Annotated in this window: 47 protein-coding genes (1 of these 47 running past the window's edge); 20 read left to right on the top strand and 27 right to left on the bottom strand. The window is 66.1% G+C overall.

What is annotated here, in order from left to right:
* The 14 genes from S58_RS20950 to S58_RS21015 form a co-directional block, all read left to right on the top strand.
* Positions 1 to 148, top strand: partial view of a CIS tube protein gene (locus S58_RS20950; protein ID WP_015667372.1) — the final stretch only. Its footprint begins 560 nt before the window's first position; the window shows 148 of its 708 coding nt (coding positions 561–708); its start codon lies off the left edge, out of view; the stop codon is at positions 146 to 148.
* 9 nt (positions 149 to 157) lie between these two features.
* Complete coding sequence (locus tag S58_RS20955; RefSeq protein WP_015667373.1) at positions 158 to 1,795, top strand: phage baseplate assembly protein V; 1,638 nt, start codon at positions 158 to 160, stop codon at positions 1,793 to 1,795.
* Between the two features lie 75 nt (positions 1,796 to 1,870).
* Positions 1,871 to 2,287, top strand: coding sequence for a GPW/gp25 family protein (locus S58_RS20960; RefSeq protein ID WP_015667374.1), 417 nt, complete (start codon positions 1,871 to 1,873; stop codon positions 2,285 to 2,287).
* The gene (locus S58_RS20965) at positions 2,284 to 2,718 is read left to right on the top strand and encodes a hypothetical protein (protein ID WP_015667375.1); all 435 of its coding nucleotides are present in this window, start codon (positions 2,284 to 2,286) and stop codon (positions 2,716 to 2,718) included. The genes S58_RS20960 and S58_RS20965 overlap by 4 nt, the downstream gene beginning before the upstream one ends.
* A 3-nt stretch (positions 2,719 to 2,721) precedes the next feature.
* A complete protein-coding gene (locus S58_RS20970; RefSeq protein ID WP_015667376.1) occupies positions 2,722 to 7,107 on the top strand; it encodes a baseplate J/gp47 family protein in 4,386 nt (1,461 codons plus the stop codon).
* Between the two features lie 33 nt (positions 7,108 to 7,140).
* A complete protein-coding gene (locus tag S58_RS20975; protein WP_015667377.1) occupies positions 7,141 to 8,571 on the top strand; it encodes a hypothetical protein in 1,431 nt (476 codons plus the stop codon).
* A gap of 65 nt (positions 8,572 to 8,636) precedes the next feature.
* Positions 8,637 to 8,810, top strand: a complete 174-nt coding sequence (locus tag S58_RS20980; protein ID WP_244440617.1) for a hypothetical protein — start codon at positions 8,637 to 8,639, stop codon at positions 8,808 to 8,810.
* Between the two features lie 5 nt (positions 8,811 to 8,815).
* A complete protein-coding gene (locus S58_RS20985; RefSeq protein ID WP_015667379.1) occupies positions 8,816 to 10,882 on the top strand; it encodes a hypothetical protein in 2,067 nt (688 codons plus the stop codon).
* Entirely contained in the window at positions 10,879 to 12,942 is a 2,064-nt protein-coding gene (locus tag S58_RS20990; RefSeq protein ID WP_015667380.1) for a hypothetical protein, read from the top strand. The genes S58_RS20985 and S58_RS20990 overlap by 4 nt, the downstream gene beginning before the upstream one ends.
* An 18-nt stretch (positions 12,943 to 12,960) precedes the next feature.
* Positions 12,961 to 14,631 carry a contractile injection system tape measure protein gene (locus S58_RS20995; protein WP_015667381.1) on the top strand — a complete coding sequence of 557 codons (1,671 nt, stop codon included), beginning with the start codon at positions 12,961 to 12,963 and terminating at the stop codon, positions 14,629 to 14,631.
* Positions 14,583 to 15,971, top strand: coding sequence for an ATP-binding protein (locus S58_RS21000; RefSeq protein WP_244440618.1), 1,389 nt, complete (start codon positions 14,583 to 14,585; stop codon positions 15,969 to 15,971). The genes S58_RS20995 and S58_RS21000 overlap by 49 nt, the downstream gene beginning before the upstream one ends.
* Positions 15,968 to 18,046, top strand: coding sequence for an eCIS core domain-containing protein (locus S58_RS38830; protein WP_015667383.1), 2,079 nt, complete (start codon positions 15,968 to 15,970; stop codon positions 18,044 to 18,046). Before S58_RS21000 ends, S58_RS38830 begins: the two co-directional genes overlap by 4 nt.
* 58 nt (positions 18,047 to 18,104) lie before the next feature.
* The gene (locus tag S58_RS38835) at positions 18,105 to 20,831 is read left to right on the top strand and encodes an eCIS core domain-containing protein (protein WP_015667384.1); all 2,727 of its coding nucleotides are present in this window, start codon (positions 18,105 to 18,107) and stop codon (positions 20,829 to 20,831) included.
* Positions 20,832 to 20,915: 84 nt separating this feature from the next.
* The gene (locus S58_RS21015; protein WP_015667385.1) at positions 20,916 to 22,625 is read left to right on the top strand and encodes a hypothetical protein; all 1,710 of its coding nucleotides are present in this window, start codon (positions 20,916 to 20,918) and stop codon (positions 22,623 to 22,625) included.
* Between the two features lie 216 nt (positions 22,626 to 22,841).
* On the opposite strand, the gene S58_RS21020 is transcribed toward S58_RS21015, so the two are convergent.
* The 6 genes from S58_RS21020 to S58_RS21045 form a co-directional block, all read right to left on the bottom strand.
* The gene (locus S58_RS21020) at positions 22,842 to 25,070 is read right to left on the bottom strand and encodes an O-linked N-acetylglucosamine transferase, SPINDLY family protein (RefSeq protein ID WP_015667386.1); all 2,229 of its coding nucleotides are present in this window, start codon (positions 25,068 to 25,070) and stop codon (positions 22,842 to 22,844) included.
* A gap of 397 nt (positions 25,071 to 25,467) precedes the next feature.
* A complete protein-coding gene (locus tag S58_RS21025; protein WP_015667387.1) occupies positions 25,468 to 25,677 on the bottom strand; it encodes a hypothetical protein in 210 nt (69 codons plus the stop codon).
* Between the two features lie 174 nt (positions 25,678 to 25,851).
* Complete coding sequence (ccoG, locus tag S58_RS21030) at positions 25,852 to 27,297, bottom strand: cytochrome c oxidase accessory protein CcoG (RefSeq protein WP_015667388.1); 1,446 nt, start codon at positions 27,295 to 27,297, stop codon at positions 25,852 to 25,854.
* Between the two features lie 45 nt (positions 27,298 to 27,342).
* Positions 27,343 to 27,561 carry a YgaP family membrane protein gene (locus S58_RS21035; RefSeq protein WP_277996591.1) on the bottom strand — a complete coding sequence of 73 codons (219 nt, stop codon included), beginning with the start codon at positions 27,559 to 27,561 and terminating at the stop codon, positions 27,343 to 27,345.
* 35 nt (positions 27,562 to 27,596) lie between these two features.
* Positions 27,597 to 28,037: a thioredoxin TrxC gene (gene trxC, locus S58_RS21040; protein ID WP_015667390.1), complete on the bottom strand. Its 441-nt coding sequence runs from the start codon at positions 28,035 to 28,037 to the stop codon at positions 27,597 to 27,599.
* Complete coding sequence (locus S58_RS21045) at positions 28,034 to 29,320, bottom strand: NAD(P)/FAD-dependent oxidoreductase (protein ID WP_015667391.1); 1,287 nt, start codon at positions 29,318 to 29,320, stop codon at positions 28,034 to 28,036. The genes trxC and S58_RS21045 overlap by 4 nt, the downstream gene beginning before the upstream one ends.
* A gap of 120 nt (positions 29,321 to 29,440) precedes the next feature.
* Here S58_RS21045 and S58_RS21050 point away from each other — a divergent pair, with 120 nt between their 5' ends.
* The 4 genes from S58_RS21050 to S58_RS21065 all read left to right on the top strand — a co-directional run bounded on the left by S58_RS21050 (position 29,441) and on the right by S58_RS21065 (position 34,453).
* A complete protein-coding gene (locus S58_RS21050; protein WP_042340039.1) occupies positions 29,441 to 29,749 on the top strand; it encodes an ArsR/SmtB family transcription factor in 309 nt (102 codons plus the stop codon).
* 127 nt (positions 29,750 to 29,876) lie between these two features.
* Entirely contained in the window at positions 29,877 to 30,866 is a 990-nt protein-coding gene (locus S58_RS21055) for an efflux RND transporter periplasmic adaptor subunit (protein ID WP_015667393.1), read from the top strand.
* Positions 30,863 to 34,084, top strand: a complete 3,222-nt coding sequence (locus S58_RS21060) for an efflux RND transporter permease subunit (protein WP_015667394.1) — start codon at positions 30,863 to 30,865, stop codon at positions 34,082 to 34,084. The genes S58_RS21055 and S58_RS21060 overlap by 4 nt, the downstream gene beginning before the upstream one ends.
* Positions 34,085 to 34,093: 9 nt before the next feature.
* Positions 34,094 to 34,453, top strand: coding sequence for a carboxymuconolactone decarboxylase family protein (locus S58_RS21065; RefSeq protein ID WP_015667395.1), 360 nt, complete (start codon positions 34,094 to 34,096; stop codon positions 34,451 to 34,453).
* 7 nt (positions 34,454 to 34,460) lie between these two features.
* On the opposite strand, the gene S58_RS21070 is transcribed toward S58_RS21065, so the two are convergent.
* From S58_RS21070 to S58_RS21095, 6 genes are read right to left on the bottom strand one after another with little or no spacing between them, the layout of a single operon-like run.
* A complete protein-coding gene (locus tag S58_RS21070) occupies positions 34,461 to 35,675 on the bottom strand; it encodes a M20 family metallopeptidase (RefSeq protein ID WP_015667396.1) in 1,215 nt (404 codons plus the stop codon).
* 19 nt (positions 35,676 to 35,694) lie between these two features.
* Positions 35,695 to 37,269, bottom strand: a complete 1,575-nt coding sequence (gene nikE / locus S58_RS21075; protein ID WP_015667397.1) for a nickel ABC transporter ATP-binding protein NikE — start codon at positions 37,267 to 37,269, stop codon at positions 35,695 to 35,697.
* Positions 37,266 to 38,096, bottom strand: coding sequence for an ABC transporter permease (locus S58_RS21080; RefSeq protein WP_042340040.1), 831 nt, complete (start codon positions 38,094 to 38,096; stop codon positions 37,266 to 37,268). The genes nikE and S58_RS21080 overlap by 4 nt, the downstream gene beginning before the upstream one ends.
* Positions 38,089 to 39,036 carry an ABC transporter permease gene (locus S58_RS21085; RefSeq protein WP_015667399.1) on the bottom strand — a complete coding sequence of 316 codons (948 nt, stop codon included), beginning with the start codon at positions 39,034 to 39,036 and terminating at the stop codon, positions 38,089 to 38,091. The genes S58_RS21080 and S58_RS21085 overlap by 8 nt, the downstream gene beginning before the upstream one ends.
* Positions 39,037 to 39,051: 15 nt before the next feature.
* Positions 39,052 to 40,605 carry an ABC transporter substrate-binding protein gene (locus S58_RS21090; RefSeq protein WP_015667400.1) on the bottom strand — a complete coding sequence of 518 codons (1,554 nt, stop codon included), beginning with the start codon at positions 40,603 to 40,605 and terminating at the stop codon, positions 39,052 to 39,054.
* Positions 40,605 to 41,924 (bottom strand): M20 family metallopeptidase, encoded by a 1,320-nt coding sequence (locus tag S58_RS21095; RefSeq protein WP_015667401.1) that lies wholly within the window; start codon positions 41,922 to 41,924, stop codon positions 40,605 to 40,607. The genes S58_RS21090 and S58_RS21095 overlap by 1 nt, the downstream gene beginning before the upstream one ends.
* 66 nt (positions 41,925 to 41,990) lie before the next feature.
* On the opposite strand from S58_RS21095, the gene S58_RS21100 reads away from it, so the two are divergent.
* Positions 41,991 to 42,767 (top strand): GntR family transcriptional regulator, encoded by a 777-nt coding sequence (locus S58_RS21100; RefSeq protein WP_052351216.1) that lies wholly within the window; start codon positions 41,991 to 41,993, stop codon positions 42,765 to 42,767.
* Positions 42,768 to 42,773: 6 nt separating this feature from the next.
* On the opposite strand, the gene dhaK is transcribed toward S58_RS21100, so the two are convergent.
* From dhaK to S58_RS21175, 15 genes are all read right to left on the bottom strand, one after another.
* Positions 42,774 to 43,763: a dihydroxyacetone kinase subunit DhaK gene (dhaK, locus tag S58_RS21105; RefSeq protein ID WP_015667403.1), complete on the bottom strand. Its 990-nt coding sequence runs from the start codon at positions 43,761 to 43,763 to the stop codon at positions 42,774 to 42,776.
* On the bottom strand, positions 43,760 to 44,212 hold the full coding sequence (locus S58_RS21110) for a hypothetical protein (protein ID WP_015667404.1): 453 nt from the start codon (positions 44,210 to 44,212) through the stop codon (positions 43,760 to 43,762). Before S58_RS21110 ends, dhaK begins: the two co-directional genes overlap by 4 nt.
* Positions 44,209 to 45,813: a phosphoenolpyruvate--protein phosphotransferase gene (gene ptsP / locus S58_RS21115; protein ID WP_015667405.1), complete on the bottom strand. Its 1,605-nt coding sequence runs from the start codon at positions 45,811 to 45,813 to the stop codon at positions 44,209 to 44,211. The genes S58_RS21110 and ptsP overlap by 4 nt, the downstream gene beginning before the upstream one ends.
* Positions 45,814 to 45,815: 2 nt before the next feature.
* Positions 45,816 to 46,118 (bottom strand): HPr family phosphocarrier protein, encoded by a 303-nt coding sequence (locus tag S58_RS21120; RefSeq protein ID WP_015667406.1) that lies wholly within the window; start codon positions 46,116 to 46,118, stop codon positions 45,816 to 45,818.
* Between the two features lie 12 nt (positions 46,119 to 46,130).
* Positions 46,131 to 46,529 carry a dihydroxyacetone kinase phosphoryl donor subunit DhaM gene (gene dhaM / locus S58_RS21125; RefSeq protein WP_015667407.1) on the bottom strand — a complete coding sequence of 133 codons (399 nt, stop codon included), beginning with the start codon at positions 46,527 to 46,529 and terminating at the stop codon, positions 46,131 to 46,133.
* Positions 46,530 to 46,531: 2 nt separating this feature from the next.
* The gene (dhaL, locus tag S58_RS21130; RefSeq protein ID WP_015667408.1) at positions 46,532 to 47,137 is read right to left on the bottom strand and encodes a dihydroxyacetone kinase subunit DhaL; all 606 of its coding nucleotides are present in this window, start codon (positions 47,135 to 47,137) and stop codon (positions 46,532 to 46,534) included.
* Between the two features lie 3 nt (positions 47,138 to 47,140).
* On the bottom strand, positions 47,141 to 48,151 hold the full coding sequence (locus tag S58_RS21135) for an ABC transporter ATP-binding protein (RefSeq protein ID WP_015667409.1): 1,011 nt from the start codon (positions 48,149 to 48,151) through the stop codon (positions 47,141 to 47,143).
* A complete protein-coding gene (locus S58_RS21140; protein WP_015667410.1) occupies positions 48,144 to 49,253 on the bottom strand; it encodes an ABC transporter ATP-binding protein in 1,110 nt (369 codons plus the stop codon). The genes S58_RS21135 and S58_RS21140 overlap by 8 nt, the downstream gene beginning before the upstream one ends.
* Positions 49,254 to 49,257: 4 nt before the next feature.
* Positions 49,258 to 49,476: a hypothetical protein gene (locus tag S58_RS21145; protein ID WP_015667411.1), complete on the bottom strand. Its 219-nt coding sequence runs from the start codon at positions 49,474 to 49,476 to the stop codon at positions 49,258 to 49,260.
* Positions 49,473 to 50,426: a carbohydrate ABC transporter permease gene (locus S58_RS21150; RefSeq protein ID WP_015667412.1), complete on the bottom strand. Its 954-nt coding sequence runs from the start codon at positions 50,424 to 50,426 to the stop codon at positions 49,473 to 49,475. The genes S58_RS21145 and S58_RS21150 overlap by 4 nt, the downstream gene beginning before the upstream one ends.
* Positions 50,423 to 51,385: a carbohydrate ABC transporter permease gene (locus S58_RS21155; protein ID WP_015667413.1), complete on the bottom strand. Its 963-nt coding sequence runs from the start codon at positions 51,383 to 51,385 to the stop codon at positions 50,423 to 50,425. The genes S58_RS21150 and S58_RS21155 overlap by 4 nt, the downstream gene beginning before the upstream one ends.
* Positions 51,386 to 51,501: 116 nt before the next feature.
* Entirely contained in the window at positions 51,502 to 52,833 is a 1,332-nt protein-coding gene (locus S58_RS21160) for an ABC transporter substrate-binding protein (RefSeq protein WP_015667414.1), read from the bottom strand.
* A 333-nt stretch (positions 52,834 to 53,166) separates the two neighbouring features.
* Positions 53,167 to 53,820: a 4'-phosphopantetheinyl transferase family protein gene (locus tag S58_RS21165; protein WP_015667415.1), complete on the bottom strand. Its 654-nt coding sequence runs from the start codon at positions 53,818 to 53,820 to the stop codon at positions 53,167 to 53,169.
* Between the two features lie 157 nt (positions 53,821 to 53,977).
* Positions 53,978 to 54,898 carry a sigma-70 family RNA polymerase sigma factor gene (locus tag S58_RS21170; RefSeq protein ID WP_015667417.1) on the bottom strand — a complete coding sequence of 307 codons (921 nt, stop codon included), beginning with the start codon at positions 54,896 to 54,898 and terminating at the stop codon, positions 53,978 to 53,980.
* Positions 54,895 to 55,653 (bottom strand): SDR family NAD(P)-dependent oxidoreductase, encoded by a 759-nt coding sequence (locus S58_RS21175; protein WP_015667418.1) that lies wholly within the window; start codon positions 55,651 to 55,653, stop codon positions 54,895 to 54,897. Before S58_RS21175 ends, S58_RS21170 begins: the two co-directional genes overlap by 4 nt.
* 200 nt (positions 55,654 to 55,853) lie before the next feature.
* On the opposite strand from S58_RS21175, the gene S58_RS21180 reads away from it, so the two are divergent.
* Complete coding sequence (locus S58_RS21180) at positions 55,854 to 57,059, top strand: M20/M25/M40 family metallo-hydrolase (RefSeq protein ID WP_015667419.1); 1,206 nt, start codon at positions 55,854 to 55,856, stop codon at positions 57,057 to 57,059.
* Positions 57,060 to 57,671: the final 612 nt, after the last annotated feature.

Consider the following 57,671-nt stretch of genomic DNA (forward strand, 5'->3'; position numbering starts at 1 on the left):
GCGCGGCGGTGATACCCTGCCGCTCATGGTCCATGCCGTCTATGGCAGCACGGTCCATACGCCGCGCGTCGCCCGCGTCAACGGGTTGAACCACCTGCGCGGACTGGAGCCGGGTCAGACCCTGATCTTTCCGCCGCTGTCGCGCTAGGAGCCGGATGTGGCGGACGGCTTCACCATTCCCACGATCCTCGTCGCCGGAAGCGCGATGCCGCCTGGCTTTGCGCTGCTCTCGATCGACGTGTCGCATTCCGTGAACCGCATTCCCACCGCGATGATTTCGATCCAAGCCAACGGAGCGGTGGCGGACGAGGTGCCGCTGATGGCCGGCGGCCCATTCAAGCCGGCGGGGGAGGTGGAGATCAAGCTGCGCCGCGCCGGCGAAGACGACATCAGCGTGTTCAAGGGTATCGTCACCGCCTTCTTCGTCCACACGCGCGATGGCCAGCCGACGCTGGACGTGGTCGTCAAGGACAAGGCCGTCAAGCTGACCGGCGCGCGCCATAGCCGGATCTGGACCGACACCACGGACAGCGACGCGATCCGTTCCATCGTGAGCGACGCGTCGCTGACGGTAGACGACGTGCCCGACACGACCCCGTCGCACAAAACCCTGGTGCAGCATGATTGCACCGACTGGGATTTCATCCTGACCCGTGCCGATGCCCAAGGCCTGGGCGCCACGGCCTTCGACGGCAAGGTGTCACTGAAGAAGCTCGCGGTCGATGGCGACACCGCCTACGGCTTCTCGCTCGGGCTCGATCCGATCACCGACCTCCATTTCGAGCTGGACGCCGCGAGCCAGGCTCCGAGCGTCGACGGCATCGCTTGGGACCCGAAGCAGCTGGCGCCTGCGGAGCCTGCCACGGCCGAAATGCTCAGCCTGCCGCAGGGCGAGATCGGGACCGCATCGATCGGCGATGAACTCGGCATGCCGCCGGTTCGTCTTACCCATATGGTCCCGCTGCAGCCGGACGAAGTCAAAGCCTGGACGAACGCGCGCGCGGCCCGCGCACGGCTGGCGCTGATCCGCGGCCGCATGTCCGTGGCAGGCCTTCCCAGCGCCAAGCCGATGGATATTGCCGAGCTGGCCGGCCTCGGCGATCTGCTCAACGGCAAGGTGCTCGTGACGGGCGTGCGCCACCGGCTCGACTCGCACGGCTTCTCGACCGACCTTCAGTTCGGCCTGTCGTCGGAGCCCGCGGGCCGGCTGCCCGAGCTCGCCAACATGGAAGCCGGCGGCCTGCTGCCGCCGATCTCGGGGCTTCATCTCGGCACCATCGCCGACTCGTCGGGGGACGACCCGGAGAACGAAAGCCGTATCCAGGTCAGCGTCTCCTCCGTTCTCACCGAGCCGCCGAAGCCGCTATGGGCGCGGATCGCCAGCCCCGACGCCGGCGACAAGCGCGGCTTCTGCTTCAGGCCGGAGCCAGGCGATGAAGTTCTCGTCGGTTTCCTCGGCGGCGATCCACGGCATCCGATCGTGCTCGGCCGTCTCTGGGGCGGCAAGAACAAGCTTCCTTCGGGGTTCACCGATGCCAAGCAGAAAGGCATCGTCGGCAGGAAGGACACGCGCGTCGTACTGTCGGAAGCCGACAAGCCGTCGATCACGATCAGCACGCCGGGCGGACGGACCGTCATCCTCGACGACGACGGCGAGAGCATCACGCTGTCGGACAAGAACAACAACAAGTTCACCTTGGATGCGAACGGCATCACCATCGACTCAGCCAAGGACCTCGTCATCCAGGCCAAGGGAGCCATCAAGATCAAGGGCAGCACGATCGACCTGAACTGATTTGAACAACGTCATCAAGTGGCGTGCGAGGAGGCAGAGCATGCGTGGCTTTACTTTGCAGCGGGCGGATCGGCCATGACCGCGTCAGCCGGTTATCTCGGGCGCGGCTGGGCGTTTCCGCCGCAGTTCGGCCCCGACGGATCCGACGTCGCCATGGTCGCCGGCGAGGATGACATTGCCCAGAGCCTGACGATCCTGTTCGGCACGGCGCTCGGCGAGCGCGTGATGCGGCAGGATTTCGGCTGCGACGTGTTCCGCTACATGTTCGAGGAGATCGACCAGACTCTGCTGACGTCGATCCGAGAGGCCGTGTCGGACGCGATCCTCTATCACGAGACGCGTATTCGCCTCGACGGCGTCGATGTCACGAATGACGGCCAGACTCCTGGCCTCGTGCTGATCGCGATCCGCTACACGGTCCGCGCCAACAATTCCCGTTTCAACATGGTCTATCCCTATTATCTCAACGAAGCGGTGAGAGCTGCGCCGTGAGCGATGTGATCGTGATCGATGGCGACATGACCACGTTCAAGCCGAGCTTCGGCGCGGCAACGGTGGTCGTGCGCCCTGGTCGCATCACCGCGAGCGGCAAGGCCCGAGTCCTGGGCAAACTCGCCTGCGTCGTCGGCGACGAGACCAGCGTATCGGTCGCAGGCTGCATGTATTCGGCCGGTCCCTACTCGATTCCCGGCACCGGAACGCTCTCGATTGCCTCTCTCGCCGCCAACCAGCAGGCCGGGACCTGCCAGACCGGCAGTAAGAAGCTGCTGCTGAAGGGCGGCTCCTTTACCGCACGCTTCACCGTGTCGGTTCCGGCGATGCAGCCGCCGCCGGGTCCCGGCTCGCCGATCCCCGATCCGACGCCGACCTATAGCGGCAGCGGCAGCTTCGTCGCGACCGACGCGACAGTGAAGGCGGGGTGAGCAATGGCGCCGCAGCCCCCCACCGAGATCCCCTCGCCTCGCCGTGACGGCACCAGCCAGTTCGCGCGGCTGCAGGCGACCATGATCATCTCCGATCGATATCCGGACGGGGTCGGTGTCGACGAGCGGACGACGCGCGATCTTTTGGGGTTCCTGCGCACCTACGTCGAACACCTGGTCTACTACGATGCCGACAACCAGCCGGCCGGTGATTGGTCGGGGCTGCTTGGCGATCTGACCGACGATCAGATCATCTCCTTCATCGACAATCCCGCGGCGGCATCCGACGACAGGCTGCGCCGGCCGCATCTCGTGCTGCTGCTGGCCTTGTTCAGGCTGCTTGGCACGGCGCGAGACGCGCTGAACGGCCTCGTGCCGCGCCATCTCGACTACTACTATCGCGACGTGCTGCGGCTCTCGCCGAAGCCACCGGTGCCCGACCAGGTATTCGTGCTGTTCGACCTCGCCAATGGCGCGCAGGCGGTGCAGATCCCCGCGGGCACCCGGCTGCCGGCGGGGCGCGATGCCGCCAAGCGCGAGCGCTTCTTTCGCACCGATGCCGACGTCGTGGTCAACCGCGCCAAGATCAGCAGGCTGACGACTGTCTTCACGGACAAGCTCCTGATCGGGCTCGCCGAGGCGCGCGACCCCAGGAAGGGCGCACTCGGCACCAAGGAGGACCGCTTCATCGCGATGCTGCGGCTGGCCCTCGGCGAGCCTTCGCCCGGCGGCCCGTTGCCGTCCTATGCTGGCAAGCCCGTCACCTACGCCCTGCTGCAGTCGCTCGCGGCACTGGTCGCCTTCGCGCCGACGACGCTTCACCTGCAACATTTCGAATTGCGCGAGCTGATCGACCGCAAGCGCACTCGCGACAATGCCGGCGCCGACTGGACCAAGATCAACGCCATCCTTCAAACGGCAGGACGCGACGCCCGCCACGATCCGAACTTTGTGCTCAATCCGGCCAATCCGCGCGACTTCAACGCCAACCTCGCCACCGCGCTGAACGGCGCCCCCAACTTTGCTGGTCTGCCGGAGATCACGACCGTCGACGATCTCTACGTGCAGCGCTACCGCCGGGACGTGCAGGATGCGATTGTGCAGAAGCTGCACATGCCTCTCGTGACCTTCGTCACGATGATGGATCTCAAGCGCGCCTCCGATGCCGATTGGCGCGTCATCAACGGCCTGCTCGAACATGCCGGCCAGGACAAGCGCAACAAAAAAGACTACAGCCTGCCGGTGACCGATCCCGCCGACTTCACGGGCAACATGAAGGAGGCCGTCGGACCGATCGACTACACGCCGACCGGCACGACCTCGATCGACACCTATGCCGCCGCCGTCTGCAACCTCGAAGCCTACTTCTTCATGTCGGCCGAGGTATTCGGCAGCATGATGGCGACCGCCGAGCAGCCTGAAGCCAGCGTGTCCGAACATGCATGGCAGCAGGTCTACGACAATCTCGAAGAGGCCCTGCGGAAGAAGGTGTTTGCGGCAAGGCGCGAGGTGCTGCGCAAGATGCGTGAGCAAGCCGGCGATCCCGCCGCCGGCCTTCAATTGATCCTCGCCGGTGCCGCCGGCGCATCGCCCAGCGCCACGACGGGCCAGCTTCTGGAGGAGTTGAAGGACTGGGCGCCGGCGGCGGACATACAGGCCCTCAAGGCGATCGCGGATGCGCCGAAGACGGCAAGCGCCGACCAATGGCTTCAGGCCTACGACATTCTCGAACGCGCCTCGCGCAAGCGCACCCAGCTGCCGGATCCGCAGCCACTCCGTCAGGACTGGCTCAATCTCTATGCCTATGCGGACGCGCCGGCCGTGCATCCGAGCCCGGAGCTCGAGTCACGCTGGAAAACATTTGGTGCAGCACCGCCGGCGCAATCACCGGATCAGGCGCCGCCTGAGACCCTTGGGCTTGCGATTGGCTCGCCGCTGTTCGCGCTCAGCGCCGGGACACGGCAGATCACCTTCAATTTCGGCTTCTACGACGATGGCGGCGAGCTGATCGTCGCCGCGCCCGAACAGCCGTTCTCGGTTCAAGTCAGCACGGCCGACGGCTGGGTCACGCTGTCAGCCGACAAGGTGGAGGTCGCGGGCGATGCCAATGTCGACTACAGCAAGCTCGACGACATCGCACCGATCCCCGGCACGACAAAGCTGATCGGCCTGCGCGTTCGGCTCACTCTGCCTTCGAGCATGCCGGCACTTGCGCCGCTGCCGGCGGATCAGGTGCTCGCAGGGTGCCCGTGGCCGATGGTGCGGCTGACGCTGCGCCAGATCTGGGACGGCACGCTCGGCCGCTGGGTGATCCGCTACGCGCGGCTGCGCTCGCTGCGGCTCGCGCGCATCCACATGCGCGCGGCCGTCGGATCCTACATCCAGCCGGCGCAGAACGGCGAGCCGCTCGGCCCGCTGCTGCTGGAAAACGACCTCGGCCCACTCGACGGCAAGCGGCCGTTCGAACCCTTTGGACCGCAGCCGGACGCCGGCGCCATGCTCTGGATCGGGCATGCCGATCTTCAGAACAAGCGGCTGCGGGCCGTCAAACTGCGGCTCGACTGGATGGGCGGTCCAGCCAATCTCAAAGACGTCTATAAGGCCTACCCGCTGCAGGATCCGTTCACGGCCAAGGTCAGCCTGGTTTCTGGTCCCGTGATCACGCCGCAAGGCGGCGCAAGCTCGCTGTTCGTCAGCGACCCAGCCGACCGAAGCGGCCGAACGCAGGACGCCAGCAAACCACAGCCCCTCGAGATCGCGTCCGTCAGCGACGCCTTACAGCCCTACGCCGTTCCCTCGCCGTCCACCACATCCGCGTCGGCGCGCAATCTGCCGCATGCGCTACGGCTCGAATTGTCCGTCGGCTTCGGCCATCGCGACTATGCCGGGCTTGCCGCGACCAAGGCGATTGCGCTTGCGGTCGATACGGCCGTCTTCGCCAAGTCCGGCGGCACGATCACCGCGGCCAACTATACGGTCGGCCAGCCCTACACACCCAAGCTGAAATCGCTCACGCTCGATCTGCTGGCCGGGCACGAGTTGCGGATGGAAGCCTATCAGCCGGGTCCGTCGTCGGACATGGTATTTCATCTGCACCCGTTCGGGATCGCGGAGGCTCGCGCGGCCGCGACCGGCTTCCCCCTGCTCGCCGATTACGGCAATGAGGGCGAGCTGTTGATCGGCCTCGACGGGTTGCGTCCGCCCGAAACGCTGTCGCTGCTGTTCCAGATGGCCGAGGGCAGCGCCAATGCCGATGTCGACCATCCGCCGATCCGCTGGAGCGTGCTCGACCAGAACGGCTGGGTGGACCTCCCGGGCGAGGCGGTCCTGCACGACGGCACCCGCGAGTTGATCAACTCCGGCATCATCACCTTCGCACTGCCGGAGGCTTCGCCGGACGCGCGATTGCCCGCGGGGCCCTATTGGCTGCGCGCCAGCGTATCCGTGGGCGCGAGCGCCGTCTGTGACGCCATCGCGATCCATCCGCAGGCGGCGCTCGCAACGCGTGAGCTGCAAAGCACCGCCTCGGCCGATCTGACGCCGCTGCCGGTGAAGACGATCAAGGCGTTGTTTGCACCGTTGCCCGGCATTGCCGCAGTTCGCCAGCCCTATGCCTCGTTCGGCGGCCGGCCGGCTGAGGACGCGCGCAGCTTCTATGCCTCGTCGAGCGAACGGCTGCGGCACAAGCAGCGTGCTGTCACGGCTTGGGATTATGAGCGCCTGGTGCTGCGTCGCTTTCCGGGCATCTACAAAGCCAAGTGCCTGCCGGCGACCTCGAACGAGGCCGCAATGGACCGACGCGACGCTCTCGGCTTGGTGCGGCTGATCGTCATTCCGGACATTCGCGGCAAGAGCCTGTTCGATCCGTTCGAGCCGAAGGCTTCGTCGGCGACGCTCGCCGACATTGCAGATTATCTGGCGCCGCTGCTGCCGGGGTCGGCGCGGCTCAGCGTCGAGAACGCCAGATATGTCCAGGTACGCATCCGGGTCGGCGTCCGCTTCGTCGACCAGAACAATCCGGCGCTGTGGAAACAGCGGCTCAACGACGATCTCAACCGCTTCCTGTCGCCCTGGGCATTCGATGACGGCGCCGACATCATGATCGGGCGCCGCATCTATGCCAGCAGCATCGTCAACTTCATCGACCGGCGGACCTATGTCGACTACGTCGCAGGCATCAAGCTGTTCTCGAGCGAGGACGGCGACGTCTTCACGCTGGCGCCGCCGGGCGGCCCGGATGGAGACAGCGTCGGCTCGGAGCGTCCGGACGCCGTGCTGGTCGCGGCGCGCCGCCATGAGATCGATCTGATCGCCGACGAGATCTTCCCGGCCGATCAGTTCAAGGGACTGAACTACATGAAAGTCGAGCTCGATTTCATCGTCGGATAGCAATTCACATGTGATGGCTGGTGCGAGGTTTCCATGAACATCGATGACAACAAGAAATCGCGGGCGACGCTCAAATCCTATTTCGTCAAGAACGCGATTCCGACCGAGCAGCAGTTCGCCCAGCTCATCGACAGCGTTCTCAACCAGCGCGATGATGGCGTCATCAAGCCTGCCGGCGGCGAACCGCTCTCGATCGAGGCGGTCGGCGATTTCGAGAAGGCCGTGAACTTCTACATGCAGATTTCCGACGCCAGCCCCGCCTGGACGCTGTCGCTGCGCCCGAGATCGAACCCAGCCGATCCGCAGACCGGCCGGCCGGGCCTGTCGATCAACGACCCGGCCGGCGTCAGCCGCCTTGCGGTCGACGCCGCTACGGGCCGTGTCGGCATCGGCGTCGTTGCGCCGACCGAAGCGCTCGACGTGAATGGACGCGTCAAGGCCGCGATGCTCACCATTGGCCCGTGGCCGGCCAACCCTGCGCAGTACGGCTTCGTCGGCGCCACAGCGCTGGATCATACGCAGGGACAGAACTATGCCCTGCTGCAGAGCGCATCGGGCAACGATGCAGGTACCACGTATCTCAACTCACCCCTTTCGATCCGGCTTCGGATCAAGAACGTCGATCGCCTGACGGTGACAACGAACGGCAATGTCGGGATTGGAACCGCGTCGCCCGCGAACCTGCTCGAAGTCGCGGGGGTCGCGAAATTCGGGTCGCTCGGCATCGGTCCCTGGCCCGCCGGCGGCAACTACATGCACTTCGGTGTAACGACCCTGAACCAGGCCGCGGCCGGCAACTACGCGCTGCTGCAGAGCGCGGCCGGCGGCGATACCGGCACCACGTTTCTGAACTCGCCGACCTCGGTGCGGCTGCGCATCGGCAATGGTGACCGGCTCGTGGTCGATCCCGGCGAGACGACCGTGCTGGGTCCGTTCAAGACGCAAGGCGCCCATCTCGTCAAGCTCGGATATCCGTCGCCAAGCGGCCGCTATGGCAATGACGGCATTCGCGGCGAGCCCAATCTGTGGCTCGACTCCTCCGGTACCGTCTTCCTCAAGCAGGGCTTTACATCGATCGGCATGGATGTCGCGGAACGCTTCCCGGCAGGCGAGGCGCTGGTGCCCGGCGACGTCGCCGTGTTCGACGAGCATGATCGGACGATCCACCGCTGCGACCGTGCCGTCGACCGCCGCGCGGTCGGTATCGTGTCCGGCGAGGCCGCCTTCATCCTCGGCATCGAGACCGAGGAGGTGCCGATCGCGCTGTGCGGCCGCGTTCCATGCAAGGTCGACGCCGACGTCGCGCCGATCGCCGCCGGCGACCTGCTGACGACGAGCGCGACGCTAGGGCACGCGCAAAAGGTCGATGATCCCACCGCCTGTGCCGGTGCGATCATCGGCAAGGCCCTCACGTCGCTGGCCAGCGGCAAGGGCGAGATTCTCGTCTTGGTCCATGGGAGGTGAACATGTTCGTCGTCGGTACGACAAACGAAACAGCCAGCGGTCAGCCGGAAGCGGAGCGATCGACAATGGAAGATCGCCTCAAGGAACGCCTGATGCAATTGCGCGAGGAATTTGCGAGCGGCCAAGCCCAGCTGCTGCAGACCGAGGCGCGCGCGCGTGACTTGCGCGAGACGCTGCTGCGCATCAGCGGCGCCATCCAGGTGCTGTCCGAAGAGCTCGGCGAGACCAAGGAGGACTGACGGTCGTGGACGCGCTATCGATTTCCACCGGTCCTCCGGAGCATCCGCTGCTCGATTTCACGGCCCTGCTGCGGCAGGGCCTGTCGGAGCTCGAACGCCTCGCCGGGGAGCAGTGGACCGACTTCAACGCCCACGATCCCGGCATCACGCTGCTCGAGGCGATGTGCTACGCGCTCAGCGATCTCGGCTATCGAACCTTCCATCCGATCCCCGACCTGCTTGCGGAAGCCGGAGGAGGCGGTGCAACCTGCCTGTTCACGCCCGCGCAGGCTCTGACCTGCAGGGCCATCACCCAGGATGATCTCAGGCGCATCGTCCTCGACGTGCCCGGCGTCAAGAATGCCTGGATCGTGCGAGCGGACGGCGCGTCACCGCCGCTGCGCTATGATCCCGCGGCCAAGACGATCTCGATCGACCGCGATGCGACGCCGGCGACGAACACCGAGCCGGTGATCCCCGGCGGGCTCTGGCGCGTGCTGGTGGAGAAATCCGATCTCCAGGACATCGACGCATCCGTGCTCAAGCGCACGGTCGCGGAGCGACTGTATGCCAATCGGCCGCTCTGCGAGGATTTCGACGACATCGTCATGCTCGATCCGATGCCGATTGCCGTGCGTGCGTCCGTCGAAATCGGCGAAACCGAGAATGGGGCCGATGTGCTGCTCGGCATCTTCGAGCGCGTCAGTGCGTTGATCTCGCCATCCGTCGGATTTCTCACGCTCGATCAGGCGCTGGCGCGCGGCTTCAGCACCGAGGAGATCTTCGAAGGCCCGCCGTTGGCCCGCGGTTTCGTCGATCCGGCGACCTTGCCGCAGGCCGAGCGTCGCGTCGCCCTGCATACGTCGGACGTCATCCACGAGATCATGAATGTGCCCGGCGTCCGCGCCATCCGCTCGATCCGCCTCGCACGCGCTGGCGACGCCGTCGAAGAGCCTTGGTCACTGACACTGGACGAGACGGGAGCCGCCCGGCTCGACGCCACGGCCAGCAACATCGAGTTCGTCAAGGACCGGCAGCCGGTCGTGGTCGATACGGCGGCCGTGATCCGCAGCTATGCATCACGCGCCCGCGCGGCGCGGCTGTATCCGGAGCTCGCCCCGATCGACCGCGACCTGATCCCGCGCCCCGGGCAGGCCCGGGACGTCGCGAACTATCTGCCGATCGAATCGGATCTGCCGCGGCTGTATGGCGTCGGCGCCGGTGCCCTGCCCGACTCTGCCGACGACACATGCAAGGCGCAGGCCAATCAGCTGCGCGGCTATCTGGCGGTGCTGGACCAGTTGCTGGCCAACGAATTCGCTCAGCTCGCTCACGTCGCCTCGCTGTTCTCGATCGACGACGGCTCGCCGCGCACCTATGCAGGGCAGCTTGTCGATACCGACGCCGACCAGGACCCGATCCTCGATGTCGATTTCGGGCCGGACCAACTGGCCGAGCTGGTCGAGCCCGAAGGCTCGCCACAGGCGTTGCAGCGGCGAAACCGGTTGCTGAACCATCTGCTCGGGCGCTTCGCCGAAACCGTGACCGACGACCCGCAACTATCGGAGGCGTCGTCCCCCCTCAATGCGACTGCCGCGACGGCGCGCCTGTTGCAGGCCAAGCGCGAATTCCTCCGGCGCATGCCGGAACTCGGATCGGCGCGCGGCACCGGCGGCGATTACCTCGCGCTCGGCTCGTCGCCTGCGCTGATCGACCGGATCCGCCTCAAGCTCGGCTGGCCCGCCGAAAGCGACACCCGCTTTCTGCTCGTCGAGCATATCCTGCTGCGCGCCCTGCCCGAAGACGAGATCAACGCCCTGCCGCTGCTGGCTGCAGCCCCGCGCGCCGATCCCTGGACGGCGCAGCTCACCTTCATATTCCCGTCGCGCTTCAAGCAGCAGCTCGAGAGTATCATTCAGCGCATCATGCGCGAGGAGACGCCTGCGCATCTGACCGCCTATCTGCTCTGGCTGGACCCCGATCCCCTCGCGGCCTTCGCCGCAACCTATGACGATCTGCTGCTCGCGCTGCAGCAGCATCGTCTCGCGGACCGGCTCGGCGTGAAGGCCGGCACGCCGGAGCCATCGCCATGAGCGGCGCGATCACGAGCACGCCGACCGTGCTGCGCCTCCGCGAGGCCCGCAATCGCATGCTCGACGTGCTCCGGCTCGGCGAGACCTATCCGGTGCGCGACCTGCCGGTGCCGAACGAGCGGCTGACGGTTGCCTTCAACGACACCGCGGCGATCAAGGTCGAGAGCAGCGAGAAAGGCGCCGACTACGGCTTGCGCACCAAGGCCGGCGATGCCGTCGGCGCCATCGTCAAGGGCGCGGGAGACACGGTGACGCTGACGACGCCGCCGATCCGTGACGACGTCACCTTCACGATCCACGCGCGCGCGCCGAGCGGGCGCGAGGCGGACCTCTTGGCCACGGCCGGCGTCAAGGTCGGTCTCGACCTGTCGCTCCTGGCGATCGTGTTGCCGGAGGATGGTCCCTCACCGCGAATGCTGGACTACAACGCGGCCGTAACGGTGCGTCTGCCATCCAGCCAGGACGGCGTCGACTACAGGCTCGTGCGCTTTCCCGCCGGCGATCCGGCGCATCCCGACGACATGACGGCAGCCGCGCAGGACGACATCATTTCCGTCGGCAATCAAACCGTTCGCGGCACCGGCGGACCGATTGACCTTTCGAGCAAGCCGCTGCAGGCCGACACCGAGATCAGGATCCGCGCGACCAAAGTGTTCGATGCGGCGTTGGCGCGGCCGCCGCAGACCAACATCCTCGCGATCCGCCTGCGCGTCTACGTCAAGGCCAATCCCGATCTCGTGCTCACCCCCGAGCCCGGCGCAATCGTCGACTTCCAGTCGGCGCCGAAGATCAAGCTCGCCGCGGCCCAGAGCGGCGTCGACTATCGTGCCGTCCTGCTGCGCCTTCCTGATGCAGCGTTTGCGCAAGGGGCTGCGGCCGGTCCCGGACTGCTCGCAGTGCCGGTGCCGGGACAGCCGGACGCGATCATCCGCTTGCCGTCGCTGACGGCGGATCCGAGCGCCGTGCCGCAAGGCTTCACGGTCGGCGCCGATTGGCAGCCCGGCGCCAATGCCGATCTGCGGCTGGCGCTGCCGCAGGCGACCGCCGACAACGTCATCGCCATTGCCGCGCGAAAGACTCATTCGACCGGGACGACGTCCTTCTCATCCTGGATCTGGCTGCGCCAGATGATTGCCGTGCTGCTGCGCCCCAATCCCAAGCCGGGCCTCAGTGCCACCGTCACGCTCGTGGGCGCCGCAACCGACGGGGCGCTGACGATCGCGGGAGGCCAGCCCGGCGTCTACTACACGCCGCGGACGAACCCGGCCGTGCCGAACATCCTGCCGGCCTATGTCCATCAGCGCAGCGCAGATGATGCCGCAGCGAACAAGGGCATCGGCCAGATCGAGCTGGAGGTCGACTTCGCGGTGACACGCAACGGCCAGCCACCGCTGCCGCCGAGCTTGGACACCGGCGCCGTGGCCGTCGGGACCTCCTGGACCATCGGCGCAATGATGGCGCAGAGCCGCGTCGGCATCGATTTGCCAAATCCGGTCGTCATCACGGCCGTCCCGGCAGCACAGTTGACCGCCGGCCTGGTCGACCGCGGCGGGGTCGCGCACGTCACCGTGCCGGCCAGCGCGGCCGGCGACAGCTACGCGCTGGCCCAGGAGGGCGTGCCCGATGACGTGCCGATCGGCGCGGCGCGGGACGGCAATGGTCAGACGCTCGATTTCGCCTCGGCGGCGATCGCGAACGACACGACATTGGTGCTGTCGGCGACAAACAAGGCGCCGATTCCGGTGCGGCGACGGATCCGGTTTCCCGTCGCCGTCCGCCCGGATCCGTCGTGCCCCGTCCGCGCCGCCGATGCCGCCGTCGCCTCGGGCAACCGCACCAGGATCCTCGTCGACAAGTCCCAGCTGGAGATGAACTATCAACTCGTCGTCGCCGGCGCCCCGGTTGGCGCGGCCCAGCCGGGCAATGGCGACACCATCGCCTTCGTCACCGATCCGATCACCGCGACCGCTACGTTTTCGGTCACCGCGACCCGATTGAACCCACCGGCCGCATCGGCAACGCTCGCTGCGACCGCCACCGTCGCGCTCAAACAGCCTTAGGACCTTCATCGAGCAGCCATGGCACAGCGTCACGCCATCCATCGTCAGATCGTCGAGGTGACCGTCGCCAATGCGGCGATGGCGGAGCGCATCGGCAACGTCGTCTCCGACGTCATCCGCGATGCGGTGACGCCGCTGCTGGAGCGCATGTTCGATGCTCTGACGCCGCATGCCGAAATCCTGCGCCTGGATCGGCTGGAGCTCGATCTCGGACGGCTCGACCTCGCCTCTCTCCAGCGTGAGCTGCCGGCGCGCATCTCGGCGAAACTTCCCGATGCGTTGCGGCAATCGGCGGCGCGGGACCAGCGCTCCGGCGGCTCCTCGGCGTCGGCGCAAGGCGGCCGGACGAAACCCGATGCGGACGCAGCAGCGATGCTCGTGATTACCCATTTCGTGGCGACCGGCACCTTGCCATGGTGGTGCGATGGCCGCGGGCGCGACCTCGTGGACCGCGCGGCGAGCGAGGCATTGCAGCGATCGCCCGCCAGTCTCGCCCACGCACTTCGCGGCTTCGTCACCGATCCGAGCGCCATGAACCGGCTGGTCGGGCACATCAGCGACGCGACGCTCGAACGGATTGTCGTCGCGCTCACGCCCGACGGCGCCGACGATCTGCGCGAGCTCGCATTGCTGCTGGAGAACATATCGATCGGTGATCTCACGCCCAACCAGACGCGCCGCGCCCGCTGGCAAGGTATCCTGCAGGCGGCCTGTGCCGGATCACAGCCCGACATCGTCGAGGCCGCACTGACGGCCATGGCCGTCGCAGCCGACGTACCGCTTACATCCGTGCTGGCGGCCCGCAAGGACATGACCGCAACACCATCGTCGCCGACGGCGATCGCAGCCCGTGTCGACGAGCTGCAGCGACTCCATTCCGCGCCGTCGCGCGCCGCGCGCAGCTGGTCGCAAAACCCCGTGCTCACCGCCCTCCACGCGGAGCTCTTGCCGCTGGCAGCCCGATTGCCTGAGCAGGATCAGCAGGCATGGACCGACGCCTTCGCGCGACTCGCGCAGACGCCGGCGGGCTCATCCTACGAGTCTGCACTGTCAGCTTTGCTTCAGCCCTTGCGTCAGGCCGGCCTGATCACCTCGGTCGCTGCCGAGCGCCTGCAAGCGCGGCTTTCGCGTCGGGCCGCGCCAGCAGCAGCTCGCCGGGATCCGCGTGAGCGCGGCGAGCTCGACGAGTCCCACGTCGCCATGACGGCCGGCATCTGCCTGCTCTGGCCGTTCCTGGCCCGCTTCTTCGCGCGTCTCCACCTGCTCGACGGCAACGAGACGGGCTTTGCGAGCCTGGTCGCGCAACAGCGCGCCGTGCTGCTGCTGCATCATCTCGCGACCGGCGAGCGCGACGCGCCGGAATTTGCGCTGCTGCTGCCGAAAGTGCTGTGCGGCCTGCCGCCGTTCGATCCCTGCGAGATCACCGAGCCGGTCACCGACACGGAGGCGACCGAGGCTGCGCAGCTCCTGGATGCTGCAATCGCCCATGCGAGCTGCCTCGGCACCATCTCGCATGCCGGACTGCGCGAGACCTTCCTGCTGCGGCAGGGCATGCTCGGCACGCGCGACGGCGCATGGCTGTTGCGGCTCGAGCGGCGCAGCGCCGACGTGCTGCTGGAACGGATTCCCTGGACCCTGCAGTGGCTGCGATTGCCATGGATGCAGGCGGCGATGCGGGTGGAATGGTGAGCGCGCTGGAGCAGAACGCAACGGATCTCGAGGGCGAGCTGACCTGGCTCGCGCAACTGATCGACGCCCGGTTCAAGCTCTACTTCAATCTGGAGGGCGCCGAGCCGACAGCGGCGCCCGAGCCGCCCGACCTGTCGCAATCGCCCTCCCCCTATGCGACCTTGCTGCGTGAACTCGAATGCGACTTCGCCGACCGGGTCGCGCTGGTGCTGGCGCTGACGCCGCATCTGCGACCACAAATCCTCGACGTGTTCTTCACGCGCAACCAGACCTTCGACCGCCGTTTCAGCGAATTCGGCGGCGTGCGCAAGGACTCCGACGGCGAGTTCTGGCCGACGGGCGAGACGTTGGCCTTCATCATCGGCGGCATCGATCTCGCCGCGCGGTTCAGGCTGCAGGCGCTGTTCGAGCCCGATCACCCGTTCGCCCGGCGCGGCCTGTTGCGCGCGGCGACGTCCGGCGGCGACGAGCCGCCGATGAAGGCGCGGCTGGCTTTGTCGGAGGATGCGCTGGCGCTGTTCACCCGCGGCGAGCAGCGCCGGCCGAGTTTTGGCGCGCACTTCCCCGCACAACTCGTCGAGACCGGGCTCGACTGGAGCGATCTCGTGCTGCATCCCGCGACGCGCCAGGGTCTCGGCCAGATCGAATCCTGGATCGCGCACGGCCACACGCTGATGCACGACTGGCGCATGGCCGCCAAGCTGCGTCCGGGCTATCGCAGCCTGTTCTACGGTCCGCCCGGCACCGGCAAGACGATGACGGCCTGCCTGCTCGGTAAATCGACCGGACGCCACGTCTATCGCGTCGACCTCTCGATGGTGGTGTCGAAATTCATCGGCGAGACCGAGAAGAATCTTGCCGCCGTCTTCAACCAGGCGGAGGGGCGCAACTGGATCCTGCTGTTCGACGAGGCCGACGCGCTGTTCGGCAAGCGCAGCGAGACGCGCGACGCGCACGACCGCTACGCCAACCAGGAAATCGCATTCCTGCTGCAGCGGATCGAGAGCTTTGACGGCATCGCCATCCTTGCCTCCAACCTGCGCGACAACATTGACGACGCCTTCGCGAGACGGTTCGAATCCGTGATCTACTTCCCGCTGCCGCGTCCCGAAGAGCGCGAGCAGCTGTGGCGCCAGGGCTTTTCGGCCAAGGCGCAGTTCGCCGGCGATCTCGACCTGTCGAAGATCGCGCGCGACTACACGCTGTCTGGCGGCTCCATCATGAACGTAATCCGGCTCGCCTCGTTGCAGTCGCTGAAAGAGAACGAGCGTCCGATCGGGCGCGACGACCTCGTCGCGGCGATCCGGACCGAGATGATCAAGGAAGGGAGGGCGGCATGAAGCAGACGACAACGCGCGCCTCCCCCCACGCATCGCAGAAGCAGAGCATGCGGCCTGGCCGCGGCGTTGCGCTGAGCCCGCCACTCGCCGTTCCGCCGGCGGCGCTGCTGCAGGCGCGGCTCGAGATCGGCCCGGTCGATGATCCTCTCGAGCACGAAGCCGAGACGATGTCGCGGCGGGCCGTCGACGGTCCGCCGCCGGCAAGCGACACGGTCCCGGCATCACTCGGCGCGATCTCCTCGCCGGCGCTCGGCCTCCAGCGCCAGGCCGGACCCGGCGGCGCGGGGGCGATGAGCGCGGCGGTCGCACCGCCGATCGTGCACGACGTGCTGGGGTCGCCCGGGGCACCGCTCGATGCCGCGACCAGAGCTGAAATGGAGCCGCGCTTCGGCCACAGCTTCGAAGCGGTTCGCATTCACACCGATTCACGCGCGGCGGCATCGGCCCGGGCCGTGGGCGCCCAGGCCTATACCGTTGGCCGCAACGTCGTGTTCGGCAGCGGCCACTATGCACCGCGTTCATCGTCGGGCCGCCGGCTGCTCGCGCACGAGCTGACGCATGTCACGCAGCAGAGCCGCCAGGGACCGGTGCTGCAACGCCAGCCGGATCCGCCGCTGGAGGCCCGGCTGCAGGTCATCGAAGAAGGAGGTCCCGCTGCCCAGGCGCGGCTCGACCAGATCCTGCGCACCGGCGGACCGGTGCCCACGACGACGAAGGTGATCGGAGCTGCGATCATCGATGTCGAAGGCTACACCGGTCCCAAGGAGATGCGCGCGATCAGCGGCGCCGATTCCGACGCGCTCGGACAGGGCGCCGCAGTGTACCACGCCACCAGCCCGACCAGCCGCACCTTGTCCGGCACGCGCAGCATCGCCGGCTCCGGTCCCAGGCGCGACTTCCCGTTCCAGCACGTCAACGATGCGGAGATGAAGATCTTCGAGGACATCATCGCCCGGCTGCCGAAAGGCGCCAGGGGTACCATCCGTTTCTCGACGATCCGTGTCCGCCAGCTCAATGGCCAGACCGTCTTTGAACCTTACCCCGCCTGCTCCGGCTGCATCCGCGCCAGCTTCGAAACCTCCGGAACATTGTCGAAGGTCGATCTCGTGAGCCACGCGCCGGTGCATCCGACCGGCAACGCCGATCTTGCCGAGACCCCCGGCAGCGGCGGCAGCGGTGGCGGCGGCACGCGCGCGCGGTTCAAGAGCATCGGCATCGGTGTCGGCACCACCGCGCTATCGATCGGCATCGGACTGCTCAGCTCCTACCTCAAGGCGCGCGTCGATCGGAAGATCGCCGCAGCCCAGATCGATCGCAATCAGGCCAAAGCGCAGAAAGTGATCGACGAGCAGGCCGATACCATCCTGAAGATGATGCTGACCAGTCCGGAGCAGACGCTCTATGCGCGCGTCATGATGAGCAGCGCGGTGATCTCGACGATCGAAGCCACCCCCGGTGCCATCGAGCCGACCGTCAGTGATTCCTCACCCATCATCGACCTGACCGGTGTCGGCTTCACGTTCCAGAAGCTGGACCCCGAGCTGAGCGACACATTTCAGCAGTTCGGCGGCGGCGGACGTCACTTCACGATGGTTCGCCTGCTCGTCAGCGAAATTCCCCTGGAGACGCCAGCGATCGAGGATCTCATCGCCACGGCGAAGGCACGCAAGCTGCCGCTCGACGAGCTTCGCTACTACGTCCTGGGCCGGATGGCCGGGCTGGACCAGAGTGACCCGAAAAGCTTCGTGGCCTCGGTCAACCGCTGGCAGCACATCCTGGAGCTCATCGATCAGAAAGCCGCCCCGGTTCAGACCACGTCGCCGCCGCCCGCTCCTGCGCGCCCACCCGCGCAAGCCCATTCTAATCCGCCCAACTACAAGCCGCCCGCGTCCAACGCGAACACGTTCCCGACGGTCCAGCAGCAGACGGGGCCCCCCTGCCCGAACTGCCACACCCCGAACAAGAGCAAGGATACGTGGAAAGACCTGAGCTTCGGCAACAGCCCGTCGCCTTTCGGCAAGCTTCCGAATGACGAGGCCACGCGCAAGCTGATGCAGGAGTGGCTTTCGAAATGACGGATCATGTTCGATTTGATCGAGGACCACGCGTACCACGGCAGGACGAGGTACGCCGATGAAGGCTGCCGCATCGCATAGCGCCGCCAGCCCGCGCGCTGCCAAGGCCGAGCGGCCGGGCACGGGCGTTGCGCTGCAGCCGCCATTACCGCTGCTGCAGCCCCTGCAGCCGCGGCTCGAGATCGGCGCGGTGGACGATCCTGCCGAGCGCGAAGCCGAGGCGGTCGCGCGCGCAGTCGTCGGCAGCCCGGCAGGCGCCGTCACGCCGCGGCTGGGCGCCGGCGCGTCGACGCGGCCGACCGCGCTGCAGCGGCAATGTGAATGCGGCGGTACCTGCGCCTCTTGCAGGGAAGACAAGCTGAGGCGGCAGCCAAGCCAGGGCAGCGATCCATCCACGCAGGCCCGCCTCGCACCGCCGATCGTGCACGACGTCCTGCGCTCGCCCGGCCAGCCGCTCGAACGTCCTGCGCGCGCCACCATGGAAAGACGCTTCGGCTCCAGCTTCGCGGGCGTCCGCATCCACAGCGATAGCCGCGCTGCTGCTTCGGCCCGTGCCGTCGGCGCCCAGGCCTATACGGTCGGCAACAACGTGGTGTTCGGTCATGGACGCTACGCGCCGGCGTCCCGTGCGGGCCAGCACCTGCTCGCGCATGAACTGGCGCATGTCGTGCAGCAGCGCGGCGAGAGCGCGGTGCTGCGGCGTGCGCCGGACTACAGCAAGATGACGATCGAGGAACTGCGCAAGCTGGTCAGCAGTCATGACAAGGCAGCCGTCGAAGCGCTGCAGGATCGCTATGCCGCAATGGGCGATGGCCAGCTCGCGCAATACGCCAAGGGCACTGATGAGCTCGCGATCCACGAATATGCCCGGCGCGTGATCACGCCTGCGGACGCCGCCGGCCAAGGCCGCTTCTCCCAGAACGGCATGCAGGACCTGCTGGCCAAAGACATCAAGGCCAATCGCACCGGCAGCGGCATCACCCGTGTCGAGCCCAATGCAGTGGCGCCGAACATCGAGGTCGAGGGCGGCACCGTCGGTGCTGCCCGCACCGACATTCCCGGCCTGGACAACCGCAGCTTCGTCGGCCAGTCGAAGCTGGCGGGCGGGCCGGGCTACAATGCGCAATCCAACTTCCCGCCGCACACCAGTCCGGAGACCTTGCCGCACACGCACGGCCATGCCGAGCAGCACATCGCCGACCAGCTCGAGGAGGCGCTCGCGAAGATTCCGCGCGACCAGCTCAAGGGCCGCCGCGTCTGGATGCTGATCGAACAGGAAGTATGCGCAACCTGCGGCCAGGGCGCAACCAACGCCGAGACGGCGGCCGGCGTTCTGAAGAAGCTCAGCCTGAAATATCCGGAGCTCACCTTCGAGGTTAAAAACCTGCAGAGCAGCAGCCTGACGATCCTGAAAGGATCGGAGACGGCCATCGCCGCCGCCGAAGGCGCGCAGAGTGTGCCCGGCGCACCGGCCGGCCAGCAGGCTACGTCGGTGCAGGTCGAGACCAAGGTCGAGGTGATCAGCTCCACGCGCAATGCGAATGGCACGACAGTGTCGGAGGTCAGATACAGCTTCGGCAAGAACCTCGAACAGGTCAACAGCACGGCTCCGGCCGGCGCCAAGGTGCCACAACAGATCACGATCAGGATCACGCAGAACGCCGACGGCAGCATCGCTGCTGTCGAGTCGCTGACGGGCGAGCCGCAGGCGCTGGTCGAAGCCCTGGCACAGAAGACGCTCGCCGGCGCCGGTGGCGAGGCCGCCGGCCTCGAAGGTGCCGCCGAGGGCGCGGCCGCAGCCGCCAACGCCGGGCGCCGCATGGCGCTGCTGTTCAAGGGCCTCAAGATCGGCGGCCTTGCCGCCTTTACCATCATCACCGGCTATCAGCTCTACACCGCAACGCCGAAGCAGCGCCCGCGCGTGCTGGCCGGCGCGGCCGGCGGTCTGGCCGGCGGCGCGCTGGGAAGCTACGTGGTCTGCAATCTCATGCTCGACATCGAGACCGCCGGATGGGGCATCCTGATCTGCGGCCTCATCGTCGGCGGCGCAGCCGGCTATGCGAGCAGCAAGGGCAGCGAGGCCGCCTATGATGCCGCCACCGAGACCGATCTCGACCGCGCCTACAAGCGGCTTGAAGGCAAGCGGCCGAACGAGATCGGCATCTACAATATCCTCATCAATCGGATGGGCTCCGACGGCTGCGTCGACGCAGACTTCGTCAACGCGTTCATGCGAGCTTTCCCTGAAGGCGTCTCGGACGCCGAGACAGTCCTGATCGCGGCACAGCTTGCCGATGCATCGATCCAGGGCGTGCCACCGGTCGCGCGCCTGCCGGCGCGAACACCGTCCGCCGGCAAGGATGACGTCTGTCCCTCCTGCCATGGACGGATGCCGAAGGATCTGCCCGGACCGAAGATGACGCTTGGCGAGGTGGAGGCGCTGAATAGGATTCCAACCTGTTCCAGCGTCACCGGACAGGCGCTGACGGTGCTGCGATCGGCAGTCAAGAACCTGCCGCAGCGGCCGCACAGCCTGCCGGCTCCCGCTCAGCCTCAGCCCGTTCAGCCGCGCGATCCAAACGCGCACGCCAGCCCGCCGGGCTACAGGCCGCCTGATCCCAACCGCAATGCATTCCCGAGCGTGCAGGAGCAGCTCGGCACGGTTTGCCCGAACTGCCATGCGCCGAACCGCGGCAAGGAAATGTGGAAGGATTTCGGTTTCGGCCACGACCCGAAGAATGACGAAGCCACCCGGAAATTCCTGCAGGACTGGCTGTCGAAATGACGCGCCTTGCCAGCCGATCAGCACCACCGAGCTCGTGCGACGACGGATCGATACTGAAAGAACGATTGCCCCGGGAGAAGACACATGACGCTCTCATCAGGTGAGTTGGCCCAGATCGTGTGGGCGGAAACCAAGCCTCTGGGCACTGCGCCCGCCGACGGCGGTGGCAGCGTCAACGGCGTCAGACGGCTGGTCGCGCAGCTCGCGGCGTCAGTCGACGGCGCCGGTTTCGAAAAGCGCGATCAGCTGCCGTCGGTGCAAGACCGCGAACTCGGCGACACCGTGCGCGCGATCCTGTCGATTGCCGAGGACGCGCGCAGCGCCACCACTCCGCAAAGCCGCATCATCATCTGGGAGGCCGACGGCGAGACGCTGCGGCTCAACAAGACGACGAGTCCTCCGCCGGCGGCACCGTGGCCCGACCTGCCGGCCGATAAGATCACGCATCAGCTGCATCAGCGGCTCGCAAATGGACAGACGGTCGACGTGTTCTCGCGCGATGCCGCCACTGACGCCGGCTCCGGCAGCAATCCGGTGTTCGTCAACGCCATGACCGGCACCGGCGTGCCGGGCGGCGGCGCGCCGATGGCCGAGCCCCGCGCGGCCTCGAAGGCGATGCCGAAAACCGGCGTGGCGCTGTTCGTCGTTGCGCTCGTGCTGTTCGTGCTGGCGGCGCTCGGCGCTTATGGCATGGGCGTCGGCGCCCGGCTGTCGCTCGGCCAGTTCGTGCAGAACACGCGCATCGCGCCGGCCGGCACCGGCGACAGCCCCGATTGCGCGGTGACGACCACCGAGAAGCCCACCATGCTCGACAGCGCCAAATGGCGTCCCAATTCAGACAAAGCAAAGGACTGCCGCACGCAGTTTGCCGCAGCCCAGTCCATCGTCGCGTCCGCGCAGTATCCCGACGCCGATGCCAAGCCCGCCGCGAAGGCGGGCCGCAAGGCTACCTGGCCGGAATGGTTCGCCAGCCAGGCGCTCGGCTGGTCGAGCGCGGTCAATGGCACGATGTCGCTGGTCATCCCGTTCTGTCTCGCTCTGCTCTCGCTCACCATGCTTTTCATCGCCTGCGGCTTCGGCATCACCGGCCGCGCTCTCGGACCGATCATCGACGAGCGCAACCGCATGAGCCTCACGCTCGCCCAGCTCGCGATGTGGTCGATCATCCTGCTGTCCGGCCTCCTGATCGGCGGCCTGTTCAACTACGGATTCGGCGGGCTCCTCATTACCGAGTTGCAGCAGCAGGCCGCAGCGGCAGCGGCGGCCAACGAGACGCCCAATCCGGCGAAGAGCGCACTCGATGCCTACAATCTCTTCCCGAGTATTCCCTTTTATCTCGGCCTCGTCGGCGGGTTCGCCGTCGCCACGCCGTTCCTGTCGCGCCTGATCTCGAACTCGACCATCGTCGGCACACCCGATCAGACCGCGCCGGATCCAGCCTCGCCCACGGCGGCCCCGAAATATCTCGCCGACAAGGCCGGTCCCGACAAGGCGGCGCTGTCCGACATGGTGCTGCAGGAGGTCAAGGGCCGCAGCGACATGGTGGACATCAACAGGATCCAGCACGTGGCCATCACCGGCATCCTCGGCATCAGCTATCTCCTGGTGCTGTTCGACGTCATCTCGAACATCGACGCGGTGCGGATCGTCTTCGCCGCGGCCCAGAATGCATCGGTGCTGACCTCCATGCCGCAGATCGACGGCACTTTCACATCGCTGCTGTTCGTCAGTCACGCCGCCCTGCTCGGCAGCAAGGTCTACGACAAGATGGTGCCGGCGAAACGGGACGGCTGAGCCGCCCCTGCGCAGCGCACAAGTTCAATGAGAGCCGACGGGCAATAATTCGATCGTCACGACACGCGAGGTGAAAAGGCGTTGGCCGCAAGATCCCGCGGCATGTTCACGCGCGCACACGAACGGCAGCTTGCGGACATGACGTTGCGTAGTCCTGGCGCCCCCGACGCCGGCGTTAAGCTGTCGGGCAACGATGATGCCGAAGGCCGGTAGCTCCTAGCTCGCCGTCGCTTGTGCGCAGTAATCGTGCCAGAACGTCCGATATGCCTTTTCCACATGCTGCGTGTAGAGTGCACCGTTCCCGGCGGCTGAATTCAGAACCATGGCCGGCAGCGCAGCGCGGAGCGCGGCAAGCTCAGCAGGCCGGGAACAGAATTTGAGGGCGATGGCGAGATAGCCTTCGTCGTTTTCGGCGACCCACTCGTCGAGACCGACCGCCTTGACGATCGCTCCACCTGCGCGGGCGGCGGGGCCGCTGCCGAGCTTGGTGACCACGGGCACGCCCATCTGCAACGCCTCCCAGGTCGAGATGCCGCCATTTTGCGGGAACGGATCGAGCGCGATGTCGATATCGGCGAACATCGAAAGATGCTCCGCTCGCCCCGTCTTTCCGACACAACGGACCCTGTCGGCGGCAATACCCTGCGCGACGAAGCGAGCGATCAATCCGTCGCGCAGCAGCGCATCGCTCATCGAATGATTCTTGACCACGATGATCGAGCCCGGCGTTGCAGCCATCAGCTTCGACCAGAGTCGGAGACACGGCTCGGAAATCTTGTCGATACGGTTGAACACGCCGAAAGTGACGTGATCGTTGCGAAGCATCGGCAGCGGCGATGCTGGAATGACAGGCGGCGGTTCGATCGTGATGAGCGACGGCAGGTCGTAGATCTTCTCGGCAAACAGATCCCGGACCGCAGCCGGGATCACCACCGGATCGGCCAGCAGGTAATCCATGACGGGCAGGCCCGTCCCGGTGACGCTGCCGACGGCCGAGACCTGGATCGGGGCGGGCTTGCGCGCAAACAGGGTGAGACGGTGGCCGGCGGAATGCCCGGAGAGGTCGACGAGGATGTCGATCTTGTCCGCCCTGATCTGATCGGCGAGTTGGTCGTCGCCCAACCGTGAGGCGTCGACCCAGCGATCGACCAGCGAACGGCACAGGTCTGTCTTGGCGTCCCTCACCGGCGAACAGGAATAGGCAATGATTTCGAATTTCGCGTGATCGTGATGGCGCAGGATTGGTATGAAGGCAAAAGCCGCCGAATGGTCGCGGAAATCGGACGATACGTAGCCGACGACAAGTCGCCGGTCGGGGTCGAGATCTCGCTCGCCAAGCGCCAAGCGTGGCAATCGCGAGCCGATCGCCTCCCACCAATATCTCCTTTCTGACTGCAGACGTTCCACATCGACGTCGGGCAGGAAATCCAGCGCAAAGATCTTCTTGGTGATCGCGTCCTCATGGTCCGGCTTGATCGCAAGCGCGCGGTCGTAATGCGCGATCGCCGTCGCGATGTCGCCTTGCATCGCAGAGCAGACGCCGAGCAAGGTCCAGGCACTCTCCGAATTCGGGTTCTGTGCCAGCATCTTGTTGATGAACGAGTTCGCCAGGGCGATGTTGCCGCTGACGAGTGCCACCGTGGCCTTGCCGCGCAGTGCATCTTCCAGCAGCGGTTCGAGGGCGAGTGCCGCGTCAAACTCGGCTTCCGCCTCGGCGAACCTGGCCTGCTCCTGATAGACCCGTCCGCGCTGGGCGATCATGGCGGCTGCATTCGGATTGATGGCCAACGCGGCATTCAGCGCTGCCAGCGCAGCATCGAAATTCCGCAGGTTCATGCTGACAATGGCCTTGCCAAAAAGGGCCGTCAGCAACCGCGGCTGCAGCGAGAGCGCGCGATCGAAGCTCTGGCCGGCTTCTTCGTTCCGGCTCGTGAGCAGCAGCGCCATGCCGCGATTGGCATAGGCGTCGCCATAGTCGGGCTTGAGCGCGATGGCGCGGTCATGCGCTGATATCGCCTCTTCGAAACGGAAGAGGCTCGTCAGTGTATTGCCGAGATTGGTGAGCGCGGTCGGGAAGTTGGGCTGCAGGGCGATGGCGCGTTCGTAACGGGCGCGGGCCTCCTCATGACGGCCGAGCCGGAGGAGCGACAAGCCAAGATTGGATTGGGCTTCGGCCGAGCGCGGGTCAACCTCGGCTGCGCGCGTCAAGACGAGCGCCGCCTGGTCGTAATGGCCGCAGTCCCTTTCGGACACGCCGAGCAGATGCAGGGCGCCAAAATGATCAGGTAAGTCCTGAAGGATCTGCCGGCACAGCGCTTGAGCCTCCGGATGCCGGCCCTCGCGGTAGGCCTTGACCGCGGTCGGCAACAGGATTTCCGCCTGCTTCCTGGCCCGCTTCTGCAGCCTTGCGTTCTGAAAGGCCCGCGAGCCGACGCTGCTTTGCAATTGCAATCCTCCGCAGAAGCGCCCGATCGCTTGCCATGGCGGCAGCTATTTTCGGCGATTCGCGGTCGGTTGGGAATGCGTTCCCGGCAATGGGGCGTCTGTTCCGGCACCGCCAACTACAAACCGCTGCCGGATCATCGACTACGCCTGAGTGACTACGGTCTACTTTTCTCTGTGCAGGCGGGCCGTGGGCAAGGCCAGTATTCCCTGCCCCCTCGACTTCAAGGAGGCGACAACAATCGGCAGACCTCCGGACGCGGCAGGCGTTGCGAGAACGTCTGCCGCATCGCGGGTGTGTGCCGGGCCGGGAACCCGACGTCTGTCTGCCCATAGGCGCCTATGCCACGGCGTCCGGCAACTGGACGAAGACAATCAAGCCCTCGTCGATTGCCGACCTTCAAGCCGTGCGGCCCCGGCCGTTACGGCTGATCTTCGCCGCGACGAGGTAGGACAGCGGCATGGCGACGATGACACCGGCCAGAGCCGCCAGCGGCAGGTCCTTCATCGGGCTCGCGACCAGCCCCTGCACCGTCAGCAACGCCGTGACCGCGCTGCCCGCGAGCACGGTGCCCAGCATGACCCAGATCAGAATTGCGACCTTGAACATCTCTCTTTCTCCGTCGTTAGGACATCTCGATCCCTTGACGCGACGATGCTCTGTCCGCTGCCTTGATCCATCATTGATTTGGAACAACCGGACTCGACAAAACGGGGAGGAGCGGCTCCTCCTCCCCGTTTCCAATCATCCGTCATGAACGACCGGCTTGGTGCTGCAGCCGCTCTATCGCGTCGGCGGCACGAAGTGATCATGCTTACTGACCGAGGTACCGGTCGCCGGATCCGTGATCCTGATCTCGATGTCGACCGGTGCCGGCGGAATATTGTCGTCCTTGGCCTCGATCGACATGCGGATCTCGCGGGTCTGGTCCTGGCCGACATCGATCATCATGCGGCCGTCCTGCTCGCGCGTCTCGCCGGCCACCGTCACCTTGGCGTTCGGCAGGCCGACGACGTCGAGCACGAAATCGCGCGCACCACGCTTGTTGAGCAGGCGCACCGTGTAGTCGTTGCGCACGCCGCCATCCGACAGCTGCACGAATAGCGGATTGCGTTCATGGAGAACGTTGATGCCCATCGTGCCTCGCGTCGCCAGCGAATAAAGCATGATGCCGCCGACGATCGCAATGAAGCTCGCATAGATGATCGTGCGCGGGCGGATGATCCGGTAGATCTCCGGCTTGCCTTCCCGCCGGCGCTGGACATTGATGTCGGTGTCATAGCCGATCAGGCCGGTGGGGCGGCCGATCTGCGTCATCACGCTATCGCAGGCGTCGATGCACAGGCTGCACTGAATGCAGCCGAGCTGGATGCCATGGCGGATATCGACGCCGGTCGGGCAGACATTGATGCACTGATGGCAGTCGACGCAATCGCCGGCCGGCTCGCCCTGCAGCCGCGCCGCATCGGCTTTCTTGACCGACATGCGCGGCTCGCCGCGGTCGCCCTTATAGGTGACGTTGAGCGCCCATTCGTCGGTCAGCGCCGCCTGGATGCGCGGCCACGGGCACATGTAGATGCAGACCTGCTCGCGGGCATGACCGGCGAACACGTAAGTGGTTGCCGTGAGAATCCCGATCCAAAGATAGGCCGTGAACGGCGCCTGGAAGGTGGCGAGATCCTTCACCAAGGTGGGGGCGTCGTCGAAATAAAGCACCCACGCGCCGCCGGTCCACCAGCCGATCATGATCCAGAGGAAATGCTTGAGCGCGACCTGGCGAATGTGGGTGAAGGTCCAGCCACGCTTGTCGCTGAGGATGCGCTCGCGCCGGTCGCCCTCGACCCAGCGCTCGACCGCATAGAACAGGTCGGTCCACACCGTCTGCGGGCAGAGATAGCCGCACCACAGCCGGCCGGCCACCGCATTCATCAGGAACAGGGCCACCGCCGCAATGATGAGCAGGCCCGTGAAGTAGTAGACCTCCTGGGGCCACAGCTCGATGAAGAAGAAATAGAACCGGCGATGCGGGAAATCGACCAGCACCGCCTGGTTCGGCATGCCGGGACCACGGTCCCAACGCACGAAGGGCAGCAGATAGTAGATGCCAAGCGTGATGCAGAGGATCGTCCATTTGATGCGGCGGAAGCGGCCGTGCACGGCCGCCGGATAGACCTTGTCGCGCGCCTTGTAGAGCGGACCGACGATATAGGTTTCGTCCTGGTCAGCCATGATACCCTCGCTTCATCGTCATCTCGCCCCGTTCTTCCCATCTGCTCAGGAGAACGCGTTGCCGCTTCTGAGCCCCAGCTTCTTAAAGACGATCGCTGCCGGGCAGAAGCCGGTGAACGAGGCCTGGATCATGTTCACGCCCGCAAAGGCCGCGAGCAGGAAACAATACGGACTGACATACCAACCCAGGGCCAGACTGAGCAGGACGACGATCCCCGCGAAGGTGAGAACTGCTTTGTCGACGTTCATGGCATTTTCCTTCATGGTTGCATTTGAGCGTAATCAAGAAGGCCGCGGCATCACGGCCGCAGGCCGGACAGCGTCCAGGCGACGATTCGTTGCGAGTCCATCGCACCCGAGATGCGCGCCAGCTCCCGGCCCTGCTGCAGCAGCAGCATGGTCGGAATTCCGGAGATGCCGAACCGGGACGAAACCTCCGGCGCCTCGTCGGAGTTTAGCTTCAGCAGTTGCACGCGCGGCTCCAGTTCCTCGGCGGCGCGGGCGAACATCGGCGCCATCGCCCGGCAGGGGCCGCACCAGGGCGCCCAGACGTCGACGAGCAGCGGCAGGTCGCTATGCGCGACATGGCGCTCGAATGCGGCCTGGTCGACCTCGACCGGATGGCCGGAGAACAGCGGCGCGCGGCATTTGCCGCATTTTCCCTGGGTCGGCGCGCGGCCCGTGGGCAGACGGTTGATCTGCCCGCAATGACCGCACACCAGCTGAAAGGTCGGGCTCATGTGCCGGTCCTGACTTCCTTGATCTTTGCGATGTTGAGCCGGTCGAGCAGGAACTTCTCGTAGAACGGCTCGGACGTGCCGCGCTTCATCTTGCGCAGGAAGTACTTCTCGAAGGCGACCTTGGCATAGTGCACCCACTCCCCCTTCGACGACCAGTTGACGTTGCGCGGCGGGATCTGCGGCTGGGCCAGGAAGGCGACGCCGGAATCGCCGAAATCGGCGAGGCAGATCGCATTCCAGGTCGGTTGCGCCTTAGGCTCCTGGCCGCGCAGCAATGCCCCGATGTTCATGGCAGTCGCCGTGACCATGGATTCGATCATGAAGCCGGTCTTGGGCACGCCGACCGGCACCGGCGTCGGCCCGATTGGCGGGATTGCGACGCAGACGCCGATGGCGAAGACGTTGGGAAAGGCCGGATTGCGCTGATGCTTGTCCACGATGACGAAGCCCCGCGGATTGGTCAGCTTGTCGATACCCCTGATGGCACCGACGCCGCGGAAGGCCGGCAGCATCATCGAATAGGCAAACGGCAGCTCATGCGTCTTGCGCACCGTGCCGTCGTCGGCGACCTCCTCGACCGACATGCGCCCGTCCTCGACCTTGGTGACGCGCGCGCTGGTGATCCACTTGATGTGCTTCTCGCGCATCTCGCTCTCGAGCAGCCCCTTGGTGTCGCCGACACCGTCGAGGCCGAGATGGCCGATATAGGGCTCCGAGGTCACGAAGGTCATCGGCACCTGGTCGCGCATTTTCCGCCGCCGTAGCTCGGTCTCCAGGATGAACAGGAATTCGTAGGCGGGGCCGAAGCAGGACGCGCCCTGCACCGCACCGACGATCACCGGACCGGGCTTCTCGGCCAGCCTGTCGAAGGCCGCCTTCGCGTGCATCGCGTGGTCGACATGGCACACCGACTGCGTATGCCCGTCCGGCCCAAGGCCTGGAATTTCGTCGAACGCCAGCTCCGGGCCGGTGGCGACGACGAGATAGTCGTAGGCGACCATGGCGCCGTCCGACAGCTCGACCTGGTTCTCAGCCGGATGCACGCGCTTGGCGCCCTGCGTCAGCAGCCGGATGCCCTTGCGCTGCATCACGTCGACAAGATCGATCTCGATCTCGTCACGCTTGCGCCAGCCAACCGCGACCCACGGGTTGGACGGCACGAAGTGATAGGAGGACCCTTGCGAGATGACGGTCACGCGATCCTCCTTTCTCAACTGCGGCAACATTTCATAAGCCATCAGCGAGCCGCTCAGCCCTGCTCCGATCACGACAACGTCCGCCATAGGGTCCTCCATCCGATCTTGATTTGTTTTTGCTTCACGCCGACGACAACGCCGCCGCCGGTCTTGACTATATATTCGTATCTCCGTATATACGCAACTATGAAAATTGACGCTGACATCATGGAAGTAGCGGCGGACCAGGCCAGCGACTTGCTGAAAGCCCTGTCCAACCGTCACCGCCTCCTGATCATCTGCCAGCTGGTCGACGACGAGCGGTCGGTCGGCGAACTCGCTGAATTCCTCGGGCTGCGCGACTCGGCCGTGTCGCAGCATCTTGCACTGCTGCGCAAGGATGGTCTGGTCAGCACCCGGCGCGACGGGCAGACGATCTACTATTCGATCACGAGCGAGCCGGCCCGCGAGGTCCTCAAGACGCTGTACCAAGTGTACTGCGCGCCACGACCGCCGAAATCGGCCCCGAGCCTATGACGTTGCCGCGCCGACAGATTGAGCAGCATCAAGGGCGGAACCTCATCCAGGTGACATGTCTGCCCCCGACTGCCGACGCTTCGCCCAGACCTCACAAAATCGATTCAAAACAGACAGGAATAGGCTGATGCGCAGATTATCGGTCCTGAGCTTGATCGCCGTGATGGCGTGGCAGGCGGCGCCGGCCCGCGCCGAGACACTGACGGTGGCACCGCGACAGGTCGCCGACGAAAAGGCGGTGTTCGCGACGGTGGAGAGCATCAGCGTCGTTCCGGCGCGCGGCCGGATCGGCGGCACGATCGCCCAGCTTTCGGTTCGCGAAGGCGATCCGGTCAAGCGCGGCCAGCCGATCGCCTTGATCGGCGACGAGAAGCTCGCGCTGCAGCTCAAGTCGCTGGACGCGCAGATCGAGGCGCTGCAGGCCCAGGCCAACCAGGCGCAGATCGATTTCACCCGCACTGAAGGCCTGGTCGAGCGCGGCACCCTGCCTCGGATCAAGCTCGACGAAACGCGTACCGCCCTCAACGTCGCCGAGAACTCGCTGCGGGCCAAGATCGCCGAACGCGCCGTCGTCAATCAGCAGATGACCGAAGGTCAGGTGCTGGCGCCCGATGATGGCCGCGTGCTGAAGAAACTGGTCGCGGTCGGATCCGTGGTTTTGCCCGGCGATCCCGTGGTCACCGTGGCGCAGCAGAACTTCAAGCTGCGGCTGCGTGTGCCCGAGCGCCATGCGCTGTTCCTGAAGGCCGGCGACAAGGTCCGTCTCGATGGCGCCGAGTTCGGCGACACCTCGGACAAATGGGGCGTCATCGACCTGGTCTATCCGCAGATCGAGGAAGGCCGGGTCGTGGCCGACGCGATCGTCCCCAGTCTCGGCCAATATTTCGTCGGCGACCGGCTCCGGGTCTGGATCTCCGGCGGGCAGCGCGACGCCTACGTGATCCCCGCCCGCTACGTCACCACCCGGTTCGGCATCGACTACGTCCAGCTGCAGCAGGGCGCGCAGAAAGTGAGCGTCCCCGTGCAGCGCGGCCGCGCTCTGCCGAGTGCAGACCTTCCCGATGGACTTGAAATCCTGTCCGGCCTGCGCGCCGGCGACCAATTGGTGCAGCCGTGAAACTCGGACTCTCAGGCAAGCTCACCCAGGTGACCATCGCCTCGCCGCTGACGCCACTGTTTCTGCTCGCGGCGCTCGTGGTCGGCCTGATCGCCGTGGTCGTGATCCCGCGCGAGGAGGAGCCGCAGATCAGCGTGCCCATGGTCGACATCCGCATCAACGCGGACGGCTTGCGCGCACCTGATGGCGTCGAGCTCGTGACCAAGCCGCTGGAGACCATCGTCAAGGCGATCGACGGCGTCGAGCACGTCTACAGCCAGACCGAGGATGACCGCGTCATGGTCACCGCGCGGTTCCTGGTCGGCACCAAGTTCGAGGACGCGATCCTGCGCGTTCATGAGAAGATCCGCGCCAATCTGGATCGGATTCCCGTCGGCATCTCCGAGCCGCTGATCGTCGGCCGCGGCATCAACGACGTCGCCGTCACGGTGCTGACGCTGTCGCCGAAGCCGGAGGCAGCCGAGCGCTGGTCCGACAAGGACCTCTATGAGCTCGCAGACAAGCTGCGCTCCGAGCTGACAAAGGTCGACAATATCGGCCTGAGCTATATCTCGGGCGGCGGCGCACAGCAGATCCGCGTCGAACCGGATCCCGAGAAGCTTGCATTATTCGGGGTCACGCTGCAGCAGCTCGTCGGCAAGGTGAAGGACGCCAACCGCTCGTTCCTGGCCGGCGACGTCCGCGAGGGCGGCATCGTGCGCAATGTCGCGGCCGGCCAGACGCTCGCAGGAATCCCAGATATCGGCCTGCTGCTGATCTCGACCCGCGACGGCCGTCCCGTCTATGTGCGCGACGTCGCGACCGTCATCCTCGGCCCCAATCTCGCCGAGCATCGCGTCTGGGACGACGCCCGAAACGACAAGGGAGAGTGGCATCGTGTGCCAGCGGTGAGCCTCGCGCTCGCCAAGCGCGCCGGCGCCAATGCGGTCGTCGTCTCCCACGACATCGCGCAGCGGCTCGAAGGGCTCAAAGCGCGACTCATTCCCGATGACGTGGTCGTGACCGTGACACGCGATTACGGCGAGACGGCCAACGAGAAGGCCAACGAGCTCTTGTTTCATCTGGGCCTCGCTACGATCTCGATCGTCGTCCTGATCGCGATTGCGATCGGCTGGCGCGAAGCCCTCGTCACACTCGTCGTGATCCCGACCACGATCCTGCTGACGATGTTCGCCGCCAATCTGATGGGCTACACCATCAACCGGGTCAGCCTGTTTGCGCTGATTTTCTCGATCGGCATCCTGGTCGACGACGCCATCGTCGTGGTCGAGAACATCGCGCGCCACTGGGGCATGCATGACGGACGGCCGCGCCTGCAGGCGACCATCGAGGCCGTGGCCGAGGTTGGCAATCCCACCGTGGTCGCGACCCTGACCGTGGTCGCCGCCCTGCTCCCGATGCTGTTCGTGTCGGGACTGATGGGGCCCTACATGGCGCCGATCCCGGCCAACGCCTCGGCGGCAATGCTGTTCTCGTTCTTCGTCGCCATGGTCGTGGCGCCGTGGCTGATGGTGCGGTTGGCGCCGAAGGCGGCGGGCTCCTCGGCAGGCTCCCATGAGGCCCATGGCGAAGGCCGTCTTGGGCGGATCTACCGCAGCGTCGCGCGTCCAATCGTTGCCAGCAAGCGCTCGGCCTGGATCTTTCTGCTCGGCGTCGGCATCGCCACGCTGCTGTCCATGACCTTGTTTGCGACCAAGTCCGTGACCGTCAAGCTGCTGCCGTTCGACAACAAGTCGGAGATCGCCGTCATGGTCGATCTGCCGGAAGGTGCGACGCTCGAAGACACCGAGCGGACCTTGTTCGCAGCAGCGGACATTGCACGTCAGCTGCCCGAGATCACGACCGTGCAGAGCTACGCCGGCACCGCGGCGCCTTTCAACTTCAATGGTCTGGTCCGGCATTATTATCTGCGCGAGCGCCCGGAGCTCGGCGAGCTCCAAGTCAACCTTGCCGCGCGCGGCGACCGCAAGCGCGCCAGCCACGACATCGCCCTCGACCTGCGTCAGCGGCTGAAGAGCGTCGCCGTCCCGGCCGGCACCAGCATCAAGGTGGTCGAAGTGCCGCCCGGCCCGCCGGTGCTCGCGACGTTACTGGCCGAGATCTACGGTCCGGATGCAGCGACCCGGCGCGCGGTCACCGCTGAGCTGAAGAAGGTGTTCGCCGACGTCCCGTTCATCGTCGATATCGACGATTCGATCGGACAGCGGCGGCCGCGGCTGCGGCTGTCGATCGACCAGGACAGTCTCGAATTTTTCGGCGTCGAGCAGAAGGACGTCTACGACACCATCCAGACCTTGTTCGGCGGTGTCTCGGTCGGCTACTCGCATCGCGGCGAGGACCGCAATCCGATCGAGATCGCCGTGCGCTTACCGAAGCACGACAAGACCTGGAGCCAGGCTTTGGCATCGACGCCGGTGCCCGCCAACACGCTTCCCGGCAGCAAGACCGTGGTCGAGCTCGGCCAGGTCGTGAAAGCAACCATGGAAGAAGGTTCGCCGATGATCTTCCGGCGCGACGGCCGCTTCGCCGACATGGTGATGGCCGAGCTCGCCGGGCGGTTCGAGGCCCCGCTCTACGGCATGCTCGCGGTCGCCGACCGCATCGATGCGCATGACTGGGGCAAGCTGCCGAAACCCGCGATCGGATTCCACGGCCAGCCCACCGATGAATCCCGCCCCACACTGCTGTGGGACGGCGAATGGGAGATCACCTATGTCACCTTCCGCGACATGGGCGCGGCCTTCGGCGCCGCCATCCTCGGCATCTACGTGCTGGTCGTCGCGCAGTTCAAGAGCTTCCGGCTACCGCTGGTGATCCTGACGCCGATCCCGCTGACCTTGATTGGCATCCTGCTCGGCCACTGGCTGCTCGGCGCGCCGTTCACGGCGACGTCCATGATCGGCTTCATTGCGCTCGCCGGCATCATCGTGCGCAACTCGATCCTGCTGGTGGATTTCATCCGGCACAGCGGCGGCGAGGGCAAGACCCTGCGCGACGTCGTGCTGGAGGCGGGCGCGGTGCGCTTCAAGCCGATCCTGCTCACGGCTTTGGCAGCGATGATCGGCGCCGCGACGATCCTGCTCGATCCGATCTTCCAGGGCCTCGCAATCTCGCTGCTGTTCGGCCTGGCTTCGTCCACCCTGCTCACCGTGCTCGTGATCCCCGCGATCTACATCGCGCTGCGCGATCCCGGCAAACCCACCACGAAGATGCCGTAGGAGATGATCATGGACAAGAACTACCCTGAACTCTGCAAGGACATTTCCGGCAATCTTCGAACGCTGCGCAAGGATATCCCTGAGGTCATGCAGGGTTTCTCCGCGCTGGCCCAGGCCGCAAGCCGTGACGGCGCGCTCGACAAGAAGACCAAGGAGCTGATCGCGCTCGCGATCGGCGTCGCCGTCCGCTGCGACGGCTGCATCGGCTTTCACGCCGAGGCACTCGTTCGTATGGGTGCGAGCCGCCAGGAGGTCGAGGAGACGTTGGGCATGGCGATCTATATGGGCGGCGGGCCGTCGCTGATGTATGCCGCCGATGCGATCGCGGCGTTCGAGCAGTTTCAGCAGCAGGCGACTGCCGCCGCCTGAGGCGGGGTCACCCGCAGGTGTCGAGAATAGCGAGCATGTAGATGCGGATCATGTCGAGGTAATCCGGAATGTCGACACGCTCGTCCGGCATCGTGTTGTAGCGGCCGCCCGGACCACACACGACGCCTTCCATGCCGCCATACGTATAAAGATGGCCGGCGTCGGTGCCATAAAAGCAGCTCGGCGCCACCGGCCCGGTGGGCTGCGCCTCGCCGCGCACCGCGCGATAGGCGTCGTTCACCGCACGGACGATCGGGCTGTCCGCCGCGACCTCGAAGGGCGGCATGGTCGGCACGCCGGCGCGATCCTCCGACATCAGACTCGCCTTCAGGCCCGGGAAACGCGCCTCCAGCGCATCGAGCTCGCGCCGCATGTCGGCCAGCGCGCCTTGCTCGGTCTGCCCTGGCGCATAGCGGCCGGAGCCCTTGATGCGCACGAAGTCTGCAACCTGCGGCGTCCGCCATTCATGCAGCTCACGCCCGAGCGCGCCATGGACGACGCCGACATGGACGCGGTTGATCGCCTCATGCGCCGGCGAGCGCGCATCTGAAAACTTCATTGCATTCAGGCGCGGGATGAGATCACACGCAGCCGCAATCGCATCGACGGCCTCCTCGCGCTTGGACAGATGCCGCGTGTTGCCGACGAGCTCGATGATGAACATGAACGCCGCGGCGTGCATCGTCATCGCCTTCAAATCGGTCGGCTCGGAATTGATGAAATAGTCCGCACGCAACCCCTGCTCGACCAGCGAGTAGGTCCCGACCCCGCCCTGCAGCTCGCCGACCACGTAGGTCAGGATGACGTCGCCCCTGAGCTTCACACCGGCCTCGATCAGCGTCTTGACGGCGCAGAAATAGGCTGCGTCGCCGGCCTTCATGTTGGAGACGCCAATGCCGTAGATGAACTGGTCGTCGACCTTCCCTTCCCAGGGATCGACGGTCCAGCCTTCGGTCACAGGGTTGGTATCGACGTGACCGTTGAACAGCAGGCTCTTGCCGCCGCCGCTGCCCTTCCATCGGCCAACCGCATTGACGCGGCCCTCGTCGCCGAATGGCGCGACCGCAGCGTCGAGGCCGATCTCGCGCATCCGCTCCGCCATGAAGTTTGCGAGCTGCCTCTCGCCATCTGTCTTCGAATAGCTTTTGTGCTGTACCATGCGAGACAACAGCGCGAGCGACGCCGGGACGTCGATGCGGGCGAGCAGGTCGTTGCGGTCCATGAGCTCAAGATCCTTGCGGTCAGCCGACGGGCGCAGGCGACGCCGCCATCAATTCGCGTGTGTAAGGGTGAAGGTCGTCGGCCCTGAACGCATCGGCGGCGCGGCTGTCGACCAGTTGGCCATGGCGCATGACGACGATGCGGTGCGCGATCTGCCGGATCAGGTTGAGGTCGTGGGTGATGAACAAATAGGCCGCGCCCGTCTCGGCGCGCAACGCCAGCAACAGCTCGACGATCTGGGCCTGCACGGACACATCGAGCGGTGCCGTGATTTCGTCACAGATCACGAGCCGCGGGCGCGCAGCAAAGGCGCGTGCAATCGCGACACGCTGCTTTTCGCCGCCGGAGAGCTGATGCGGCCAACGCGTCGCATAGGACGCCGGCAGCCGAACCTGTTCGAGAAGGCGCGGCACGGATATCACGTCACCGCCATAGAGCTTCAACGGGCGCGACAGGATCTCGCCGATGCGATGGCGCGGATTGAGCGAGGAATCCGGGTGCTGGAACACGATCTGAACATCGCGGCGATAGGCCGTGTTCATGTCACCTGCCCCGCGCAGCGTGCGGCCGTCGAAACTGATCGCGCCGGAGAAGCGGGCGAGCCCGGTCAGCGCCCGCGCCATGGACGATTTGCCCGAGCCGGATTCGCCGACGAGGCCCAGGATCTCGCCGGCACGAATGTCGAGGTCGATCGCGCGCGTCGCCGGCGGCGGCGCCGCGCGGAACAGACTGGCCGTGCCATAATGGACTTCGATGCCACGGGCCTCCAGCACCGCAGCCTCGCCCGGCCTGTCGTAGACGAGCCGCCGCTCCGGACGGGGCACCGCGGCGATCAGCGACTTGGTGTAGTCGTGCCGCGGCCTGCGGAAGATCTCCGATGCCCGCGCCTGCTCGACGACGCGGCCATGCCTGATCACCGCGACGCGGTCGGCGACGCGGGTCATCATCGCCAGATCATGCGAGATGTAGAGCGCGGCCACGCCCGTCTCTGCGCGCAGGCGCGCGAACAGGTCGATGATGCGGGCGCCGGTGATGACGTCGAGTGCCGTCGTCGGCTCATCGAACAGGATGACATCCGGACGGCAGCCGAACGCGGTGGCAATGATCACGCGCTGCTTCTCGCCACCGGATATCTCATGCGGATAGCGCCGCAGCATCGCGGCCGGATCGCGCAGCTCGACATGGCTGAGCAGCTCGATCGCGAGGTCCTTCGCGGCACGCGCATTCAGATCACGATGGCGCATCAGCGCCTCCGTGATCTGCCGACCGATGGTCAGGGTCGGGTTCAGCGCCGTGGACGGATCCTGGAACACCATGCCGATGCGGCGTCCCCGCACCTCGGTCAACTGTCTTGGACCGAGCGCCTGCAGGTCGATATCGCCGAGCCGCAGCGATCCCGAGACCTCGCGGGCATTGGCCGGCAGATGCCGCATCAGCGCCCAGGCGAGCGAGCTCTTGCCCGAGCCGGATTCACCCACCAATCCGAGCACCTCGCCCGGCGCGATCTCGAGCGAGACGTCGTGCAGCACCTCGACGGCGCCGGTCGACGTGACGTAGTCCAGCCCGTAATTCGTGATGGCGAGGACAGGCTTCATCGGTCATCCCGCGGGTTGAGCGCATCGCGCAGGGCGTCACCGACGAGGTTGAAGGCGATTGCGGACAGCGCGATCGCGACCGAGGGCGCGATCAGGATCCAGGGTGCGCGATGCATGTATTGGCGCGCATCCGCCACCATCATCCCCCATTCCGAGGCCGGCGGCTGTGCGCCCAGACCAAGGAAGCTGAGGGTCGCAAACAGCATCACCGCGAACGACACCCGGATCGTGGCTTCGATCACGATCGGCCCCATGACGTTGGGGAGCATCTCGCGGAAGACGATCTGCGACGCGCCCTCGCCGCGCGCGACGGCGGCCTTGACGTAGTCCTGGTTACGCACCGCGAGCGCCACCGAACGCGTCACCCGAGCCATGCCGGGCGCGAATGCAAGCGCGATCGCGACCACCGCGTTGCCCGCGCCGTTCCCGAGCGTGCTGACCAGCAGCAGCGCCATCAGAAGACCCGGAATGGCCATCACGGCGTCGTTGGTGCGCATGATGAATTCGTCGGCCTTGCCGCCGAGATAGGCCGATGCGACGCCAATGATGGCGCCGATCGCGCTGCCGGCCAACGTCGCAGCAAGCGCCATCGGAACGGTCGCGCGTGCGCCGGATAACAGGCGGCTCAGCACGTCGCGGCCGAACTGGTCGGCGCCGAGCCAGTTCTGCCATCCCGGCGCGCGGAAGCGTCCGAGAAAATCCATCTTCTCCGGACCGTATGGCGCCAGCCAGGGGCCGAAAATGCAGATGACGGCAAGCGCAACGAGCAGCGCCACGCTGATCACGCCCTGCGGCTTGCGGATCATCCTCCCGAAGAGCTCAGTCATAGCGGATCCGTCTGTCGAGCAGCGCGTAGACGACATCCGCGAGCGTATTGGTGATCGCGTAGGTCACCGCCATGATCAGCGCGCCGGCCTGGATCGACGGCAGATCGCGCGTGGTGATGGCAATCATCAGCGCGCGGCCGATGCCGGGGATGGCGAAGATTTCCTCGATGACGATGATGCCGCCGAGCAGGTAGCCGACGTCGAGCGCGACGATGGTGATGACCGGCAGCAGCGCGTTGCGCATGACGTGCCGGACCAGCACCGTCCGCTGCGGCAGGCCCTTCAGCCGCGCCGCGCGGACATAGTCCGATTGCAGCACGTCCAGCGTCTCCGAGCGCATCATGCGCATGACATGGGCAACCAGGATCACCGAGACCGTCAGGACCGGCAGCACCAAATGGCGTAGCGCCAGTCCGGCATCCTCCAGCGGCGACACGTAGCCGGTGGCGGGCAGCCATGGCAGGATGTCGGTGAGCAGCAGCGCCAGCACGGTCGCGGTGACGAACTCCGGCAGGGAGACCCCGAGATAGGCGACCACGCTGGTGGCCGTATCCGTCGGCCGGCCCTGACGCAGCGCTGCGAAGATGCCGAGCGGGACCGCAATCAGAAGCGTGACGACGAGGGCGCCGGCCGCGAGCAGCAGCGAGCGCGACAACGCGGTCAGCATCTCCGGCGCGACCGGCAGGCCGGTGCGCATCGAGATGCCGAAATTACCGGTGGCCGCATGCGCGACCCAATGCGCGAATTGCAGCCAGACCGGATCATTCAGCCCGAGCCGGGCGCGAACCGCGGCCAGCGCCTCGGGCGAAGCATTCTCGCCGAGCAAGGTCTGCGCAGCATCCGCCGGCAGCGCCTGCGTGATGGCGAACACCAGCACGCAGACGATGACGACCGTATAGATCATGAGAAGCAGCCGCCGCAGCAGCCAAGCCAAGGACACCGATGAGTTCCTGCCTCAGGCGCGCTTGGGCGCGCCAGCGCCGAGCGAGACGAGATCGAGTCGGAACACCGACCCGCGCGGATGCAGCTTATAGCCTTCGACGTAGCCACGCTGCGCCGCCAGGATGTCGAAGAACACCGGGATCACCGACGGCACCTCCGCGTTCATCATGGTCTGGGCCCGCGCATAGAGCGCGGCGCGATTGGCGTCATCGGTCTCGCCGCGTGCCGCATTGACGATCTCGTCGAAGCGCGGATTGTTCCAGCGCGTCTCGTTCCACGCGGCATCCGAGGTATAGAGCAGCTTGAAGATCGCATCTGCCGTGGGCTGCATGTTGTAGAAGCCGACGTAGAAATTGCCCTTCTTCCAGACCTGGTCGAGATAGGTCGCATGCGGCATCGTCTGCACGTTGATGCGGAAGCCGGCGGGTGCGGCCATCTCGCGGATCGCGACGCCGAGCTGGGTGCGCGTCTCCGGCTTGTCGGAGGCCACCATCGTCACCTCGATGCCGGAGGGATAGCCTGCTTCGGCCAGAAGTTGCTTGGCCTTGGCGATATCAGGCTTCTTCAGCTGATCGTCCTTGTAGAAGCGATAGGCCGGGCTGAGCGGCGTGTCGTTGCCGGGCGTGCCGTAGCCGCCGGCGACGAAGCCCGCCATGGCGTCGCGATCGATAGTCAGCGCCAACGCCTGGCGCACGCGGACGTCGTTGAACGGCTTCTGGTCGCAGCCCATGTTGACGTTCAGGAACTGGCCTGAGGGGACGCGCAGCGCCTTGACGCCGCTGGCCTTGCCGAGCCGGTCATATTCGCCGGGCGTGGTCGACAGCATCAGATCGATATCGCCCGAGATCAGGGCGGAGGCTTCGGCGGTCCGATCGGGATAGACCAGGATCTCCACGCGATCGAGCAACGGACGCGCCGGATCGTAATAGGCTGGATTGCGCTCGACCACGATCTTGCGGTCCGGCTCGTAGGACACGAGCTTGAACGGTCCCGAGCCGTTCGCCTTGGTGGCGAGACCGCCGAGATCGCCGGCGATCACCTTCGCCGGGATGATCCGCGCATTGGTGTAGGCGAGCGCGACCGGGAAATCCGCAAAGGCGACCGACAGCGTGAACTTCACGGTCGAGGCATCGACGGCTGTGACATCCTTGATCGGACCGACATTGGTGCGTGCGGGCGAGGCCGTCTTCGGATCGAGGATGGCCTTGAACGTCGCGACCACATCATCCGCCGTCAGCGGCGAGCCGTCATGGAAGCTGACATTGGGCCGCAGCTTGAAGATCCATTCGCTCAGGCCGGCGGCCGACGGCTGCCACGACAGCGCCAGATCCGGCTCGACCGTCATGTCCGGCTTGAGCCGGGTCAGGTTGGAATAGAGCAGCTCGGTGACGAGGTATTCCGGATTCACGCGCGCGAGCAGCGGATGAATCACGGCCGCACCCTGGTCGACGGAGATTCGCAACACGCCACCACGAGTCGGCGCCTCGGCGGCACGAGAGACATGCGGCAATGCGCCGAGCGCGAGCGCGGAGCCGGCAAGAAAATGGCGACGGGTGACGGACGGCATCAGGCGAGGTCCTTCTTGAGCGTCATGGCTTCGGGAGAGAGTTCAGGACTGAACTCGGCTGAAAGATATGCGAGCACCGATTTCGCCAGTGCGACGATGTCGGCGCGCGTAGTCGATTCGCCCGGCGCATGGATGCGGCTGTCGGGCTTGCCGAGGCCGGTGAGCAGCACCTCCTGCACGCCCGTGGCCTGCTGCACCCAGCCGAAATCGGAACAGCCGGAAGCGCCCCAGCGTGCGAACTCCTCGGGCGCATAGCCGAAGCCGGCGGACAGCGCCTGCTGCCAGCGCAGCCAATGCGGCCCGCCGGGATCCGCGGTCGGCTTCAGGTGCCCGGTGAGGATGATGTCGACGTCGAGGCCGCCGGCCGCCTGCGCGATCGCGGTTTCGATCTCGCTGCGCGCGGCGGCAAAATCCTCCTCCGGCGCATAGCGGCGGCACACGAGAATCTCGACCTGCGACGGGATCTGTCCGCCGCATTGGCCGCCGTGGATAGCGGAGATATCGAGGCTCGCGGTAAGCGGACCGGCCGCCTGCGGCGGTGGCGGCAGCAACGACGTCCGTTGCGCGATGAGCGGCTTCAGCGCGGCGAGCGCATTGAGGATCGGCAGCGCCGCCTCGATCGCATTGACGCCGGCGCTTCGCTGCTCGCCGGCATGGGCCGCCCTGCCGTGCACACGCACCGTCAGCGTGAACAGGCCGAAGCAGCCGGCCCAGATCCGCGGCATGGCGCTGCCGTTGAAATTAAGGATGTGCCCTTCGAGACGGCCCTGCTCGGCCAGATAGCGCACGCCGGGATAGAGCCCCGCTTCCTCATCCGTGCACAGCAGCAGCATCGGATCGTAAGCGAGAGAGAGCCCCGTCTCGTGCGCGGCGCGCAGCGCCAGCAGCGCCGCCGCGATCGAGCCCTTCATGTCGGCCGCGCCGAGGCCTGTCAGGCGATCACCGTCACGCATCAGTTGCAGCGGATCGCCGGCCCAGCCGGGCGCTGCAGGCACGGTGTCGACATGGAAATACAGCCCGAGCACGGGCCTGCCGGAGCAGCGCCGTACGATCAGGTTGGTGCGCTGTCCCATCGCGCCGGGCGCGCGCCACAGCTCCTCCGGGACGATCACGCGCTCGCACTCCAGGGCCAATGCTGCGGCGAGCTGCTCCATCAGATCGGCGAACGAATCGTAGCCGGCACCGGGCGGAAAGCTGGTGTCGACCGCCACCATGCGCTGGAGATCCTCGACCGCGGTCTCCGACAGCCGGTCGATCGCAGCAAAGGCGCTGGCCAGACTGGCCTCGCCGCGATCTGCCTGTAGGCCCCGAGAATTCATTTGCCGTTAGCTCAATCCTATATTCTATATAGAAATAGAAATCACAACGTGGCGTTTGTCAATTCCATGAAACAGGCAGGCGTGGCCAGCAAAGCGGCAGACGGGGCGGGCGCAGGTCCGGGCGGGTTGCCCGTGCCGCTCTACGAGCACGTCAAGCGGCAGATCGCGGAGGCCATCCTGATCGGCGACATGCCGCCGGGCACGGTGCTGCCCGGCGAGGTCGCGCTCGCCACCCAATACGGCGTCGCCGTCGGCACCATCCGCCGCGCACTGGCCGACCTCACCGCCGGCGGCATGCTGATGCGCCGGCGCAAGACCGGCACCGTCGTCACCGGCCGCGCGTCACGGCACGGCCTCAGCTTCTTCTTCCAGTATTTCCGCCTGCTCGGTGAGGATGGCAGCCTGCTGCAGTCGGATGCCGAGGCGCTGTCGGTCAGGACACGGGCCGCAGAACCGGCCGCGGCCGCGCTCTTCGCCGTCGCCGACGCCGAACCGCTGCTGCATCTTCATCGCATTCGCCGCGTCGCCGGCGCGCCGGTGCTGCATTCGCGCATCTCGCTGGTCGCGAGCCGCGTGCCTGAATTTCCACGCGAGGCCAAGAAGGTCCCTGCCCTGATCTATCGGCACCTGCTCGAAGCCTATGGCATCCGCATCGCGGCCGTGCGCGAGAAGGTCACCGCCGAGGTCGCGAGCAAGGAGGACCGCAAGCTGCTCGGCCTGCCCGCCCCGAGCGCCGTGCTGGTGATCGATGAGGAAGCCTACGACCAGACCGGCGCGCTTACGATCCTCAGCCAGCACCGCGCCACGACCGCGCATCATTACTACTCGAATGAGATCCGCTGAACGCGCTCAGCAGCCCCAGCGCAGCGCTGCCGTGTGCACCGGCGCATCCCACAGCGCCAGCGTGGTGTCGTCGAGCGCGGTCACCGTGAGCGAGCAGCCGGCCATGTCGAGCGAGGTGACGTAGGAGCCGACCAGCCCGCGGGCGATGGTGAACCCGCGGCCCTCCAGGATGCGCCGCGCCGCATTGGCCATCACATAAAGCTCCATCGCCGGCGTCGCGCCGAAACCATTGACCAGCAGCAGACACGGGGTGCCGGGCTTCGCTGCAAGATCGGTCAGGATCGCGCCCATCATCTCCTCGGCAATGGCATCGGCCGAAGCGAGCTTGACCCGGCGGCGGCCGGGCTCGCCATGGATGCCGACACCCATCTCCATCTCGTCCTCGCCGAGCGCAAAGGTCGGCTTGCCCGCCGCCGGCACCGTGCAGGAGGTCAGCGCCACGCCCATCGACCGCGTGCGCTTGTTGACGTCGTCACCGAGTGCCCTGAGCGCGGAGAGATCGCGGCCCTGCTCGGCCGCGGCGCCCAGCATCTTCTCCACCACCAGCGTGCCGGCGACGCCGCGGCGGCCGGTCGAATAGGTCGAGGTCTCCACGGCGACATCGTCGTCGGTGATGACCGTCGCAACCTTGGTCTCCATCATCTCCGCCGCCATGGCGAAGTTCATCACGTCGCCCTCGTAGTTCTTGACGATGAACAGTGCGCCGGCGCCGGTGTCCGCGGCTTGCGCGGCGGCGAGCATCTGGTCCGGCGTCGGCGAGGTGAAGACCTGGCCGGGACAGGCGGCATCCAACATGCCCAGCCCGACGAAGCCGGCATGCAGCGGCTCATGGCCGGAGCCACCGCCGGAGATCAGCGCGACCTTGCCCGGCTTGAGGTTCCTGCGGCGAACGAACTTGTTGTCCTCGCCGAGCGCAACGATGTCGCCATGAACAGCTGCAAAGCCCTGCAGGCTCTCGGTCAGCACGTCGTCGACGGCGTTGATCAGCTTCTTCATGGCTTCCCTCCCGGTTCGGCGTCGTCATTGTTTTCATTGGCTGAGATCAGCGCGGCGATGCCGCGGGCGACGCCGGTGATGATGCGATCGGCATGGGCGTTGAGCGCGACATCACCGAAGTCCGGCAGCTCGACCACGAGGCGCCGCATCGGTCGCTGCGTCTCGGCCCCGTCGAGCCGGCCCGGATGGGCGGCGCGATAGGCTATCAGAAACGCCTGCTGCTCATGCGGCGAGAAATGACAGATGTGGAAGATGGTCTCGAGATGCTGCAGCGGAATCGGGGTCGCATAGGCCGGATTGACGATCTGCGAGATGAAGCTGCGGTTCTTGCCGATCGCTTCCGCCAGCCGCTGCCGCGTGCCCGAAGGCCGGCTGTCGATGACCGCGCGCAGGATCGCCTTGTATTCGGCGAGCGGGCTCGTGGCCGCGAATTGATCATGATCGCTCATGCGCCCTCGGCAATCCCTACCAGATCGAGCTCGCGGATCGCGGCCTTCACCAGCGGCAACAGGCCGGGCGAGACTGACAGCGCGCGCACGCCCGCCTCGAGCAGCGCCCGAATGGCCCTGACGTCGCCGGCGGCATCGCCGCAGACGGAAACCTCGACACCGCGCACGCGGCCGGCGCGCACCACATGAGCGATCATCGCCAGCACGCCAGGATGCAGCACGTCGGCATAGTCGGCGACCTCGGCGCCGTCGCGCGAGGCGGCGGTGGCATATTGAGTGAGATCATTGGTACCGATCGAGAAGAAGTCTGCCGCGAAGTTCTGCGCAGCAAGGGCCGCAGCCGGCACCTCGACCATCATGCCGAGGGCCGGCTCGGCAAAGGCGACATTGCTGTCGGCAAGCTCGGCGAGCACGGCGCGGAGATGGCTGCGCGCCGCGTCCAGCTCGGCGGCATTGGTCACCATCGGCAGCATCACCTTGAGCGGTCCCAGCGCGGCGGCGCGCGCCAGCGCCCGCAGCTGAATACGAAAGATATCGGCATGACGCAGCGACAGACGGATGCCGCGCAGGCCAAGAAAGGGATTGCTCTCGCCGTCGATCGTATAGCCCGGGATCGGCTTGTCGCCGCCCGCATCGAGCGTGCGGATCGTGACCGGGCGGCCATCGGCCCAGCGCATGAGATCAGTGTAGGCGCTGACTTGCGCCTCTTCGTCGTGAAGCAGATTGGCGGTGAGGAATTCGGTGCGTGCCAATCCGACGCCGTCGCAGGCTGCGGCCGGCAACACGGTCATGTCAGCAGGACCGGAGATGTTGACGAGGACCGCGACCGCCGTACCGTCGCGCGTCAGCGCCTGCTCGCATTGCCGCGCCACGGCCTCCGCCTTGCGGCGGGTCAGCGTCTCGCCCTCCGCCCGCGCGGCGTCAACATGCTCGACGCCGGGATCGACGACGACGACACCGCGCCCGCCATCGACCAGCAACTGACCGGTGAGTTCCTCCCATTCATGACCGAGTCCGACCACCATCGGCACGCCGCGACCTCGCGCCAACATCGCGACATGGCTGGTCGGGCTGCCCTCGCCGAGCACGATGCCGCCGCCCTTCGACCAGTCGATGCCGAGAAAGGCCGACGGCGCAAGATCGCGGGCGACCACGATCGCGCCGTCCAGCAGCTGGCCATCGTCCGCGAGCCCGAACAGATGCCGCAGCACGCGATCCCGGATGTCGGCCAGATCGCTGGCGCGGGCGCGGAAATATTCGTCGTCGGCCGTCTCGTAGCCCGCGATCTCCTCCGCCATCGCCGCGCGCCAGGCAACATCGGCCGCGACGCCGCGCTCGATCTGCGCGTAAGCCGTCTCCGTCAGCGCATCGTCTTCGAGCAGCGCGAGCTGGAAGCCAATCAGCTCGGCGGCATCGCCGGCGAGCTGGCCGATCAGCTCGGCCACCGCCTCGCGTGCGCGCGCAACCGCGGTGGCCAGCACCGCATGCTCCTCGGCGATGGAGCCCTTGGATCTGCTGGCGCCATCCAACGCATGCAGGATCGTCGCCGGCCCAATCGCCAGCCCGTCCGATGCTGTACGCCCGGAGATCCGCCGCTCCATTGTCACTCCTCGTCGAACTTGCGGTTGACCAGATCGACCAGCGCGCTGACGGCGGCCTCGGCATCCGCTCCATTGGCGCGCATGAACAGCGTCTCGCCTTTGGCCGCCTTGACACGCATGATCTTCACCGGGCTCTTGGCGTCGGTCCACGGACCATCGGCCGCGATCGCGATTTCGACGGTCGACGCAAAACGCTTGGCGAGCTGGGTGAGCTTGACCGAGGGGCGCGCATGCAGCCCGACCTCGTTCGTCAACAGCGCATGCGCCTTCACGTCCTGCATGCCGATCTCTCCACCGTCAGCCATTGTCGTTCTCGTTCATCCGCCCATCAGCTCTTCAGCGGTCGCGCGCACGGCGGCGAGCGGCGAGCCGCCCGAGGCCTCCGTCGCCGCCATCACGGCGCCTTCGACCAGCGGCGCGTTACAGATCACGATGCGGTCGCGCTGCGTCTCCGGCATCATCTCGATCGCCATCTCGCTGTTGGTCTCGGCGCCGCCGAGGTCGACCAGGATCGCAACACCGGACTCCGACCATGCCTTGCCGATCGCGCCCATGATTGCCCCGACATCGGTGCCGAGCCCGCCATCGGCGTTGCCGCCGACGGCCGCGAGCGGCACGCTGTCGCCGACCATCTGCCTGACCATGTCGGCCGCGCCTTCCGCCACCTTGGCGGAATGCGAGACGATGACGATTCCGACATTCTTCCGTTCACCCATGATCAGGCCTCATCGAATACGCTGCAGATCGCCTGCACCAGCAGGCTGGACGAGCGGGCGCCGGGATCCATGTGTCCGATCGAGCGCTCGCCGAGAAAGGAGGCGCGGCCGCGGACCGCCTTCATCGGGATGGTTGCATCCGCGGCCTCCGCTGCAACCGCTGGCAATCGTGTCGCGATATCTTCGCCTCCAGCGGCAAAGGCGACCTGCACCGGCACCAGCACGTCGAGCATGGTCTTCTGTCCGGCTTCGGACTTGCCGCGCGCCTTGACGTCCTCGATGGCGCGACCGAGCGCCCCGGCCGCATCGGCAACCGACGGCTCTGTCGGCAGCGCCTTGCCGAGGCCCATCGCGAGCGTGCCATAGAGCGGACCGGAGGCGCCCCCGACTTTCATCACCAGCGTCATGCCGATCGCCTTCAGCGCATCCGGCAGCGGCTTGGCCGTGATGTTGCTGGCATCAGCGAGCACGGCCTCGAAACCACGCTTCATGTTGAGTCCGTGATCGCCATCGCCGATCGCCGAATCCAACGCCGTCAGTTCCTCGGCGTGGGCGATGATGGCGTCAGCCATCGCCGCGATCAGTCGGCTTTTGAAGTCCTGGTCCATGCTCTATCTCACCCGCTGGCCATCCCGGTCGAACAGCAGCGGCCGGGTGAACTCGATAGCGACGGCGTCGCCGACTTTCAATTCCGTATCCGGCTCGACCAGGCTGACGATGGTCTGGTCCTGTAACGTGATATGCAGATGATTCTGATCACCGAGATGCTCGATCCACTTCACCCGTGCGTCCGCACCGTTTTTGGCGGGACGAACGGTCATGTGCTCGGTGCGCGCGCCGATGGTCGCGACGTCACCGGGCACCGCGAGATCCGGGAACAGCTTGCGCGGCAGCAGATTGATGCCGGGGCTGCCGAGCCGGGTCGCTACATAGGTGTTGGCCGGGTCCTCATAGACTTCGCGCGGACTGCCGACCTGCACCAGCCGGCCCTGCTCGATCACGCCGATCCGGTTGGCCAGGGTCATCGCCTCAATCTGGTCGTGCGTGACATAGAGCATGGTGGCGCCGAGGTCCTGCTGGATGCGCTTGAGCTCGATGCGCAGCTCCGAGCGGAGCTTGGCGTCGAGCGACGACAGCGGCTCGTCGAGCAGCGCGATCGCAGGACGCCGCACCAGCGCGCGGCCGATGGCGACGCGCTGCATCTGGCCGCCGGAAAGTTGGGTGGCGCGGTTGCCGAGCTTGTCGTCGATCCTCAGCATCGCCGCGATCTCGCCCACGATGCGCTTGATCTCAGGCTCCGGCGTCCTGCGCACGGGCGAGCGCAGCGGGAAGGCGAGGTTGTCGTAGACCGACAGATGCGGATAGAGCGAGTACTGCTGGAACACGAAGGTGACGTCGCGCGCCGCAGGGGTCGCCTGGGTCTGCTCAATGCCGCCGATGGTGACGGTGCCGCTGTCGGGCATCTCCAATCCGGCGACCAGCCGCAACGTCGTGGTCTTGCCGGCTCCGGTCGGACCCAGCAGCACGACGAGCTCACCGTCACGGATCGTCAGCGAGAGATCCCGCACCGCAGGCTTGATGCCGAAAGATTTGCTGACGGCGTTGAGGCGCGTCTCAGCCATGACGGCCTCCCCTCGCCGGCTGCTCATACAGCGCGGTGCGAATAGCAAGGCCGGTGGCAGCATTGAACAGCGACAGCCGGTCGGCGCGGAAGTTGAGCCCGACCGGCTCCGCCCGCTCGACACGGATGGCCGCGGACGTGCGCGCCTTCACCGTGCCATGGGCGGTGGTGACGGTGACGATCTGCGTGGTGCCGAGATATTCGGCGCCGAACACCTCGCCGCGCAAGCCGCCGTCAGCCGTGAGCATCACCTGCTCCGGCCGCACGCCGAGCACCAGCTCGCTCGTCCCGGCATCCTCGCGCAGCTCGGGCACGCCGATTTCGGCACCATCGATGCGCACGCTGTTGGCCCCGGCTGCCAGCCGGTCCTCGAAACGGATGAAGTTCATCGCCGGCGAGCCGATGAAGTCGGCAACGAACATGGTGGCGGGACGGTCATAGATTTCCTGCGGGGTGCCGAGCTGCTCGACCATACCGCGATTCATGACCGCGATCTTGTCGGCCATCGACATCGCTTCGAGCTGGTCGTGGGTGACGAACACGGTGGTGGCCTTGAGGCGGTCGTGCAATGCGCGCAGCTCGCCGCACATGACGTGGCGGAACTCGGCATCGAGCGCGCCGAGAGGCTCATCCATCAGGAACGCCTTGGGCTCGCGCACAATGGCGCGGCCGAGGGCGACGCGCTGACGATCGCCGCTGGACAATCCGCTAACCGGACGATCGAGCAGATGATCGATGCGGAGAATGCGCGCCGCCTCCTCCACGCGCCGCTTGATCTCTGCCTTGGGCACGCCCATCGAGATCAGCGGAAAGGCGATGTTCTTGCGCACGTTCATGTGTGGGTACAGCGCGAACAATTGGAACACCATGGCGATGTCGCGCTCGCGGGCGCGGCGGAAGGTGACGTCCTCGCCGCCCAGGCTGATCGTCCCCGAGGTCGGCAGCTCCAGCCCTGCGATCATGCGCAAGGTCGTGGTCTTGCCGCAGCCGGAGGGACCGAGCAGGCAGAAGAACTCGCCGTCGGCGATGGTGAAGCTGGTGCCACGCACGGCCGCGAAACCGCCGAACTGCTTGACCAGTTTTTCGATCCGGATCTCTGCCATGGCGTCAATCCGGGAACTTGGAGACGATGGTGAACATCACGACGCCAGCCAGCGTGATGACGAAGGAATAGGTATAGAGCACCAGCGCGAACGGCTGCAGCAGCATCAGCACGCCCGCCGCGATCAGGATCGTCGCCACTGTCTCCATGGGGCCGCGACGCAGCGCCCGCGGCCAGCGCGGGCTCGCAACATCGGCCGTCTTCCTTTGAATGACCTGGCTCATTTGCGCACCGCTCCGAATGTGATGCCGCGCAACAGATGCTTCCGTAGCAGCACGGTGAACACGACGATCGGAATCAGGAACAGCGTGGTGCCGGCCGCGACCGCGGGCCAGTCCTGCCCGCCCTCACCGATGATGATCGGGATGAAGGGCGGCGCGGTCTGCGCCGTGCCCGAGGTCAGAAGCACCGCGAAGGCATATTCGTTCCAGGCGAAGATCAGGCAGAAGATCGCGGTGGCGACGATGCCGGTGGTGGCCTGCGGCAGCACCACCTTGAAGAACGCCTGCAGCCGCGTGTAGCCGTCGACCATCGCCGCGTCCTCATATTCCCGCGGGATCTCATCCATGAAGCCCTTGAGCAGCCAGACCGCGAGCGAGATGTTGACGGAGGTGTAGAGCAGGATCATGCCGAGCCTGGTGTCCGACAGTCCGAGCTCGCGGTACATCAGATAGATCGGAATCGCGACAGCGATCGGCGGCATCATGCGTGTCGACAGGATGAAGAACATGAGATCGTCCTTCAGCGGCACCTTGAAGCGCGAGAACGCGTAGGCTGCAAGCGTGCCGAGCACGACCGACAGCGCCGTCGAGCCGAACGCGATCACCAGCGAGTTCACATAGCGCGGGATATAGTTCGACGGTCCCGCGACCACCATGTTGCGGCCGCGCGAGACGCGGTCGCACACATCCGTGGCCGGCGGCAGCTTGGCCATATACTCCGGCGTCTGCCGCGTCCGCGTCGTGAACAGGTTGCAATAGCCTTCCAGGGTCGGCTCGCCCACGAGCTTAGGCGGATAGGCGATCGCGTCCGACGGCGACTTGAAGCCGGTCATGACGATCCACAGCAGCGGCACCAGCGTGATCAGCGCATAGGCGATGACCACGCCGGCCGCGATCCGCTTCACGAGCGGCGACGGATCGACCACGGAATGGGCGGTTGCGAGACCGGTCATCGGTTTTTCACCCGGTTGAGCGCCTTGACGTAGATATTGGCGAGACCAAACACCGTGACGAACAGGATGATGGCGAAGGCCGAAGAATAGCCGGTGCGCCACTTCTCGAACGCCTCGCGCTTCAAGGTGATCGAGGCCACTTCAGTGGTCGAGCCGGGTCCGCCGCCGGTCAGGAGGTTCACCATGTCGAACATCTTGAAGTTCTCGATCCCCCGAAACAGCACCGCCAGCATGATGAAAGGCAGCGCCATCGGCAGAGTGATCGACCAGAACTGCCGCCACGGCGAGGCGCGGTCGACTTCGGCCGCCTCATAGATGTAGTCGGGAATCGAACGCAGCCCGGCGAGACAGATCAGCATCACGTAGGGCGTCCACATCCAGGTGTCGACGATGACGATCGCCCAGGGTGCGAGCGGCACCTGCGCCAGCATCTGGAACGACGATGCGGGCGCGCCGGTCGCGGCCGAGATGACGTAATTGAACAGGCCGATTTGCGGCTGGTACAGGAAGGTCCAGAAATTACCGACCACGGCCGGCGACAGCATCATCGGCAACAGGATCAGCGTGGTCCACAGGCCATGGCCGCGGAATTTCTTGTCGATCAGCCAGGCCAGGGTGAAGCCGAGCACGGTCTGGATCAGGATGCTCCAGAACACGAAACGCGCAGTCACGGTCATCGCCGCCCAGACATCCGGATCGGTCAGGATCGACTGGTAGTTGGCGAGCCCGACATCGAGCACCGTCGCATTCGGCCGGTTGGCGCGGTAGTTGGTGAAGGACAGCCGGATGGTCCAGATCAGCGGAAAGATGTTGATCGCGAGCAGCAGCAGCATGGTCGGGGTGATGAACAGCCAGGCGATGGCGCGCTCGGACAGGCCGCGAGCGCGGCGCGCCACGACAGGCGGCGTCACCATGGCGGCGCGGTCGACGAGGCCGCTCAATCCGGTTTGGTCGGTCATGCGAGGGACTACTTCACTGCTGCTTCAGGCTTGCGGTGGGTCGGGTGGTCCGCCGGCAGGCTGAGCCTGCCGGCAGCATCGATCGTGACGCATCGCATTCGAGGCGCTGCTGGTCATCAGAGCTTGCCGTCCTCCTTGAACACCTTGGTCCAGTCCACGATCAGCCCGTCGAGCGCGCCCTTGGCCGTACCCTGGTCGGCGACGACATAGTCGTGAACGCGCTTCTGCATCGCGAGCAGCAGCTGCGCGTAGGACGGCTCGGCCCAGAAGTCGACCACCTGGTCCATCGCCACCAGGAAGTCGGCCGCGAACGGCGCGGTGTTTTTGAAGTTGGGATCGTTGAGCACGCCCTTGTGGCAGCTGTAGCCGCCGAGCGCCCACCACTTCTTCTGGGTGTCAAGCGAGGCGAACCATTTGATGTAGGCCAAAGCCTCGGGGCGGTTCGGCGAATAGGCCACCACCGAGATGCCCTGCCCGCCGAGCTGCGAGCCCTTTTCCTTCTGCGCCGGGTTGACGAAGAAGCCTATTCTGTCGCCGCCGACATTGGGGTCCTTGTAGAGCCCCGGGAAGAACGCGAACCAGTTCATCTGCAGCGCGACCTGGCCGGACTTGAAGGCGTCGAGCCCTTCCTGCATGTAACCGTTGGAATAACCCGGGGGCGTGCAGCACTTGTAGAGCGCCTTATAGAATTCGAGGCCCTTCACGGCGTCGTCGGAGTTGACGAAGCCCTGCATGTCATACGGCTTCTTCGGGTTCTGATATTTGAAGCCGAACGGATAGAGCGCGTTGGTGACACCCATGGTGATGCCTTCCGAACCGCGCTCGGTGAAGATCGCCGCGCCATAGACGGTCTTGCCGTCGATCACGCGCTTCTGGAAGAACTCGGCGATGTCCTTCAGCTCTTCCTGCGTCTTCGGCACCTCGAGCTCACGGCCGAACTTCTTCTTGAACTCTTCCCTGATCTCCGGCCGCGAGAACCAGTCCTTGCGATAGGTCCAGCCATTGGCGTCGCCCATCGCCGGGAGTGCCCAGTAGTTCGGCGAGCCCTTCGGCCATTCGGCATAACCGGCCACCGTGGCGGGCATGAAGTCGGAGATCTTGATGCCTTCCTTGTCGAAGAACTCGTTGAGCTTGACGTACTGGCCGTTCTCGGCAGCGCCACCGATCCACTGGGAGTCGCCGATCATCAGGTCGCACAGCTTGCCCTTGGAGTTGAGCTCATTGAGCATGCGGTCGGCGAAGTTCGGCCATGGCACGAACTCGAACTTCATGTTGACGCCGGTCTTGGCCGTGAAGTCCTTCGACAGCTCGACCAGCGCGTTGGCGGGGTCCCACGCGGCCCAGCACAGGGTGATCGTCTTTCCCTCGGCGCGCGCCGGCGCGGACGCGCCGAACGCCGCGGCGGCGGCGACCGTCGCCGTCAGTGCAAATGTCTGCAGCAACTTCATCTGGCACTCCCTCCCTGTTGGCGCCGCCCCTGCCTTTGCGCGGGTGACGGCGGTTGTTGGCCCGCAGCCCATTGCGCCGTCACAACGACAGCGGGAGCCGCAAGCGTTTCCCCTTGGTCCCGGATCATCAGTCCGAGTTAAGTATTTTGTTTAGTAGATTGCCGACGACTAAACATGTCAAGCGCATTTCCGCTATTATTGCTGCACACCATGTTTAGCGCCTGCGGTAACCGGTTCGTCTATCGGAGATTTTCGGGAAATGGCCGCGACATAATTTTTCTTCGGCGGCATCGGCGCACGGCTGGGACCCAACCTTTGGATGCAATCGCACAGTCAGCCTCGCACGAACTCGACGCCGCAGCCGACACGGTCGGTATCAACAACAAACCGCCCCGACAGGCGGGCGACGGCGGCCGGCCAGCCCGCCTTGAGAACGCGCGCTTCGAAGCTACCAGACGCCCATTCGATCGAAAGCTCGACATCCTGGAAATCGAGGAAGCCGCGCGTGGTCGGATACTGACATTTGTAGTAGGCTTCCTTGGCGCTGAAGATCAGGATCGGAAGCACAGCCTGAATGTCCCTGGGCTGGGCCCCGACCCATCGCCGCTCTGCCGGCGTGAGCACCAGATCCTGCATCGCGGGGTCGAGCTCGCGCAGATCTTCCACGTCCAGGCCGAGCGAAGCGACATCACGGCTGCGCGCCACGACGACGGCGCAATAATTGCTGCAATGTGAAATGCTCCCCGTATAGCCCGATGGCCAGACCGGCGCGCGATCCGGCGTCGGAACCAGCGGGATTGGCGGAGCCCCGAGCGCCGCCAGCGCCCGCCGCGCCAGGATCCTTGCGGTGGCGAACTCCGCCCGGCGCTTGGGCACGGCAGCCTGGATGAAGGCGCGCTCCTCCGGGAAAAGCTCGCCATCGGCTTGTGAGAGCGCAGCGGCCTCGACGCCGACCGGGCCGCGAAACAGATCTGCGATCGCAATCATCAACAACTCTGCACGCCATGGACCTCGACCGTGAGCGGCTTTGACGGGGTGTGGTCAGAGGCGCCTCTCAACACCAGCCTCCAAACGCTGGTCAAGGTCCACAATCCTGATCCCGAATACGGCTCGATCCGCAACGCTGACTCCGGCATGATCACCATCACGACCGATCCGGCGCGTCCGCTGCCAGCACCAGCTCCGCATCGGCGATGACGTAGCGGACATAGCGGTAGTCACGGATGAAGCTGATCTTGCCGTCGCGCCAAGTGAGCCACATGACGTAGCTTGGCCTTGCATCGCCGCGGTTCTCGAACACTGCAACGACCTCGCGGCCCTCGAGCCAGGCTGGCGTCAGCCAGACGCCGTCGAACTTGGCGTAGATGCCGAAGAACATCCCGACATCGACGGAGCCGACGCGGACCGGATGCGTGGACTGGTGCAGCCTGACATCATAGGCCAGCAGCGCGCGGAGGCCGTCCCAATCACGCCGGTTGAACAAGGCCACGTAGCGCGCCACCGCATCGGACGCCGGCCGCGAGGGGGCTTGCGCGTCGGCAACAGCGTTGATCGCGGCGAGACGCGCCCGCCCGCGGGCGAGATGGGCTTTCACCGAGTCCACGCTGAGATTGAGGAGGGCTGCAATGTCGGCCAGCGGCTCATCCAGAACATCCTTCAGGATCAGCACGCTGCGCTGGACGATCGAGAGCTCGGTGAAGCGCGAAACCGCCGTCCTGATCGCGTCCTGGCGCATCATCATCTCCAAGGCATCTGGCGTGGCGTCATCAGCGACGTGGTTGGCGGTCTCCATCGGCTCGACGGTCCGGATCGCACGGCTGCGCAGCAGGTCCAGCGCCCGGTTATGCGCGACCCGGAACAGCCAGGCCCGCAAGGTCGTGACGTCGCGCATCTCATCGGCGGCGACGAGCGCTTTCGTCAAGGCGTCCTGCACGACGTCCTCGCCATCGATGACCGACCCCATCAGACGCGCGCAATAGCGATGCAGCTCGGGCCGCAACTGCTCGGCCAGCGCAACGAGCTCGGTCCTGCGCGCGCCGTCCGACGCATGTCCGCCGTCGCTCAAGCTGTCGCTCCTTCCATGATGGTCACGCCGGCATCGCCGTTGAGGCCGAACACGACGCCATCGGCAAAGCGCGCATCCTCCAGCATCGAGACCACCCGATCGCCGAACGCGCGCGGCGGCATCGGCGCGCCGAAGCGGGCGACGAAGGCTTCCGGCGTGATGCCCATCGAGCGCGCATACGCGCCCGCGGCCGTGTCCCCCACCCCGGTGCCAAGGATCATCATGCGCGGCACGATCGCCTGGAAGCGGATGCCGAGGTTTTTCTCCTGCGACACGCCGTTGGCATACTTCGCCATGAACCAGAGCATGCGCTTGGCGCCGCCATAGCCGCCCGACATCTGCGAGCCGGTCACGGCCGCGCCGCTCGATCCGACCAGGACGCGGCTTCCCGGCTTGAGCGGGCGATTGAGCGCCGCCTGCAGCCAGTACAGGCCCGCCTTGACGTCCGTCTCCCAAGCCATCGAAAAATCCTTCCAGCTCAGTTGATCCAGCCGACCCATCGGCGGCGTCGCGCCGGCGTTCAGCACCAGGATGTCGGGGCTGAGGTCGCCGACGATGCGAAGCGCGGCGGCCTCGTCGGTGACGTCGGCCGCGATCGTGGCCACGGCGAGACGGGCGGCGACGGCCTCCAGCGCCGCAGCACCACGCGCAACCACGGTGACCCTGGCGCCGTGGTCGACGAGCGCCTCGACCAATCCCAGGCCGAGACCGCGGCTTCCACCGGTGACGACGACGGTCTTGTCTTTCAGGCTCATGATGATGCTCCAATGTTCAGATGAAGTGAAGACGATTGGAGCCTCGGAAAAGAGTCGGGGCCGTCGGCCGATCGACGGGATCGGCCAATCGACGCGGCCGCCCGCGCCAGGCGCAGCCCGACCGTGCAGGCCGCGCCCTTGCGCAACAGAACGCCGCGACCGATGCTGCGCGCACGCTCGCCAATCACAGGAATCGCTTCATGTCCGTCGACACCACCGCCGCTACCGATCGCCTCATGCGTTTTCTCGCCGTCCAGGGCGTGACCGGACAGGAGAAGGCGATCGGGCGCGAGATCATGGCGGCGTTGAAGCAGGCTGGCGTGCCAGCCAAGGCGATGCGGTTCGACGATGCCAATACGCGCATTGCGCTGCCGACCGAGACGGGCAACCTGATCGTCGAGCTGCCCGGCCGCGGCACGATGCAGAACCAGCCGCGGCTGATGTTCATGACCCACATGGACACCGTGCCGCTGTGCGCCGGCGCGCAGCCGAAGATCGCCGGGCGGAAGATCGTCAACCAGGCCAAGACCGCGCTCGGCGGCGACAACCGCTGCGGCTGCGGCATCCTCGTGACGCTCGCGGCCGAGCTTATCAGGCAAAAGCTCGATCATCCGCCGATCACGCTGCTGTTCTGCGTGCGCGAGGAGAGCGGGCTGCACGGCGCCCGCCATGTCGATCTCGACGCGCTGGGCGCGCCCGCGATGGCGTTCAATTTCGACGGCAGCTCCGCCTCGTCGGTCACCATCGCCGCGGTCGGCGCCGACAAATGGGAGGTCGAGATTTTTGGCCGCGCCTCGCATGCCGGCGTAGCACCTGAGCGCGGCATCAGCGCCACCATGATCCTGGCGCTCGCGCTGGCCGAGGTCGGGGCCGGCGGATGGTTCGGCAAGGTGGTGAAGGGCAAGGGCAAAGACGCCAGGCTCGGCACCAGCAATGTCGGCCCGGTCACCGGCGGTGAGGGTCGTCCCGCGGGCGATGCCACCAACGTCGTCACCGACTACGTCCATGTCGGCGGCGAGTGCCGCAGCCACGACGCCAAGTTCGTTCGCGAGATCAGCAACGCCTACAAGGCCGCGTTCGAGAAGGCCGCGAGGCAGGTCACCAACAGTGACGGCAAGTCCGGCCGCGTCAAGTTCAAGGCGGTGACGGAGTTTCCGCCGTTCCGGATCAAGGAGACCCTGCCCGTCGTCAAGCGCGCCACCGCCGCCATCGCCGACATCGGCGCCACGCCGACCTTGCGCGCCGGCAATGGCGGCCTCGACGCCAACTGGATGGTCCGCCACGGCATCCCCACCGTCACTTTCGGCACCGGCCAGAACGAGCCGCACACGATCGACGAGTGGATCAACCGCGACGAATACGACCGCGCCTGCACGCTGGCCCTGCGGCTGGCCACGATGGGGTGACACGGCGCCGATGCGACGAGATGGCGCAATGCCCGCGCGGGACATCGTCACGACGCCCCCCTCTTCGAACGATCGAACCGCAGACGAGGCTGAGCGATCTCGCGGCGGCCTGCGCCCGAGTTTTGCATCGCGTTGACCTCTCCTTCGAAGAAGAGGCGCAGGGAAGACCGGGTATCGACTGATACCCGCGGTCCGCGTGCAACAAAAAGCACGCGGCAGAACCACAGGTTCAGCCCAATATCCGGCCTTCCCTGCGCGACGGTTTGCGGGTTATAGGCGCTCTCCCCGGGGATCGGCTGTCTTGCCCCCGTCGCCAGCGGATCATCATCACCACCGGCTTGGCATCAGCACCGCGATGCCAGGACCACACCATTTCGCCGTCGCATCGCTCCGTTCGTCGGCCCGGCTGTGACACCAGGCTGCAGAGCAACGCGCCCATCGCCTCCCCAGCTCGACGCTCGTGACGATCGCGAAACGTCCCTCTTCAGCGAGCCGGGATGCGCGAGAATGTGGAGGTGATTTGCCCGACGTGGCAAGTGATTAGTTTGCGGCAAACTGGCACGACGGGCAGTTGGCGCATGCGGGGCATGCGAGGATTGCCCGTCGTGCAGA

It is taken from the genome of Bradyrhizobium oligotrophicum S58 (assembly GCF_000344805.1).
Lineage (GTDB): Bacteria > Pseudomonadota > Alphaproteobacteria > Rhizobiales > Xanthobacteraceae > Bradyrhizobium > Bradyrhizobium oligotrophicum.

Bases quoted from the DNA above. Each gene is read 5' to 3' on its own strand.
- S58_RS21135 (WP_015667409.1), bottom strand. From the start codon at position 48,151: ATGGCTGAGACGCGCCTCAACGCCGTCAGCAAATCTTTCGGCATCAAG.
- trxC (WP_015667390.1), bottom strand. From the start codon at position 28,037: ATGAGCCCGACCTTTCAGCTGGTGTGCGGTCATTGCGGGCAGATCAAC.
- S58_RS21080 (WP_042340040.1), bottom strand. From the start codon at position 38,096: ATGACTGAGCTCTTCGGGAGGATGATCCGCAAGCCGCAGGGCGTGATC.
- S58_RS21145 (WP_015667411.1), bottom strand. From the start codon at position 49,476: ATGAGCCAGGTCATTCAAAGGAAGACGGCCGATGTTGCGAGCCCGCGC.
- S58_RS21035 (WP_277996591.1), bottom strand. From the start codon at position 27,561: ATGAAGGAAAATGCCATGAACGTCGACAAAGCAGTTCTCACCTTCGCG.
- S58_RS21015 (WP_015667385.1), top strand. From the start codon at position 20,916: ATGACGCTCTCATCAGGTGAGTTGGCCCAGATCGTGTGGGCGGAAACC.
- S58_RS20970 (WP_015667376.1), top strand. From the start codon at position 2,722: ATGGCGCCGCAGCCCCCCACCGAGATCCCCTCGCCTCGCCGTGACGGC.
- S58_RS20995 (WP_015667381.1), top strand. From the start codon at position 12,961: ATGGCACAGCGTCACGCCATCCATCGTCAGATCGTCGAGGTGACCGTC.
- S58_RS21165 (WP_015667415.1), bottom strand. From the start codon at position 53,820: ATGATTGCGATCGCAGATCTGTTTCGCGGCCCGGTCGGCGTCGAGGCC.
- S58_RS21050 (WP_042340039.1), top strand. From the start codon at position 29,441: ATGGAAGTAGCGGCGGACCAGGCCAGCGACTTGCTGAAAGCCCTGTCC.
- S58_RS21100 (WP_052351216.1), top strand. From the start codon at position 41,991: ATGAAACAGGCAGGCGTGGCCAGCAAAGCGGCAGACGGGGCGGGCGCA.
- dhaM (WP_015667407.1), bottom strand. From the start codon at position 46,529: ATGGGTGAACGGAAGAATGTCGGAATCGTCATCGTCTCGCATTCCGCC.
- S58_RS21090 (WP_015667400.1), bottom strand. From the start codon at position 40,605: ATGCCGTCCGTCACCCGTCGCCATTTTCTTGCCGGCTCCGCGCTCGCG.
- S58_RS21110 (WP_015667404.1), bottom strand. From the start codon at position 44,212: ATGAGCGATCATGATCAATTCGCGGCCACGAGCCCGCTCGCCGAATAC.
- S58_RS21160 (WP_015667414.1), bottom strand. From the start codon at position 52,833: ATGAAGTTGCTGCAGACATTTGCACTGACGGCGACGGTCGCCGCCGCC.
- S58_RS20960 (WP_015667374.1), top strand. From the start codon at position 1,871: ATGACCGCGTCAGCCGGTTATCTCGGGCGCGGCTGGGCGTTTCCGCCG.
- S58_RS20990 (WP_015667380.1), top strand. From the start codon at position 10,879: ATGAGCGGCGCGATCACGAGCACGCCGACCGTGCTGCGCCTCCGCGAG.
- S58_RS21155 (WP_015667413.1), bottom strand. From the start codon at position 51,385: ATGACCGACCAAACCGGATTGAGCGGCCTCGTCGACCGCGCCGCCATG.
- S58_RS20980 (WP_244440617.1), top strand. From the start codon at position 8,637: ATGGAAGATCGCCTCAAGGAACGCCTGATGCAATTGCGCGAGGAATTT.
- ptsP (WP_015667405.1), bottom strand. From the start codon at position 45,813: ATGGAGCGGCGGATCTCCGGGCGTACAGCATCGGACGGGCTGGCGATT.
- ccoG (WP_015667388.1), bottom strand. From the start codon at position 27,297: ATGGCTGACCAGGACGAAACCTATATCGTCGGTCCGCTCTACAAGGCG.
- S58_RS38830 (WP_015667383.1), top strand. From the start codon at position 15,968: ATGAAGCAGACGACAACGCGCGCCTCCCCCCACGCATCGCAGAAGCAG.
- S58_RS21095 (WP_015667401.1), bottom strand. From the start codon at position 41,924: ATGAATTCTCGGGGCCTACAGGCAGATCGCGGCGAGGCCAGTCTGGCC.
- S58_RS21140 (WP_015667410.1), bottom strand. From the start codon at position 49,253: ATGGCAGAGATCCGGATCGAAAAACTGGTCAAGCAGTTCGGCGGTTTC.
- S58_RS21120 (WP_015667406.1), bottom strand. From the start codon at position 46,118: ATGGCTGACGGTGGAGAGATCGGCATGCAGGACGTGAAGGCGCATGCG.
- S58_RS38835 (WP_015667384.1), top strand. From the start codon at position 18,105: ATGAAGGCTGCCGCATCGCATAGCGCCGCCAGCCCGCGCGCTGCCAAG.
- S58_RS21045 (WP_015667391.1), bottom strand. From the start codon at position 29,320: ATGGCGGACGTTGTCGTGATCGGAGCAGGGCTGAGCGGCTCGCTGATG.
- nikE (WP_015667397.1), bottom strand. From the start codon at position 37,269: ATGAAGCCTGTCCTCGCCATCACGAATTACGGGCTGGACTACGTCACG.
- S58_RS21070 (WP_015667396.1), bottom strand. From the start codon at position 35,675: ATGGACCGCAACGACCTGCTCGCCCGCATCGACGTCCCGGCGTCGCTC.
- dhaL (WP_015667408.1), bottom strand. From the start codon at position 47,137: ATGGACCAGGACTTCAAAAGCCGACTGATCGCGGCGATGGCTGACGCC.
- S58_RS21025 (WP_015667387.1), bottom strand. From the start codon at position 25,677: ATGTTCAAGGTCGCAATTCTGATCTGGGTCATGCTGGGCACCGTGCTC.
- S58_RS21055 (WP_015667393.1), top strand. From the start codon at position 29,877: ATGCGCAGATTATCGGTCCTGAGCTTGATCGCCGTGATGGCGTGGCAG.
- S58_RS21175 (WP_015667418.1), bottom strand. From the start codon at position 55,653: ATGAGCCTGAAAGACAAGACCGTCGTCGTCACCGGTGGAAGCCGCGGT.
- S58_RS21180 (WP_015667419.1), top strand. From the start codon at position 55,854: ATGTCCGTCGACACCACCGCCGCTACCGATCGCCTCATGCGTTTTCTC.
- S58_RS21150 (WP_015667412.1), bottom strand. From the start codon at position 50,426: ATGACCGGTCTCGCAACCGCCCATTCCGTGGTCGATCCGTCGCCGCTC.
- S58_RS21065 (WP_015667395.1), top strand. From the start codon at position 34,094: ATGGACAAGAACTACCCTGAACTCTGCAAGGACATTTCCGGCAATCTT.
- dhaK (WP_015667403.1), bottom strand. From the start codon at position 43,763: ATGAAGAAGCTGATCAACGCCGTCGACGACGTGCTGACCGAGAGCCTG.
- S58_RS20975 (WP_015667377.1), top strand. From the start codon at position 7,141: ATGAACATCGATGACAACAAGAAATCGCGGGCGACGCTCAAATCCTAT.